Genomic DNA, 42,625 nt, shown 5'->3' on the forward strand with positions numbered 1-42,625 from the left:
CCTACGACCCCGCCCGACACGGCGGCGCCCAAACCCTGCAACCACAACCGGTCGCTACTTCTGCGGTATGAGGTTGACATAGGGAGTGTCATGGGTTCTCCTCGTGCAGTCGGTTCCCTCTTCGGAATGCCGACGATGTGCACGAACGAAATTCATCGACCCAGCGCAGATCATTTCTCCCGCAGCCGGCTAGACTGCGGGTAGCTGCTCGCCTTGCACGACTTCGATGTCGAGGTCGATTTTGACGGTGGCGCCGACGGCGGCCACTCCCGCGCGCACCACCGCGTTGTAATCGATCGCGAAATCGTTGCGATGCAACACTGTTTCGGCGTGGAACGCAGCACGCACGCCGCCCCACAGATCCGCTCCGAAGCCACCATAGGTGACCTCGAGATCGACCGGGCGGCGCTGCCCGTGCAGGGTGAGCTCACCCGGCATCACCCAGGTGTCACCACCGGTACGACGCAACCCACTGCCGGTGAATGTGATCAGCGGATAGGTGCCGACATCCAAGAACTCCGGCGAACGGAGGTGATTGTCACGCGCAGAGATACCGGTATCGATACTCGCCGCTTCGATCTCCGCGTGTCCGGTGGACCGCTCGAACGGCTCACCGATATCGAGCCGCCCGCTCACCTCGGCGAATCGGGCCTTGATACTCGCTATACCCAGATGGCGCACCGTTGCGATCACCGTCGAATGCACCGGATCGATCGTCCACGGTCCCGGTGGCGGCGCCGCCACCGTCCCGGCGATCGGCACCAACACCATCTCCCCGAGCACACCCGTCCCTGCTGGAGAGATCCGCACGGCCCGCGCTACGGGCTCGAACCCGACAGCGGTGAGCACCGCGGTGTGAACACCCGCGGGCAACAGCTCAGTGCCCACCGCGCCGGTCTCGTCGACGACCGCACGGGCGATCTGGCGCCCCGTCATATCCGTCACTGTCAATACCGCGTTCGGCACCGGCCACCCTTGTGCGGTGCAAACACGACCGGTCAATCCGCTCATCAACGATCCTCGATCTCGTAACCGAGCCGCACATCGTAGGCGACCTCGCCACCGGACACGGTGACCTGCCCGGTCACCGGCGGATAACCGCGCGCAACGACGGTGTACTGCCCTTCGGGCAGATCGGTCACGACATACCGGCCGTTCTCGTCGGTGCGTGCCGTGGCGGTCACCTGCCCCGCGGCGTCGAGCACACTGACCAGGACATCCGGCACCGCTCGGCTGCCCTCGGCCCACGCGGAGCCGGCGAGCACCGCCATCGTGGCCAACTCGATGTCATGACGCAAGACGCCGCTGTCCGGCACCGTCAATGTGGTGGCACTCGGACGCATACGCTCAGCGACCGCGACCAGGGTATAGACACCCGAGACCACACCGCGACATACGTAGGTGCCGTCGCCGCCTGTGACAGCCGACCCGACCACCTCGCCACGCAAATCGGTCAACGTGACGGTCGCACCCGGCAGCGGCACACCGGGGCCGGCGGTACGAACGACACCCGACAACTCGCCGGAGCCCACCAAGGTCAGATCCAGGCGATGGGGCCGCTGGCCGATCGACACGTTCACCGCGGTCGGCTGGTGCCCCATCGCCGACACGATCAACACGTAGTCACCGGTCTCCGGCGCGGTGATCGCATAACCACCATCAGCAGCGCTGTTCGCCCGCGCGACCTGACGGCCACCGTGATCAACCAATGTCAACACCGCACCCGGCACCGGATGACCGTCTTCACGACGGACACGACCACCCAACGCCCCACCATCGAAGTCCGGCCCCGGCAAGCCGCCGGTCGACTGACCGTTCTGTGCCGACGCGGCCACCCGGTACACACGACCGTTCTGCTCTACCACCGCATGCCGCCCGATCGACGCGGCTGCGACCGGCTCGGGCAACACCCGCTCGGCGCCTTCCCAGAGTTGGTTTTCGTCCCAACCCGACTCCGCGAATGCGTCCAGTTCGGCATCCAGTGCGGCCATGTCGTCCGTGGCAGTCGGATCGCCTTGCACCGCGGACTTTTTCGTGGTCGGGTCGAGCGCGGGGTCGATGTCGATCGTGCGGCGTAGCGGGCGGTTCGGTAGCAGCGCGGTCGCGATGAGCGCGACGGCTGTCGCGGCGGCGGCGATGAGGAAGATCCGCCCGGTGGCGTCACCGTAGGAGGCGCGCACGATGGTCGCGATAGGTGCGGGTAGCGCGTCCAGGTTGAGGTTGCTGCCGCCGGAGGATTTGGGGTGGATTCCCAGTTTGGCGAATCCCTGCGCGGACAGCTCGCTGACGCGGCTGGCCAGTACCGAGCCGAGCACTGAGACGCCGATGGCGCCGCCGAAGGTGCGGAAGAAGGCGACGCTGCTGGACGCGGCGCCGATGTTGTGCACGCTGACGGTGTTCTGCACGGCCAGGACGAGGTTTTGCATCATCATGCCGACGCCGAGGCCGACGATGGTGATGTAGGTGCCGACCAGCCACAGGTTGGTGGCGTGGTCGATGGTGGACAGTAGCGCGAATCCGGCTACCAGCAGCGCGGCGCCGCTGACGACGAAGCTTTTCCACTTGCCGCGGCGGGTGATCAGCTGGCCGGAGCCGACCGAGCCGATCAGCATGCCCGCGACCAGCGGGATGGTCAGAACACCCGCGATGGTCGGGGAGTAGCCGCGCGCGGTCTGGAAGTACTGGCCCAGGAAGGTGGTCGCGCCGAACATGCCGACACCGACGGCGATGGAGGCGATGATCGCCAGGCCTGTGGTGCGTTCGGCGACGATGGGCAGCGGGATGATCGGTGACTTGGCGCGGGATTCGACCCACACGGTCGCGAGCAGCAGCAGTACGCCGGCGGCGACGTAGATCGCCGATTCCCGCGACATCCACGCGTAGTACCCGGCTTTGCCTGCGAAGGACACCCAGATCAGCAGCACCGAGACGCCGGCGGTCAGCAGTGCGGCGCCGAGCCAGTCGATGGACACTCCGTCCTTGCGTTCGGTGGGCAGTCGCAGGGTGCGTTGCAACAGCGCCAGTGCGATCACCGCCAGCGGCACGCACACGAAGAAGCACCAGCGCCAGCCCAGGGGGCTGTCGACGATGACGCCGCCGAGGATGGGGCCGCCGGACATCGAGACCGCCATCACCGCGCCCATGTAGCCGGAGTAGCGTCCGCGTTCGCGCGGCGCGACGATGGAGCCGATTATCGCGACGACGAGCGCGGTCAGCCCGCCCATGCCGATGCCCTGGACGACGCGCGCGGCCAACAGTATCGGCACAGTGTGGGCGAGTCCGGCGATGATCGAGCCGATGACGAAGATGACGATGGCCGATTGGACCAGCAGTTTCTTGTTGAACAGGTCGGCGAATTTGCCCCAGATCGGGGTGGAGGCGGCGTTCGCCAGCAGCGCCGTGGTGATGACCCAGGCGTAGGCGGTCTGCGATCCCTCCAGCTCGCCGATGATCGTCGGCAGCGCGGTCGAGACGATCGTCGTGCTGAGCAGCGCCGTGAACAACGCCGCCAGCAGCCCGGTCATCGCTTCCAGGACCTCGCGGTGGGTCATCGCGGAGGGGTCGCGTCGCGTCACCGACTCGACTGAACTAGACATCTACTTCCTGACTCTCTGTCGAAACCGGCTCGCTCCCGCCCACCGCGGTGTGGTGCGCGACTGCGGCCAGTGAATTCCTGAGCTTCTGAACAACCACGGCGGCCTGCTCGGCCTCGTCCTCACTCCAATCGGCGAGAGCGGCCTGCAATCCCCGCGCCCGCGACACTCGGATGCGTCGCAGCAGATCGCGTCCTTGGTCCGTGATTTCGATGAGGGTGGCCCGGCCATCGCTGGGATCGGCATGGCGGGCGATGTCGCCGGAACTCACCAACTCGGCGACCTGCCTGCTCAGTGTCGATGGGCTGATGCACAAGTCCACGGCCAGATCCACTTGCCGGCATCGCCCCCTGGCCTCGAGGGAGCCCAGCACGCCGACGCCCCCCGGAAGCAGGTGCCCTTCTTCCGGGTGCGACAGAACAGCGCGCATCGCACGGCCCATGAAATAGAGCTCAGTTATCAGGCTCCGAGCCGCATCGGGTGATACTGCCATGCCTACTCCCAGCACGAGAATTAGTTGCTTGTGCTACGCAACTATAGCCTGATTACTTGCGCTAAGCAATCAATCGGGCAGGAGGTATCGCCGTCGACGGATTCGCGCGCGTGGACGAACCGCCGCGAACGAGAAGGGCGCAGCTCGCGACGCCCATGGCAAAACCTAGGTGCTCTAGGATATAAACTAGTAACCCAAGGTCGAGGAGGTGTGCACATGATGGCCAGAGCGGGACTGACCGCGGATCGGATCACGCGGGCCGCGGCCGATCTCGCCGACGAAATCGGCTTGGAGAACGTCACCATGTCGGCGGTGGCCAAGAAGTTCGGCGTCCAGGACGCCAGCCTGTACTCGCACGTGAAGAATCTGCGAGACCTCCGCGCGCGGGTGTCCGTTCTGGCGGCCACGGAGAAGACCAAACTGATCGCGTCCGCCGTGGCCGGTCGCGCCGGACGCGATGCGCTCGCCGCCTACGCCCACGCCTGGCGGGACTACGCCCTGCGTCACCCCGGCCGTTACGCCGCGACCCAGCTTCCCTTCGATCCCGAAATGACTCCGCCCACCGCGACCGGCGCGCTGCACGCCATCGAGCTGACCTACGGCATGCTGCGTGCCTACGGCCTGGCCGAACCCGACCGGACCGACGCGGTCCGCTTGCTGCGCAGCACCTTCCACGGATACAGCGTTCTGGAGGCGACCGGCGGCTTCGGGCACACGCGCTCGACCGCCGAGTCCTGGGAACGCATCATCGACGCCCTGCACGTCGCCCTCGAGCAGTGGCCGACCCCCCACAAGGAGAAATCATGAGATCCGGCACCCTGCGAGTCCCGGGAGCCACCCTGTACTACGAGGTCAGCGGCGCGGGGCCGGTGCTGCTGTTGCTGCCGGGCAGCGGAGGCGACGCGGCGGTGTTCGATCCCATCCTCGAGCCACTCGCACAACACTTCACCGTGGTCACCATCGACCCGCGCGGCTACTCGCGCAGTGTGCTCGACCCCGGCCCACCGGCCGACATCGAGGTCGAGGTGCAGAGCGAGGACGCTCACTTGCTCCTCGAACACCTCACCCCCGAGGAAGAGAACGCTTACGTGTTCGGCGGCAGCGGCGGAGCGGTGGTCGCGCTCGACCTGCTCGCCCGGCGTCCCGAGCGGTTGCGTCTGGTGATCGCGCACGAGCCGCCCTCTTTCGGGGTGCTGCCCGATGCCGCCGAGCACAAAGCGTTCGTCGACGAGGTGTACGAACTGTTCGTCACCGACGGTCTCGCCGCCGCGGGCGCCCGCTTCCTCGAAGGCATCGGCGGAGGTGTGCGGATGCCCGATCCCGCCGAACTCTCCCCGCGCGCCGCGGCGATGATCGAACGCCTGCACGCCAACGCGCCGCGCAACATGGCGCACGAGTTGCGCACGATCACCTCGCATCTCCCCGACGTCGCGGCCTTGGCGCCGGTCAGCGACCGCCTTGTGCTCGGGGCAGGACGAGAGAGCAAGGGCAAGCTCCCCCACCGTCCCGCGGCAGCGCTCGCCGAGCTGCTGAACATTCCGCTCACCGAGTTCCCGGGCGGGCACAGCGGATTCACCGACGCACCTGCCGAATTCGCCGATCTGATGCTCGAATTGCTGCTCGCCGCGCGCGTGGAGTGATCAGCACGGCGCGACCGACCGATTGCGCTCTGCGCGGAGAACCGGCAGCGGGTAAGACGGGCTGTGCACCTCGCCGCCGCTCTCGGTCAACGCGGCGGTTCGAACCTTTCGTCGCGGACCTGCCGATCCGGCGGCGGATGCCAGCAGGCAATGAGTCGCCGCTCGACTCTGTCGGATTCCATTTCCATCAACTATATGATGAGTGGATTCCGACTTATGGAATCGGTCGGCTGCACACATCGAGTCGAGTACCCCGAGTCCCGACGGCCTACCGGGGCAAGATCATCGATTTCAGATCCGGCAGGTTGCCGATGCGCTGGGATGCGGGCCGATCAGCGGCATCGGTTTGCGGTGAGCCGGTTTCCCGCAGCCGGGCACGCACTTCCGCAGGGGTCTTGCGTCCGGCCGCGGCCGCACTCATGCCCTGATAGCTGGCAACCGCGCCGACCACGATCGGGGACGCGCTCGACGTTCCGCTGAACACGTCGGTGTACCAGAGGTCCTCGTCCGGACCGCCTTGCAGGTCGCCGTACCCGGTCGTGGTGACTTCCAGGCCCCAGCCCTGCACGTCGACCCGCTTTCCGTAATTGGAGAACGGCAAGCGGGAGCGGGCCGTGCCGTTGTCGCGGCCATGGAAGCCGGGTGGGGGTGCGCCGGCTCCGACGATGATCGCACCGGAATCGGCTTCGCCACCGCGAAAGGGATTGCGCCACGTGCTCGGGAACTCCGCCGGGCGGGAGTCGTAGATCGCGGCGTCGAGATCTTCGCCGCCATTGCCTCCCGCCTCCACCACCACGACGCCTTTACCGACCGCGTAGCTGATCGCCGCGAAGTCGTCGGGCCACCATTCGACCGCGATATAGCCGCGCTGATCCGGCCGGTTGGCGTAGGCGAAACGCGGCCCAGGACGGTGCAGTTCGAGCAGCATCACATCGCCAGGGTTGAGCGCGTCCGCCGCCGAGCGGATCGCGGACGCCGATCCGGACCCGAAGATCGACACCGCGCGGATGTACGCTTCGGGCACGATCCCGGTGATGCCGTAGGCATTCACGTCACCACTGATCACTCCGGCGACCGCCGTGCCGTGGTCGCGCCAGCCCTGCTCCGGTGAGGGGGTGCCTCCGATCACCCCACCCTGGTTGACCTGCAAGTCCTCATGGGTGAACCGCCACGCGCCCTCGACATCCACCACTCGCACACCGGTCCCGCGGCCCCCCGGCACCGTCCACGCCCACCGAGCGTCGATCCCCTGCGGGGCGGCATCCAGATATCCTTGCCGCACCGCGAAATCGGGCGTGACCGGCGGGGCCTCGGCGGCGGAACGGCCGGTGATCGCTCGCGCGCCCTCCGGCGCTATCGGCGGCTCGGCGGGCGGTTTCACATATGCCGCCGCCACGTCGCCCGCGGTACGCAACCGCTCGGCCAGTTCGTCGAGTCGGCCGGTGACACCGCGGACGTAGAAGTAGTTGAGATACTCCGCTCCGGTCTCCAGGCGTGGGGTGCCGGTGAGCCTGCGCTCCAAGCGGTTGGCCGGTCCGAAGATCCGCACCAGTTCGCTCCCGGCCGGAAGTAGTTCCGTCAGACGAGCTTGCGCGCTGTGACTGTCGCTCAGAGCGATCGGCGTGATCGCGGTACCGGCGCCATGGGTGACCACGATGAGTTCCGCGGGCGACCGGAGCTCGGATTGCTGGGATGCCATGGCGCCCAGTCAACCTGGATAGCATCCTGCTCGCCACCCCGAGGTCAGCCATCCAAGCGCAAGGTCGGCACCATCCCCGGCAGCGCGACCGTGTCGCGCCGGGAGCCCACGGAGAACAAGGCCTCCAGCGTCCCGATCGCGATCATGCACGATCCGGCCACCCAGCCGAGCGTGTCCGGTGACTCGAACGGCACCGAACCGACCAGTAGACCGAGTGCCAGCGTGATCAGCCCGAACAACTCCTGCCGTCCGCGCCCGGGCAGATCATCGACCCAGACCGCCACGGTGGCGTGACAGATCCCGCGGATCGCCCACGCCAATCCGATCCAGAACGACAGCAGCGGAGCCGAATTCCCGCCCGCGAAGCAGAGCACCGCGAGTAGGGCCGACAGCGCCCCACTGACCAGCGCCAGCATCCGCAGCGGGGTCACGAAGCGGGCACCGAGCGCCACGACAAGTTGTAGGACGCTGTTGAGCAATAGGTAGCCGCCGGACAGCAGTTCCGCCGTCGGCAGCGATTTGTGCGGCCACACCGCTAGGGCCACACCCATGATCATCGAGCAGGCACCGGCCACCAGTACCGTCTGCCGGGCTGCCCCGGCCAGTGGTTCCGTACGCCCTTCGACTCCGGTTTCGGGCATAGCTACATGATATGACCAGAGCCGCAGTTTGCGACGCGTTTGCCGCATACCGGTTCTCGTCGTGCACGCGCGAACACGCCAGCCCGTTCGAATTACGCAGTCAGGCTGATGAATACGCCGGTGGCAATGGTGTCGTCGAGCCGCCACCAGGCGTGGACCCGACCGGCAACCACCGGCTCCACAGGCGAGACCTGCACTTGCAGAAGGCGATGGATGCGAATGATCCGATCGCCCACCGGGATGTCGGTGTAGAACGGCCCATCCCGAGCTGGACCGAAACCTTTTGCGAGAGAAAGCATATCCGCGACGTGTACCGTGACCGAGGGGTCCGGCGTATCGCTTTCGCTTTGGGCCTGAGGCCGCGCGTTCCCGGTGAGCGTGGCGACGATCTGGGCCACCGCGACCGGGTCACGGGTGGCGTCGTACACCCACCGGGTGCCGAGGACACCGTGTTCGGAAGTGCCCACAAGTGCCTCGGCGGCGTCCGGCAGCGGTGCGCCCCGGTAGGTCAGCGGCACGTGATAGGTGTGCGGCTGCGCGCCGGAGTGATCGGTGATCACCACGAATTCGATCCCGACTTCCCCATCCGGGTCGTCGAGCCGGAAACCACCGGCTTTGCGCAGATCCGGTGGCTTTTCACCGCGATACCACGCGCGCCCGGGCAGCCACGAGGTCAGCAGTTCCATCTTGGTGGGAACCATGGTGGTCCGATGGATGACGGCCATGCTCGAATCCTCCTCCACGTCGCATACCGAGATGCACCGAGATGCCTAGTACCGAACGCCCGCTCAGGCGCCCTCGCGCCGGTCGGGATCGGTAGCGGGTGATTTGCGGCGAGCCTCGGCGAGGAGTTCGTCGAGCTGGGCTTCGGCGCGTTCAGCGCGCGCGAGGGTCTGCACGCGAGCTTCGTCCAGCGCTTCGAGCCGCTGAGCGGCTTCCGCGCGCGCCTTGTCGACAGTCGCGGCGGCCTCTGCGCGGACGGCGGCGAGTTCGGCGGCCGCGGCGCGACGGGTTTCGGCGAGTTCGGCGCGGGTGGTGTCGAGTTCGGTGCGTACTCGGCGCCATTCGGCTCGCGCTTCATCGGCGGCTTCGGCGCGCTCCGCGGCGGCTCGCTCGGCTCGTTCGGCCGCGCGTTCGGCATCCGCCGCGCGCTGCACGGCGAGATCGCGCTCGGAATGGGCGGCCGCCACCAGCGCTTCCGCCTCACGCCGGGCGTGTGCGATGTCGGTCTCCGCGCGACGCTCGCCGCGCTCGACTTGTTCGGCGGCTTGCTTTTCGATGCGTTCGATCTGTTCGGCGGACTCGCGGCGCACGGTGCGGACTTCGTCTTCCGCTGCGCTGCGTGCGGCGAACACGTCATCGGCCGCCTGCTTGGTGACGCGTTCGACCTCACGCAGCGCGTCGTCGCGCGCCGAATTCGCCTCGGCTACCAGCCTTTCGGCGTGTTCTGCGGCGCCGGCCGCGTCGTCGGCGGCGGATTCGGCGAGTTCCCTCGCCTCCTGCGCCTCCCGCCGCGCCTGCTCGGCCACTACCGCCGCGCCTTCCGCCTCGGCGATCCGCCGCGCCGCGTCCACCTGAACCGCCTGCACCTGAGCCTCCGCGACCGCCGGGTCGGCCAGTGCGGACAACTCCGCGACCGCGGCGTTCAGCGTGGTGTTCAACTGCTCGGCGAGTCCCCGGAATTGGGTGAGCAGTTCGTCGGCCCGCAATCGCGCAATGGTCACCGGCCCCGGTTGCGTCACAGTGACGGCAGCGGCCGCAGTCTCGGCCTCCTGCTGTTGCCGTTGCCGCTCGCGCCACGCACGCCAGCGCGTGTGCTCGGGCCGGTCGCAGTACTCCGAGGGACGACCTGGCCCTGCCGCGCTCGTGATCGGGCGCGTACAGCCCGGATAGTTGCACACCTTCGACACGGCCAGATCCTAGCGTTTGATTCGCCCCGAGAGGTTGACCCTGCATCGGGGCGACCCGCCGCGCAGAGACCACTTTCGCCTACGCGGGGGCTACTGAGCACGAGTCGGATTCATCGCCTCGTCTCGTGCGGCCGGTTGGCGGAAACCCACTCGCGCGGCTCGACCCCGAACTCGGGCCGCTGCTGTCGGCTCTCGGATGCGAGTTGGTATGGGCCACGACTTTGATGCACGAGGCGAACTCTTCGGTGGGCCCCGCGCTGGGTCCGCCGACGTTGGCTGTGGCGGATCGGCCGGAGCCGTCGGGCGACCGAGTCGATGAATGGTGCATTCGGCATGGGGGCGTCCACTAACAGAGGCCCCAAGAGTGACTCACGTCACTGCTCGATGCTGTCAGGGATTCGGGGGCTGTCTCGTTCAGGGAGCACGCGAACCAGACAGGAGCGAACCATGAAGCACCGCATCGTCGTCCTCGGGGCCGGATACGCCGGAGCCTTCTCCGCCGGATACCTGGCACGCCAACTCCATTCCGACGACTTCGAGATCACCGTCGTCAACGCCGAACCCGATTTCGTCGAGCGGCTGCGCCTGCATCAGCTCGCCGCCGGGCAGGATCTCCGCCACCGGCCGCTGGCGGAGATGTTCGCGGGCACCGGTATCCAGCTGCGACTGGCACGGGTAACCGACGTCGACGTCGAGGACCGGAGTGTCACAGTCGCCGACGCCGAGGGCGTCGACCGGCTCGGATACGACACCCTCCTCTACGCGCTCGGCAGCGCCGCCGCCGACCACGGTGTTCCGGGCGTCCACGAACACGCCTTCCCCGTGGCCGCGCGGCCGTCCGCGCTGCGCCTGCGCGCACGCCTGGATGAGCTGGGCGGGGACGGGAAGGTGCTGGTAGTCGGCGGCAATCTGACCGCGATCGAGACCGCCACCGAGATCGCCGAATCACGCCAAGGACTTCGGGTCGGCCTGGTGACCAGCGGCGAACTGGGCGGCTGGCTGGGCACGAAGGCTCGCCGTCACCTGCTGCGCGCTTTCGACCGGTTCGATATCACGGTTCACCAGCACACCACCATCGAGCGCGTCGAGGAGGCGGCGGCAGTCGCCGCCGACGGCACCGCTTTCGCCTCCGACGCGACCGTGTGGGCCGCAGGCTTCGCCGTCCACCCGATCGCCGCCGCCAGCGGCCTCGAGGTGGTGGCCAACGGCCAGATCGCGGTCGACCGTCAGATGCGGTCGGTCTCCCACCCGGACGTCTATGTCGCCGGTGACAGCGTCTTCGTCATCGGCGACAACGGTCGGCCGTTGCCGATGTCCTGCGCTTCCGCGGGATTCACCAGCATGCAGGCGACCGCCGCGATCATCGGGGACCGGACCGGGCGCAAGGTCTCGACGACCTCGCTGGCGTATGTCGGCAACCACATCAGTCTCGGCCGCAAGGACGGGATCTTCCAGCTGGTCGACGGTGACGCGCGAGCGAAGTCGTGGGCCCTGTGCGGCGGGACGGCCGCGCGGGTCAAGTCGGCGATCCTCCGGACTGCCGCCTGGAGCGTGAGCCACCCGACCTTCGGAAAGCCGAGTCGCCACTATCGCTCGGCCACCACCGCAGAGCACTCGCCCCACGTGGTCGCCGCATAGGGTCGTGCTCATGGACACCGCCACCGTGGCGCGTTTCGAGGCCAGCCGCAATCGGTTGGCCTCCCTCGCCTACCGTCTGCTCGGCTCGGCCGCCGATGCCGAGGACACGGTGCAGGACGCGTTCCTGCGGTGGCAGGCCGCCGACCAGGAGTACGTCGATGTGCCCGAGGCATGGCTGACCAAGATCGTCACCAATCTGGCGCTCGACCGGCTCCGTTCGGCGAAGGTGCGCCGCGAGCGCGCGGTCGGCGCCTGGATGCCCGAACCGCTCCTCGACGGTGACCCGATGCTGGGCCCGGCCGACACCGTCGAGCAGCGCGAATCGGTGACCCTGGCGGTGCTCACGCTCATGGAGCGTCTGTCGCCGATCGAGCGGGCCGTCTACGTGCTGCGCGAGGCCTTCGCCTACAGCCACGCCGAGATCGCCGAGATTCTCGGCATCACCGAGGCCGGCAGTCAGCAACACACCCACCGAGCCCGGCGCCGAATCGCGGCCGCGGGCAACGGGGCCGACGTCGACCGCGCTTCCGCGCGTCGAATCGTCGAGGCGTTCGTCGATGCCGCCGCCTCGGGCCGGACCGATCGCCTGGTGGCGCTGCTGACCGACGACGCGACCGGCATCTCCGACGGCGCCGGGCTGGGACTGGCCGAGAAGCTCATCCGGTACTCGACCCCGCAGCGGATCGCCGGCGCGGTGCGGGTCGGCTTCAAACCGTCTCCGGCCAAGCGGAGACTCGCCGGCGGCTCACCTTCTATTCATGCCGCCGTGGTCAACGGCTGCCCGGCCATGCTCGCCACGCTCGACGATCGGGTCGTGGGCGTGGTGATCCTGGAGATCCGTGACGACAAGATCGCAGGCGTGCGCGGCATCGCCGCGCCGGACCGACTCGGCCGCCTCACCGAAGAATGGCAGCGGCAGGAGCATGCCGCCCCACTGATCGAATCGTGGTAGCGGCTGTCCGACAGTCGATTTCACGTTCGTCGGTGGTCACTGACGCGTTGATGGATCTGTTCGAGCTGGTGCGCAAGATCAACACGGGCGCGGATCGGCGGGTGGAACAGGAGATTGTCGAAGGCGTGAGGAGGTGGTGGACGCGGTGCCGCGGTAGGCGGCTGCGGCGTCTTGCAGAGAGTCGATGCGAAGGCGTCCGGGATAGTCGCGATGCGTGTACCGGTGTCGGTAGTAGCAGTTCCAGTAGCTGGCGACACGCTGGCCGGTGAGGCGGAGGAAGTGCGAGTTGGTGGCGGAGAACCGGCCGTAGGGCTGGTGGTGGGCCCTACGCGGCACGGTTGTTCAGCCAGGTGCGGTAGCGGCGCAGTGCGCGACGCTGGAGCACGGTCTCGTGGAGGAGAGCGACCTTGGGGTTGATCCCAGGACGCGTGCGCCGTCCGGCGCCGAGGCGGCGAAGCTGTTGTCGCACTCGGGCCATGCTCGCGGCCGAGGCGACAGCCTTGTCCTTGATCTCCACGGGTGTGAGTTCAACCTTGGCGTCGGCGTCCCGGCGCCACCGGTTCGGCAGGTCAGGGTCGACGGCCAGCGCGCTGCCCATGCCGACGAGATCGATGCCGCCGGCCAGGACCTCCTCGGCCACCGGTCGCCGGAGGACACCTCCGGTCAGCATCAGTGGCAGCGGGCTGGTTGTCGCGAGTTCTTCGGCGAGGGAGAGGAAGTAGGCCTCGCGGGCTCGGGTCCGCTGGTCACTGGCTTGGCCGGTCATGGCAGGGGCCTCGTAGCTGCCCCCGGAGAGCTCGACGAGGTCGACGCCGAGCGGGGCCAGCATCGCGAGCACGGTCGCGGCGTCGTCAGCATCGAAGCCGCCGCGCTGGAAGTCGGCGGAGTTGAGTTTGACCGCGACGGCGAACGTGGGAGCGACCGCGGCCCGCACCGCACGCACGATATCGAGCAGCAGCCGGCCCCGGTTCTCCAGGCTGCCGCCCCACTGGTCGGTGCGCCGGTTGGTCAGCGGCGAGAGAAACTGCGACAGCAGATAGCCGTGGGCGGCGTGGATCTCCACACCGTCGAACCCGGCCGCCTCGGCCCGACGCGCCGTCTCGGCGAAGCGCGCCACGGTTTCCTCGATCTGCCGCGGGGTCATCTCGACCGGGTCGGCGAATCGCTTGCTGTTCTTGCCGACATCGACACGGATCGCCGACGGCGCCCAGGCGGCGACGGCCCACCGACGGAACGGTTCCAGCGGCGACTCCGCGTCCAGGACGACTCCGCCCGGCCCGGTGAGCGCCTCGGCGTGGACCATGACATTGCCGGTGATGATCAGCCCGACCCCGCCTCGACTCCAACGCCGATAGAGCCGGAACAGGGACTCGTCGGGGAGTTGACCGGACACGGCCATGTTCTCCTCCATAGCGGCCTTGGCCAGCCGGTTCGCGACCACGGAGCCGTTCGGGAGGGTGAACGGCGCGAAGACCGGTGAAGTCCGCTCCGCACCGCCGGACCTGGCAGGGGTGGGGCCTGTTGATGGCATCGCCGCTCCTGAATGCGGTAAGTTTACATTGCTAACATGAGACTAGAAGGGGATGTAAGCGATGTCAACTTCAGCGAAGAAGGGTGGTTACCATCACGGCAACCTGAAGGCGTCGCTGCTGACGGCGGCGATGCGCATGCTCGAAGTCGGCGAACCGTTCTCGCTGCGTGCCATCGCTCGCGAGGCGGGCGTCTCGCCGACCGCGCCCTATCGACACTTCGCCGACCGCGACGCGCTGGAGTCCGCGCTGGCCGTGCAGGGCTTACGTGATCTGAAAGCGGGCCTGACGGACGGACGCGAGCTCCCGGCATCGGCGGCGGGGCTCGGTGAGCTGGCGGTCGCCTATGTCGATTTCGCCCTGCGCCGACCGGCGTTGTTTCGCCTGATGTTCGGCAACGCCTGCGACGAGGGCAATGAGGAGCGGGTCCAGGCGGCAGAGGAAATCCACGATCTCGTGCAACTCGCGATGAAGCAGGTCTTCCCGGACAGCGACCCCGTGGCGCTGGCCGCGGCATGGTGGGCGCTGGCCCACGGCATGGCGTACCTGCACCTGGACGGCAAGCTCCCGGCGCAGTCGAGCCGCGAGGTGGCCGATCACGTGCGCGCCGCGTTCGCCGCGATCCTTTCCGCGCGCCCACAGTAGGCCGGCACCGCTCCGAAGTGCGCCCCCGCACACCGAGGCAGGTGTTGACAGTGCTCACATACCGCCCTAGCCTTGCCAATGTGCGCAATGTAAACATTCAGGAGGATGATCAAGCATGATCAAACGCATCTTGAACGTCGTCACCAACGTCGGCCACTACGACGACCCGTCCCACCCGACCGGATTGTGGTTGTCCGAACTCACCCACGCCTGGCACGTCTTCGAAGAGCACGGATTCGACCAGACCATCATCAGCCCGGCGGGCGGCCCCGCTCCGCTGGAGCCGCGGTCGCTGAAGTTCCCCAACTACGACAAGACCGCGAAAGCCTGGCGTGCCGATCCAGCCCGGATGGCGCTGCTGGAGAACACCGCCAGCCCCGACCAGATCGACTCGGCCGACTACGACGCCATCTACTTCACCGGCGGACATGGGGTGATGTACGACTTCCCCGGCAGCGAGGGCCTGCAGCGCATCACCCGGGAGATCTACGAACGCGGGGGCACCGTCTCCTCGGTCTGCCACGGCTACTGCGGCCTGCTCAACACCAAGCTCTCCGACGGGTCCCACCTGGTTGCCGGTCGCCGGGTCACCGGGTTTGCCTGGCAGGAGGAAGTTCTCATCCGCGTAGACAAGCTCGTGCCCTACAACGCCGAGGACGAGATGAAAAAGCGCGGCGCCCGCTACGAGAAAGGCAAGCTGCCGTACTTCTCCTACGCCGTGGTCGACGGCAACCTCGTGACCGGCCAGAACCCCGGATCAGCCAAGGAGACGGCGAAGAAGGTCGCCGCCCTGCTGTGACCCCTGCGCACCGGCGCCCGACCCGAAGTGGATGGCCTACGCGCCGCCGAGCCGGGCGGATGCCAACCACAAGCATTCGGCAAAGTGGTGTTCGGCTCCCGCCTACGCGAGCCGGCGCGGAACTGACAACACTCACCGGAGATCCTTCGAGCCAGAGATCGGCTGCCGACAACCTCTGGCAACTCCCGTTCGCTCCCAGTGCCTCGTCCGGAAAGATCGAACTGGGCCGCCAGGCCATGACAACCGATGCATGGTTTGCGCCCGAGAGCGATGTGCACCTGCGGATCTGGTTGGGTGGCATGGTCTTCGACTACGCTGCCACCGCGGTGGCGGCTCGCAATGTGATCGATGATTGGAGCCGAAAGCATTGGGTCACAATCGAATTGATCTGCGACACCATAGAAGGACATCTACCGCTGCCCCGCCTGCCGTACGAACGATTGTTCCTCGGCCCGTGACAAGCAGGTGTAGTCCACCACCGGATACAGGGCTTCACGCACGACGGCGTCGGGGTGATCCACGGCTGCGGTTCGATGCGCTCTGCTGGATGGCAGTCGAACCACTCCGCCGCCATCGGCGCGGCGGGCGAAGAAGTCAGGCGCATGCGACCGCTGCTGCAACCCATCCCACCACGACAGTCAGGCCCGGATTGTTGCGCTGCCCCTGAAACGACGGGATCGACCGGATCGGCGCCACCCGCTCGGACGCCACCGCCGTGGCGTCCGGCAGGAAGCGACGGACCTCTCCAGCCTCTGGATCGACGAAGCCGACTTCGAACCCTCGAACTGGCTCCGCCGCTACCCCGCTGGGCACCAGGTGCAGACCATGCCCCTGGCTGGTCACCGACCACCTCCCGCTCCGACGCTTTGACACAGGTCCAGGGAGTCGAACCGGTGTGTATGCCAGATAAGGCGTGAGCGTTCCTCTGGGTAGGGCTGGGTGGTCGGCTCGGCGCTGTAGACACGAGTGGATCGGCTTTCCGGATCGTAGGACGCCCAGCCAGGGTTTCCGGTGGTCGCGAAACGCACCCAGTCGCTGCGCATTTGATAGGAGACCTCCAGGACCTCATTCGCGGCGTTCGGGTAGGCCAACGGGTGGCCACGCACCTCGTCGGCGCTGAGCGTGCCGAACACAAGCAGCATGTCGAGGCTGTGCGAGGCACCCTGATCCCGGCGGAAGCTCCAGCACAGTTCATAGAGCCACACGGGTCCATGCCCGGCGTATTGGGCATCGGCGAGATGCAGGCTCGGCATCCGAAGCAGCCAGTCGGAGTTGACGAGCTCATACAGCTGTTCAGGGGCGGCCTCCGGGTAGGCAGCGCGGTATCCGCCACTGCTGTCCGAGACGGGCGCGAGACGTTCGAGTGCGGCGGTCGCCTGCTCATCGGTCATCTCTGTGCCGCGCCAGGCGTTGAACAGCGAGTACTCGTCACGGGTGTGTCCAATGAGCAGATCGATACCCCGCGCGGCACCGTTGGCGAGCGCATGCCACGGCGCAGCAGGCAGTACGACGCCATCGACAACCGGTGAGAACGGCGTAGGCGTCAGCGCGGTGGGTCCCCATGATTCGACGAATTCGGGCATCTTCCGAATCACCGCGTCGGTCGCCTCGATCAGCGCACGCGGCGGTATACTGGCGAGCTCATCGACGGTGGCGCGCACACCGAGTTCCGCGGCGATCGTCGCGGAGATCGCGCCGGCGAGCCGTGGGGAGAAGTACGTGCCCGGCAGGCTCTGCGATATCGCACGACGAAACAGCCCCGCTGCCATGGGCATAGCGAGCAGCGCCGCGACAGAACCAGCTCCTGCGGACTGGCCGAACACAGTGACGTTGTCAGGATCGCCGCCGAACGCGGCGATATTGTCCTGTACCCACCGCAAGGCTGCGATCTGGTCGAGAATGCCGCGGTTGTCCGGGGCCCCGGCGATGTGGGCGAAACCTTCCACGCCCACTCGATAGTTCATGCTGACCATCACCACACCGCACGCGGCGACAGTCGCACCGTCCTGGTGCGGGTTGCCGGCGGCGCCCTCGAGGTATCGGCCCCCGTGAATCCACACCATCACCGGCAGCCGGGCGGTACCAAGCTCGGGTGACCAGACGTTGAGCGTCAAACAGTCCGCGGAATCATCATCAGTGCTGCCGGACACCGACGACATCACCGAACCTCGATGGCTCGCTTGGGGAACCGGTGGACCGAACTCCAGCGCGTCGCGGACACCATCCCACCGCTGTACCGCAGCGGGAGCCGCGAACCGACGCGCGCCGAATGGTGACTCGGCGAAGGGGATGCCCCGGAAGATCGCGACTGCGTTCTCCCACCTGCCGCGCACAACCCCCGCAGTCGTTCGGATCTCTGGTTCGAAACTCCCCCAACCTTCAACGCGCACACCAGAACCCCCGCCAGTCACACCCACCACCCCGTCCATGCCGTTCGCCGACGCCAGATCGCGGGTGATCATGCCACAGTGGCCAGGGATTTCGAGACATTGGCCAGATACACATTTACGGTCGTCAGATTCACTGAGACTTGGCCAGTTTCATTGAGACGGGACACTCCAGATCCAGTCGTCTCCGAAATCAGCCCTCCAGTTCTGACCTCCGATAAGTGAACCTTATCGGCGGTCAGAACCGGGCTTGATCTCGGCCATCGTGGAACGAATTACGTTGCGTAGCGTTTGTTGTGACTAAACGAAACCGCTACGAAAGAGATGAAAAACTGGGTACCCCGGTCATCGACTTCACAGATCACAGCGGGCAGCCGGAGACGAGGTAGGCGGAGGACGAGCGCGCGGTTCGCCATGCGAGAGTGCCGCTTCGGTGCCGTAGGCTGGCTTTCCTGCGCCGAAAGCCGTGGCGCGAACAGTCCGTCATCGATAGGAACGCGGGAGCCCGAGCCATGGACGATCGATCCACCGTGGTCGCGGTTCCGGAGTCGGTGCGCAGCGAGTTGCGCCGCGGGGTGCGCAGCGTGCTGGTCGATGCGGCGGCGCTGCGGCTGGTGCGCGATCGTTTCGACGACGATCAAGCCGGATCGCTGCGCCGGTATCTCGAGGCGTCGCAGTCGGCGAACACTCTGCGCGCCTATCGGGCCGATTGGGTGGCGTGGTCGGCGTGGTGTGCCACCGAGGGCCGTCAGGCGTTGCCGGCCGACGCGCTGGATGTGGCCGTCTATCTCGCGGCGGCGGCCGACGCGCGCCGCGCCGGCGGCGAATGGGCGTTCAGTCCCGCGACTTTGGAACGCAAGGCGGCCGCCATCGCCGCGGTGCACGCGGCCAACGGCCTGCCGTCACCGACTCGATCCGATGTGGTGCGCCTGACGCTGCGCGGCATCCGCCGCACCCGGCGGACGCAACCCCGACGCAAACGCCCTGTCCTGCTGCACACTCTCGATCAACTGCTGGGCGGGCTACCCGAACCGGTCTGGCCCACTGAGCCCGCCCGCCGCCGGGATGCGCTCGCACTGCTCGTCGGTTTCGCGGGCGCCCTGCGCCGCAGCGAACTGGCCGGTCTGCGCATCGGGGACGTAGAGGTGGGCCTCGACCACACGACCGGCGAACCGATTCTGTTGATCCGGCTGCCCGCGACGAAGACCGATCCAACCGGCGCGGCCGAACAGCGCGTGGCCCTCCCCCGCGGCCGCCGACCCGCGACGTGCCCGGTCTGCGCCTTCGCCGACTGGCTGCGGCTACGCGAAAAGCATGCCGCCGCGGGGACTTGCGGTGTCCGCTCCTGGCTCGCCGACCTTCCCGCGAGTTCGGCCGACATCCACCGCTGCCACGGCTTCACCGGCACCACGCTCACCGACGCGAACCTACCTCTCTTTCCCACCGTCAACCGGCATGGCGCGATCGGCGACCGCGCCATGTCCGGGCGGGCGGTCGCCGAACTGGTCAAGCGTTATGCCGCCCGGGCCGGGCTCGACCCCGATCTGTTCTCCGGACATTCGCTGCGCGCCGGATTCGCCACACAGGCCGCGCTCGGCGGCGCCAGCGACCGCGAGATCATGCGTCAGGGCCGCTGGACCAACCCGCGCACCGTTCACGGCTACATCCGCACCGCCAACCCTCTGGAAGACAACGCGGTGACCAAGCTCGGATTGTGAGCCCGGCGCGGCACAGGAGTCCGCGCCCGATATTTGCTGAAGATATGCTGGTTGCGTGCTGTCAGTGCAGGCGCCGATGCTGGCCGTCTCCGGACGGCCACCGCGGGAGCACGGCCGGTGGGCGTTGGAGATGAAGTGGGACGGCATTCGCGCCGTCGCGCGGTGCCGGGCGGGGGAATGCCGGTTCTACAGTCGCAACAATCGGGATCTCAGTGGCTCATTTCCCGAGCTCACGGCGGTTCTCGCCGAACTGGGGGAGGGTGGTGGGCTGATCCTGGACGGGGAGATCGTGGCGCCGGATCCGGAGACGGGCGCGCCGTCGTTCGGTCGCCTGCAGCGGCGGATGCATGTGGTCTCCCCCACCGCGGAATTGCTGCGGAGATTCCCGGCGCAATATCTAGCGTTCGATCTCCTGGCTGTCGGTGGTAGGTCCGTCATGAATCTGCCCTACGTCGAGCGTCGCGCGCGTCTGGCGGAACTGGCGCTGGACCGGCCCCTGGTCCGGACCCCGCCGTACTACCGAGATGTCGACGCCGACACGCTGCTCGACGTCGCGCGTGAACACGGCCTGGAGGGAATCGTCGCCAAGCGGCTCGATTCGGCCTACTACCCCGGACGGCGGTCTCCGTTGTGGATCAAGACGCCGCTGCGCAAGACGACCGAGGTCGTCGTCGCGGGCTGGCTGCCAGGTACGGGGCGCTTCTCCGCGACGTTCGGCTCGCTGGCGCTGGGTGCCTACAACGACGACGATCAGCTGGTGCACATCGGCAATGTCGGCACCGGCTGGACTATGCACGACCGCCGTTCGCTGCAAGTTCGCCTGAACGAGCTGTCCCGCTCGGACACGCCCTTCGACGTCCCCGCGCCGCGCGCGGTCGCGGCATCCGCCCGCTGGGTCGAGCCGGTCCTCGTCGGCGACATCGAATATCGCGAAGCAACCTCCGAGGGGCTGCGCCACCCCAGCTGGCGCGGGCTGCGCCCCGACAAGTCTCCTCGCGACGCGAAATGGCCGCTATAACCCACAGGTCCGCCCCAGCCCGTCCGGCCGGGGCGGACCTGCGCCGGTTCCGCACCCGCGCTCAGACGGTCGCGGCCGTAGCGCCCGCCCCGGTCTCGACGACCCGGCGACGCCGGCTCGGCGCCAGTAGGGTCGGGTGCTTCACGCACCAGGCCGCGATGGAGCAGATCAGCTCCTTCACGCGGGCGGCCTTGCGGCCCACGTCGACCTTGGAGGTGGGCTGATCCTCCTTGGTCACCTTCTGCACGATGGCATCGCGGCGGCCGAGGCTGATGCACTGGCTGTTGTAGCCGATGGGGGCATCGGGAACTGCACGTCCGGTCAGCCGAGCGGCGATGGCATCGGCGCCCAGCCAGGCCATCGGGGAGGCGGTGGCGCAGCCCATGCGCAACGTCCTGCCGCCCACTCCTGCGGCGTGTGCGGCATCGCCGACGGCGTATACATCCGGGTGCGAGACCGAGCGCTGGGTAGCGTCGACGACGATCCGCCCGGCCTCGGAGACGGTCAGCGTGCTGGCGGCCGCGATCGGGTGCACGGCGAATCCCGCTGTCCAGACGGTCATTTGCGAAGGGATCTCCGCTCCCGCTCGGGTGGTCACGCCATCTTCGGTGACCCTGGTGACGTCGGCGTGCTCGTGGACGGTGATACCGAAGCGTTCGAACGCGCCGCGCAGGTGGTTCTGTGCCTTCTCGTCGAGCCAGTCGCCGACGCCGCCGCGCGCGGCCATCGCGACCTTCAGATCCGGGCGCGCCTCGGCGATCTCGGTGGCGACCTCGATACTGGTCAGGCCACCACCTACGATCAGCACGGTGTCGCCCGCCCGCAGCCGGCTCAGACGTTCCCGCAGCCGCAGCGCCGCGTGCTTGCTCGCCACCTGATGGGCGTGTTCGACGACGCCGGGCACGCCGAAATCGGCGCCGGTGCTGCCAAGGGCGTAAACGAGTGTGTCGTAGGCGAGGGTCTCGGCACCTTGATCGCCGATCAGTTCGACGGTCTTGCGGTCGGCGTCGACCGAATCGACCCATGCGATGCGCACCTGAACGCCGGTGCCAGCGAACATCTTGCGCAGTGGACGAACCGGCAGGTCCTGCCCGGCGGCGAGCTGGTGCAGGCGCACCCGTTCGACGAAGTCGGGGTCGGCGTTGACCAGGGTGATTTCGACGTCGTCGCGGTGCAGTCGCTTGGCCAGGCGGCCGGCGGCGGTGGCTCCGGCGTACCCGGCTCCGAGGACGACGATGCGGTGCTTCATGGTGTTGCTCCTGTCTCGGTGGGTTCGGAACTTGAACCGGACAGCCGCACGGATGCTGACAGGAGCAGGATGTGATGTGGGTCACCACAAATCGGGCAGGGGTGCTCCCGGTGCGTAGGTGGCCCACTGGCGATTGGCGAATGCCAGCTTGTCGGGGTTGGCGTGGGCGTGCACGGCGGCGATGCCGTCGGCGGTCACCTCCAGCACCACGACGCCGACGATGCGATCCTGCGCCACCAGGATCAGCGCGGGCCTGCCGTTGACGATCGCGGCGAACGGCGTGGGCTTGCCGCCGAGCTTGTCCCACTTGGCACCCGAAGGTTTGATGGCGAGCCGCACGAACGTCGCGATGCGCTCGGCGCCGACGAGCGGCCTGCTCAAGGTGGCGAAGAAGGCGCCGCCGTCACCGATGATGGTGGCGTCATCGGTGAGTAACCGCACCAGCTCATCGGTTCGGCCGCTGACCGCCGCGGCCAGGAATTCCTCCACGATCCGGCGGGCGGCGGTCTCGTCCACCTCGATACGCGCCCGTTCCACGGCCAAGTGCTGTTTGGCGCGGCGATAGACCTGCTGGCAATTGGATTCGGTGATGTCGAGCAGGTCGGCGATCTCGTGGTGCGGGTAGCCGAAGGCCTCGCGCAATACATACACCACGCGTTCCTTGGCGGTGAGCCGTTCCATGAGCGTGAGCATGGCGATCGACACCGATTCGCGTTGTTCGACGGTGTCGTCCGGGCCCAGCATCGGGGCGCCGGCCAGCAGCGGCTCCGGAAGCCATTGCCCCACATAGGTTTCCCGGCGCGCGCGGGCGGAGGTGAGCTGGTTGAGGCAGAGATTGGTGAGCACCTTGGTCAGCCACGCCTCGGGCGTCTCCACGTATTCGCGGTCGGCGGCCTGCCAGCGCAGATACGTCTCCTGCACCGCGTCCTCGGCATCGGTGGCCGAGCCCAGCAAGCGGTAGGCGATCGCTTCCAGGCGGCCCCTGGAGCGTTCGAACAGATCAGCCTCGCGCGTGAGCAACATGTCGGTCATCGTCGGCTATGCGCACCGGTCGTGTCCAGCGGTAGCAGTCCCCCGACCAGCTTGTCCGGAGGCGTCGCGCACGTGCCGGCCGCGACCGGGAACTCACACTCGCCGACAAGCATGCTTCAGCACAACGTTCCCTATTCGGCTTCGACATTCACAGTGCGGCCGGCACAGCAGGATTCGGCGGAGTCACGGTCGCAGGCCGGGACCGGTGGACTGAACGCGTTCGTCCTCGAAGTCCAGGCGGTAGACCGCGGGCATCGGCATCGCGCGGCTGAATGCCCAGTCGACCTCGCCGCGACCGAACGCGATCAGCGCCCGGGAGATGAACGTCCCGTGGCTGCCCACGACGACGGTCCGGCCGCGGTGCCGATGCGCCAGCGTCGTCAGGATCGCCGCGGCCCGGTCGGACAACTGTCGCAGACTCTCGCCACCGGGCCTGGCGAGCGACGGCTCGGCCCAGCTTTCGCAGTAGTAGCGCGCATAGTCGGGTGTCGGGCCGATCCCGGACTCCCACTCGCGCAGGTCGTGGTCGGTTTCGATGGGCAAGCCGGTGCGACGTGCGAGCGGCTGGATGGTTTGGACTGCGCGCAGGTAGGGGCTGGAGAAGATCGCGGTGGGCGACAAGGCTGCCAGGTCGGTGACCAGCAGTCGTTCGCCTGCCGCGGTCAGTGACCGCTCGTAGTCGCCCGGCCCACCCGCGCGAGGGGTGAACGGCTCAGCGTGACGGACCAGGACGAGAGTGCAGCGGGCAGTGCGCCGGGTAGCGATTCGTCGCACCACATCGGGAAGCAACGTGTGTTCGGCGTGCAGCACCCGCGCGCCGAGTGTCTCGACGGTGTCACCCGGCTGGACCGGTACCTCTACCTGGGCGATGATCTGCCCGGTGTCGTATTCGTTCGAGACGAGGTGGACGGATACGCCGCTGACGGGATCTCCGGCGTCGAGGACGGCTCGATGCACGTGCCCGCCGTACATACCGGGGCCGCCGTGTCGGGGCAGCAGTGCGGGGTGGACGTTGATGATCCGTCCGGAGAACTCCGCTCCGGTGCGCGGCCCGACCTTCTTCGGGTATCCGGCGGTGACCACCCAGTCGGCCGAGTGCTCGACGAGCGCGGCGCGGATGGCTTCGTCCGGGTCGTCGTGGGTGCGTCTGGACAGGTGGCGGGCGGGGATCGCGTTGTCGCGGGCGTAGCGCAGCGCACCGGAGTCGCTGTTGTTGCTGATGACGAGCACGATCCGGAACCGTGCGTCCGCGACGAGGGAAGCTCTGTGCAGCGCACGCAGAGTGGATCCGTGGTGGGAGGCGATCACCGCGACGCGAAGTTCCGGCACGGCTTCGTAGTCCGGCACGGCGAGTTCGCCGTGGCCGGTGTGCATCGACGTTGGACGCCGCGGAGGGCGCAGTGGCCGGGTTCGCTTCTCCTGCTGCGGTTTGCGAACTCGAACGGCCGGGCCACAGGCAGGTCAGCGAGGGGTTTGCGGCCGGTGAGCGTGATCTTCGACGGGTGCGGGCCACTGATCGATCCGAGCCGGCGGGGTGCGGCGGGATCGGAGGAGGTCGCGGAAGCCGCGATCGGCGCGTAGTTGCGAATGGGCCTGCGCCGCATAGTGTTCGGTGTGGCGGGCGGTGGGATGCCTGCGCCGGGCTTCGGCGAGCCATCCGGTGGCTTGGCGGAGGGCTTCGGTGCGGGTAAGGGGTGGGTCGGTGGGCAGCAACAGGGTGGCGTGGTCGGGGTCGACGACGATCGCGGAGCCGAGGTGTTGCAGGCAGCGGCCGATGTCGAGGTCGTCGTCGAGGGCCCGGTAGGCGGTCAGGGCGAGCTGCCAGCAGCGCAGGGCCCGGCGGGGTTCGCCGCGGGCCCACCACATCGTGCCCATGGTCTCGTGGGTCTGCGCGCGTCCGTCGGGATCGAGGCCGGCGCGGGTGAGGGACTCGGCGAGTTCGAGACGATCCTGCGCGGCGTCGAGGCGTCCTTGCCGGATGTGCACCACGGCGAGATTGATCAGGGCGCACACCTCACCGGCGACGTCGTCACGCGGCAGCAGCCACCACGCGGTCTCCAGCTGCTCGGCCACCTTGTCCAGCACCGGCGAGCCGGCGTCCAGCTCCCGCAGCGCCGCCTGATGCTCCCAGCGGGCGGCCAAGCTCGTCGACAATCGCCGCGGCCGGTAGCCGCGCGGCCGCTCGGTGAGCCGTCCCGCCCGCAACAGCAGCAGATCGCGGTTCAGCTCGTCGGTTTCGGGAAGCGCGCACAGATCGTCGGCCACTCCGCGCCCGTTCTCCCCCAGGCCGATACGCGCGTACCACACGTCCAACGCGTTGCCGATGTCGACCAGGTGCGCGACGGCCGCCGGGGGGTAATCCACGCCTCGAGCCGGTGGATCCGCTGGATCCGGTGGGTTCACTCGAGCCGCGCACGCCTCCACCAACGCGCGCAAATACGGTTCCTCGGTCTCGAACCAGCGGCGAGCGCCCACCGCGAAGCGCCGTGACTCCAGCGCGATGGCCCAGCGCCCCGCGCGGTCGGCGTAGTGGTGCAGCAGCGCGGTGAGCGCCGCGGCCCACTGCGGTCCGGCGGTGACCGTCGCTCGATCCGGCAGCCTGGGCACTTGTCGCACGCACCACCGCTGGCCACCGTGCCCGGCGAGAATTCCGCGGCGGTGCAGACCGTCCAGCAGTCTCGCCGCGGTGCGGGCCGAGGGTTCCCGTGCCAGCGGCAACCGTCCCGGCGTGTCCCGAATGGCGTTGAGCACCGCCAGCAGCGCGACGGTTTCATAGTCGTGCACCGGCAGGTCCCGCAGTACCGCGGCGATGAGATGCCCGTCGAGCGCCGCGACCGTCCGGCGCGGCGGCGCGGCTTCCCGCGGCCTACGGTCCGCGAGCGCGGGGCCCGGCTCGATGAGACCGGCGATGAGGTCCATGTCGCGGGCGGTGCGCATCTTGGTGCGATACCCGCGTGCGAACCGGTACAGCGCGTAGGTCGCCGCCGCGGCGATGAACAGCACCGACAACCAGCGCAGCGGCCCGTTGAAGAACTGCACGACGGCGTTCTCGCCGAAAGAATTCACCACCAGGGTGCGCACCAGCTCGAACAGCACCGTGTAGGCGACCAGCGACGCGGTGCCCAGGAACCCGATCCAGATCGAGGATCTGGGTGTGGCGGTCTGCCCGACCGGTTCGGTGTGCTCGGCCGAAGTGCTCACCCGATTCCTCCCTCGCTGTCGGCGGCTCGCGTCATCGCAGCACTCCGCCGGTCAGGCCCGGCACCACCCAGCGCCGCCAGGTCACCAGCAGCAGCGCCACCGGCAGCACGGCCGACACCAGCGATCCCGCGGCCAGTTGCGCGCTGTTCTCGCCGAATTGCCGCGCTTCGCCCCACAGCAGCAGCGACCACGGGCTCGCGCCCGCTCCGCTGACCACGAGGCCGATGAAGAAGTCGTTCCACACCTGCACGAATTCCAGTACCGCCACCGCTCCCAGCGCGGGCCCGGAGGAGGCCAGCACGCGCTGGGCGATGGTGCCCGGACTGGCCAGACCGTGCAGTGCGTCCGCGGCGGTGCTGCCCGGCGGGGCGAGCATCGCGCCGCGCAGCACGAGGATGGCGATCGGCAGTCCGGCGGCGGCGTGCACGAGGATCAGCGGGATGCGGGTTCCGGACAGTTCGTAAGTGTCGACGAGGCCGTCGATCGGTCCGAGGTAGGTCTGCGCGGGGATCACCGCGAGCACCACCAGCGCTACGACGGCCAGCCGTGCGGCGGTGCCGTTGGGTCGCAGCGCGGCCAGCCGGTAGGCCACCGGCGCGGCGGCGGTGACCACGACCACCGTGACGATCCCCGCGACCCAGGCGGTGGTCTGCAGCGAACGCCACAGTCCGTCGTCCCCCAACACCAGAGCGATGGCCGAGAAGCCGAAGCCGTCGTGTGTACGCAACCCGGTATAGGCGAGCACGCCGATCGGGTACAGCACCAGCACCGACACCAGCACGATGCCCGCCGCCCGCACCGGACCGATGCGCCGTCGTCCCGCCACCGAGATCGCGTGCACCGCCGACCAACTCGCGCGGTGATGGCGTACGTCCACTTGCAGCAGCCAGGCGACCGCGCCCACGAGTACAGCCAGCGGCAGCGCGTAGGCCGCCGCGAGACCGGGTTCGGCGTCGGCGGCCAGCCGCCACCAGTGCACGGTCGCGCTGTCGACCTGGTATTCGAGCGCCCCCGGCACCCCGATCAGCACCACGTCGAACACCCGCGCGGCCGCGACGCCGACGGCCAGTCCGGCGATCAGCAGTACCGGCCGCAGCAACTCGTACAGCCGGATCGCCAGCGGTCTGCCGTCGTCGCGGTAGAGGTACCCGGCGCGCGCGGGATCGGCTTCGATCGCATGGATTCCCGCGCGGAACAGCGCGGTGAGGAAACCCAGCCAGGTCCACAGGAACGCCGACCCGAGCATCGCCGCCAGCCACCACCGGTAGAGTCCGACGTCCTCGATGTCCAGCCACCGCGCGCCGTTGCCGAAGATCACCCGGAACGCCACCCCGGACACGAACGCCGACACCCCGAACGGCACGATCAGCGGCAGCCACAACCAGCGCGCCGCCCGGCCCCACCAGGCGATCGCCAGCGCCACGAGCAGCAGCCCGATTCCGAACGCCACCCACAACAGCGTGCGCAGGTACGCGCCGCGACCGTCGGCGTTCATCGTCCCACCCAGCAGCCACAGTCCGGCGATCGTGGCACCGATCGACAACGGCCACAGCAGAATTCGGATCCAGGGCACACCCCACCGCCTGCGCAGCGCGGCGGGCAGCAGCGCACCGGTCGCGGCGACCGCGCACGCGAGCACCGACAACGGGCTGGCCCGGGCGGCGATCAGCACGGTCCATCCCGTCGGTAGCATCAGCAGCGCCACCGTCAGCAGCGTCGCGGGCAGCCCGGCCACCCAGCCCAGCCAGCGCCGTGGCCTGCCGCCCGCGACCAGCGGCCCGCGCATGCGGCGGGTGGCCAGCTCGATGCGCAGACCGTTGACGTCGAAATCCGGAGGTATCGTCATCGGCCCCGCCGATCGACGTCGTCCAGCGCGGCGATGGCACGGTCGGTGGCCTCGGTCGTTCGTGCCTGCCCGCCGTCGCCGATCGCGATGAGGAACTCCGTCAGCACCCGCCACAATCCTTCCCGTCCGCCCACCGGCCCGATCCGGTCGGACAGATCGAAGGTGCTGCGCGCGGCGAGCTCACCCGCCGAGGGCGCCAGCAGCGGCGAGTAGTCCGCCTCCGTGCGCAGGTTCGGGGCGAGAAAGCCGCCGTAGCGCTCGATCCACGGCAGGGGGGCGCGAGCGGCGGCCAGTTTCTCGACCAGTTCGTCCGCGCGCGGGGTCGCCTGCCGCGTCACCACGATCACGTCACCGCCGACGATCTTCGGCCGCCCCGGCGCGGTGTCCACCGGCGGGAAGGCCACCACCCCGACGGCGTCGTCGATCTCGCGCCCGGACGCGCGGACCGCGCTGCGCACGATCGGTTCGGCGAAGTCGGGCGCGACGACGGCCGCGGCCCGGCGATGCTGGAATACCTCGCGGATGGCGTCGGAGAACTGCCTGGTCAGCGCGACGCCGACGCCACCGGGGAACGCGTGCCGCTGTCCCCAGAGAGTCCCCAGGTGACCGAAGGCGGCCCGCACCGCGGGGTTGTCCCATTCCCGTTCCCGGTGGTTCTTGGAGGCCAATTCGTCGTAGATGCGGGGTGATTCGGCGAGCAGGACGTTCTCGAAGAAATCGGTGAGCACCCAGCCGTCGGCGGCGGCCAGCGCCAGCAGGCGGGTCGGCGTCTGCGCGAGCACCTCCATCCGGTCGACCCAGCCGTCGAGAGTCCATGCCGCCGGTTCGCCCAAGCCGTGGGTGTCGAACTGTTGGCGGTCGAACCACACCAGCGATTTGTCCGCGGCTTTGAACGGCACACCGTAGAGCCGGCTCTCGTAACGCAGCAACAGTTGCCAGGGTTGGGCGTAGCGGGTGCCGAGTTCATCGGCCCACACCGTCTCGGCGACGGGCCGCAGTTTGCCCGCGTCGGCGAGTTCGCGCACCCGCCCGGCCTGCGGAAGCAGCACTACGTCCGGCGCGGAGCGGCCGCCTGCGGTGAACGCGGTGTCGGTGTTGTCGCCGAGGGGGATGACCTCGACCTCGAAGCCGAGGTCCAGCCCGTCCAGGACGGCGTGGAAGGCGGCGAGTTCCTGGCCGCTCCAGGACACGCCGACGCTCACCGCGTCCGAGCTGCCCAGCAGCACCTCCGGCGCGCACGCGGCAGCCAGCGGGAGGACCATTCCCGCTTGCAGCACCGCTCTGCGCGTCCCCATCGACCCCCGATGTCATTGCGTGCCAGTCGAACTCGATTATGCGTCAGAGCCGTCGCGGCGGTGGCCGCTTTGCAAACTCTCGTGCGCGGGCGCGGGCGCCTCTGCTAGCGTCACCGGCATGGAGCGCGCAGCTGTGACGACGACGCCGGAATTCGTCCCGGCGCGCTGATCCACGTTCATTCCAGCCCGGGGCGAGTGCCCCGGGGTTTCGTCTCGTGGTCACTCGCCCTCTGTCGACGAGGAGACCATCATGCCCGACCACCGCGGCCTCGGCCGTGCGCTGAATCTGTTCGACACCGACCCGCTCATCGGCGCGGGATTGCCGTTCTGGCTGCCGGACGGCGCGGCCGTGCGCCACGCCCTCGAGGATTACATCCGCGCCGCCGAACGCCGCGCGGGCTACCACCACGTGTATTCGCCGGTGCTCGGCAAACGTGAACTCTACGAATTGTCCGGACATTGGCGGCATTACCGCGACGAGATGTTCCCGCCGATGGATCTCGGCGGTGAGCAGGTGGTGCTGCGCCCGAGCCTGTGTCCCCATCACGCGCTGCTGTTCCGTTCCCGTTCGCACAGCTATCGCGAATTACCCCTGCGCATAGCCGAATTGGGTGGCATGTATCGCTGCGAGCTCTCTGGCGTGCTGGGCGGATTGGCCCGGGTGCGCGGGATCCAGCTCAACGACGCGCATATCTTCTGCACCCTCGACCAAGCCGCCGGCGAGGTCGCCGCAGCGCTGGCGATGATCGCCGACGCCTATGTCGCACTGGACATCCGCGCCGCCCGCTACCGGTTGTCGCTGCCCGGTCCCGGCGGGAAATACGTTGCCGCTCCGGATTTGTGGGAGCGGTCGATCGCCGTGCTCACCGCCGCCATGGACGAGCGCGGCCTGCGTTACGACGCGGTGAACGGCGAAGCCGCGTTCTACGGCCCGAAGATCGACGTGCAGGTGTGCGACAGCGCGGGACGGGAGTCCACTCTGTCCACCGTGCAGGTCGATTTCCATCAACCGGAGCGGTTCGATCTGCGCTACACCGGAGCCGACGGCGTCGCGCACCGTCCGGTCATGGTGCACCGCAGCATCATCGGCAGCATCGAACGGGCCGTGGCCCATTTGATCGAATGCCACGGCGGCCGGTTCCCCGCCTGGCTGGCGCCGACTCAGGTGGTCGTGCTGCCGGTGACCGAGGCCCAGCACTGCGCGGCCGCCCGATTCGAGCGCCGTTGCCGGGAGGGCGGGCTGCGGGTGGCGGTCGCGCCGCCGGATCGCGGCAGCCTCGCCGCTCGCGTCCGCGAGCACCGGCTCGCGCCGTATCAGGCGATCATCGGCGCCGAGGAACTCACCGCCGACCGTGTGGCGTTGCGGCTGCGTGACGGTCGCCGCCTCGACCCGTTGCCCGCCGCCGAAGCGCTCGACCGCATCGCCGCGCTGCTCGCCGCCCACAGCGCGGCATTGTGGGACGACTGCTGACGGGATCGCGGCGACGGCCCGGGTCGGCATGATGTGAGCCTTGCCACAACGTGGTACGTGCGCGTACCGTACGGGTGGTACATCGAAGTACCACACGAGGAGGTGGGCGTATGCCCGCTGTGCGACTTCCCGACGGGCCATCCACCCCGCCGATCGTGCAGAACCTGCAGATCCTGACCGGGCGCACCCGGACCTGGCGGCGCATGCACGACCGGTACGGATCGGCCTTCACCATCCAGATGCCCCGATTCGGGCGGTCCGTCGTACTCGCAGACCCCGCCGAGATCAAGGCACTGTTCACCGCGAGCGCCGACCTCGTCGACAACATCGACATCAACCTCGGTCAATTCCTCGGCCCCGGTTCGCTGTTCGCGCTCAGCGGGAACGAACACCGCAAGCAGCGCAAACTGCTCACCCCGCCCTTCCACGGCCGCAGGCTGACGGTGTACGAATCGCTCATCGAAGAGGAAGCCGTCCGCGAGATGGCCTCGTGGCCCTCGGGCCGCGAGTTCGCCACGATGGACTCGATGATGCGGATCACGCTGAACGTGATCCTGCGCGCGGTCTTCGGCGCCGAAGGCGCGGAATTCGAGGAACTGCGCCGACTGCTGCCCAGACTCGTCCTGATCGCCTCCGGCCTCGCCGCGATCCCGGTTCCCCAGCGGGCGCTGGGCCGGTTCGGCCCCTGGGCCCGCTTCGCGGCCTACCGCCGCCGCTACGACGAGATCGTCGGACAACTCATCGACCGCGCCGCGAGCGACCGGATCGAGGAGCGCGACGACGTGCTCGCGATGATGCTGCAAGCGCGCTACGACGACGGCTCGGCCATGTCACGCAGTGAGATCGCCGACGAGTTGCTGACCCTGCTCACCGCCGGACACGAGACGACGGCGACGACGCTGTCGTGGACGATCGAGCGGCTGCGCAGGCACCCGGATCTCCTGCGCCGCTTGGTCGCCGAAGCCGACGCGGGCGGATCGCAACTGCGCGAGGCGACGCTGCTGGAGGTGCAGCGCGTGCGGCCGGTCATCGACGCGACCTTCCGGCAGGTCCGGGCCGAAACCCTGCAGCTGGGCCAGTGGACCCTGCCCAAGGGCCAGAAGGTCGTGGCCAACATCCGGTTGATGCACGACAACGAGGAACTCTTCCCGAACGCCCGCGCCTTCGACCCCGACCGGTTCGTCGGCGTCCGCCCGGGCACATTCAGCTGGATCCCGTTCGGCGGCGGCAGCCGCCGCTGCATCGGCGCCGCGTTCGCCACAATGGAGATGAACGTGGTGCTGCGTACGCTGCTGCGCGATTTCACGCTCGAACCCACCGATGCCCGCGACGAGCGCACGCACTTCCGCGGCGTCGCGCTCGTCCCGGCCGAGAAGGGCCGCGCCGTGGTGCACCGCCGCACACCGCCGTCCACTGGGCAAGCACTCGACCGCGCCGCCGAGGCGGCGGTATGAGCGAGCAGTTCGCCGAAGTCGGCCGCGGCGTCACCCTCGCCTACGAGCAGCACGGCTCCGGTGGTGTCCCACTGCTGTTGATCGCCGGATTGGGTCAACAGTTACACGAGTGGCCCGACGGGTTGTGCGAGCTCTTGGTGGCGCGCGGCTGCCGGGTCGTCCGTTTCGACAACCGGGACGCCGGCCGCTCGACGCATGCGAATTTCCCGCCGCCGGCGCCGGTGCGGATGCTGCGGCGGCGCCGGCATCGCGAGCAGTACACGCTGGCCGATCTGGCCGCCGACACCGTCGGATTGCTCGACGCGCTCGAGTTGCCCTCGGCGCATCTGGTCGGCATGTCGATGGGCGGAATGATCGCCCAGACCGTCGCCGCCCACCATCCCGCCCGGGTCGCATCCCCGACCTCGATCATGTCCACCACCGGCGCCGCGCGGGTCGGCCGCCCGGCCTGGTCGACCTGGCGGTTGATGTTCGCCCGACCGGCACGCACCCGCGACGAGCACATCGATCGCGCCGTGCGCATGTACCGGCACATCCGCTCGGCCGGATACCCCTTCGACGAGTCCGCCGTGCGCGCGCGAGCCGCCTGCACCTGGGATCGCGACCCCAGGCCCGCAGCGGGCGTCGGCCGGCAATTGGCGGGCATCCTCAAATCCGGTGACCGGACCCGCGAACTGCGCGCGGTCACCGCCCCGACCTTGGTGCTGCACGGCGACCGTGACCGGATGGTCGCCCCGACCGGCGCCGGCGCCACCGCCCGCGCGATCGCGCACGCGCGCCTGCACACCCTCGCGGGTATGGGCCACGACCTGCCCGCCGCGGTGTGGCCGACACTCGCCGACCTCATCCACGAACACATCCGCACGTCCGAAAGCAGGAGCATCGATGCCCCGCACCCGTAGGCCGTTATCCGGCCGCCCGGTCATGATCACCGGCGCGGCCTCCGGGATCGGCCGCAGCCTCGCCCGGTTGCTTTCGCGCACCGGCTCTCCCGTCGCGATCGCAGATATCGACCAGGCCGGGCTGAAGGAGACGGCCGCGTCGCTGACCGGGCCGGTGCTGACCCGCGTCCTGGACGTGCGCGACGCCGCCGACCAGCTCGCCTTCGCCGACGAAGTCCGCGACTGGCTGTCCGCGCCGCTGGCCGCGGTGTTCAACAACGCCGGTGTCGCGGTCTCCTCCTCGGTGCTCGACGCCGTCGCCGAAGACGACGAATGGCTGCGGCGCATCAACTTCGACGGAGTCGTCAACGGCACCCGCGCCTTCCTGCCCATTCTCGTCGAGCAGGACCACGGCGTGATCGTCAACACCTCCAGCGTGTTCGGGCTGCTGGGCATGCCCAACCAAAGCGCCTACTGCGCGGCCAAATTCGCCGTCCGCGGGTTCACCGACGCCCTGCGCCAGGAACTGCGCGGCACCGGTGTATCCGCGGTGAACGTCCACCCTGGCGGCATCAGCACCAACATCGCCCGCAACGCCCGCGTCCGCAAGGACCCCGAGGGCCGGGGCCGGACGCACGAGCAGATGGCGGCGGAATTCGAGACCATAGCACTGACCACGCCGCAGAAGGCGGCCGAAATCATCCGCCGCGGAGTGGAACACGGCAAGTCCCGCATCCTCGTCGGCCCCGACGCCTACCTGTTCGACGCCCTGGCACGGGTGACACCAACCCACTACTACGGAGTGGTCGCGCTGCTGGAGCGCAGCCTGCGCACCCGGGAACCGAAAGGAGCACGGGCATGAGCGAACACCTCGACGTCCTCATCATCGGAGCGGGCCTGTCCGGCATCGGCGCGGCCCACCACCTGCAGGCCGCCTTCCCGCACCGCACCTACGCGATCCTCGAAGCACGCGACACTCTCGGCGGTACCTGGGACCTGTTCCGCTACCCCGGAGTGCGTTCGGACTCCGACATGCACACCCTCGGATATCGATTCCGCCCGTGGACGCAAGCCGAAGCCATCGCCGACGGTCCCGCGATCCTGCGCTACATCCGCGAAACGGCCGCCGACGCCGGCATCGACCGGTTCATCCGGTACGGGCACCGGGTGACCGAAGCATCCTGGTCCAGCGCCGAGTCACGCTGGAAGGTGTCGGCCGAACACGCTGGCGGCACCCGCGAATTCACCTGCGACTTCCTGCTCGTGTGCAGCGGTTACTACCACTACGACGAGGGCTACACCCCGCAGTTCGCCGGCATCGGCGACTTCCGCGGACAGCTGGTGCATCCGCAGCACTGGCCCGAGGACCTCGATCACGCGGGCAAGCGGGTGGTCGTCATCGGCAGCGGCGCCACCGCGGTCACCCTGGTACCCGCGCTGACCGACACCGCCGCGCACGTGACGATGCTGCAACGCTCCCCGACCTACATCCTGCCCGTGCCCGCCCGCGACGCCCTGGCCAACCGGCTACGCGCACTACTGGGACCGAAACGGGCCTACACCGTGGTCCGATGGAAGAACGTACTGGTCAGCACACTGATCTACCAGCTGAGCCGACGGCGGCCCCGACAGATGCGCAGATTCATCCGCAACCTGACCGTCAAGCAACTGCCCGCAGGCTACGACGTCGACACCCATTTCAAACCCGTCTACCAGCCGTGGGATCAGCGGCTGTGCCTGGTGCCGGACGGCGACCTGTTCCGCGCGATCCGCGACGGCCGCGCCACGGTGGTCACCGATCGCATCGACCGGTTCACCGCGACCGGGCTGCGCCTGGCATCGGGCCGCGAGCTCGACGCCGATGTGGTGGTGACCGCGACCGGGCTGCGACTGCTCGCGCTCGGCGGCCTGCGCCTCACGGTGGACGGACACGAGGTCGCACTGCAGCACACCATGGCCTACAAGGGCATGATGCTCAGCGGAGTGCCGAATTTCGCGTTCACCATCGGCTACACCAACGCGTCCTGGACGCTGAAAGCCGATCTGGTCAGCGAATTCGTCTGCCGACTGCTGCGGCACATGGACGCAGGCGGCTACCGGCAGACCACCCCGTGGCCCGACCCCGCCGTGACACCCACACCGCTGCTGGACTTCCGAGCCGGTTATGTATTGCGCGACATCGACCGATTCCCCAAAGCGGGTTCGCGGGCTCCGTGGCGGCTGGGCATGAGCTACGCCCACGACGTGCTCACCCTCCGCTACGGCCGCATCGATGACGGCACCATCCGCTTCACCCGTGGCGGCACACCCTCCGACGACGACCAGGCGATGGCATCGGCACACGATTCCGGGCTCCACGGCCTGACATCCGGCCGCGGACTCGGGCCGCACGCGACGAACCGAAAGGAGTAACTAACCTGATTCTCGTGACCCGCGCCGCGCCCGTACCCCGCACCTCCGCCGACAACGGCACGGATTCGGGGTTCCGCCGCCGCCTGCTCGACGCCATGGCCGCCGCCGTGCGCGAACGCGGCTACCAGGACTCGACCGTCGCCGACGTGGTTCGTTATGCCCGCACCTCGCGCCGCACCTTCTACGAGCACTTCACCAGCAAACAGGACTGCTTCATCGCCCTGCTGACCGAGCACCACAAGGACATGATCGAGCAGATCGATGCCGCGGTCGACCCGCACATGGCTTGGCGCACCCAGGTGCGCCAAGCCATCGAAGCGTGGATACGCACCGCCCAACAAGAGCCCTCCCTCACGCTCAGCTGGATCCGTGTCGTTCCCGCCCTCGGTGACGACACGCGGCAGTTGCAGCGCGAGGTCGGCGAGTCGTTCGTGGCACTCATCCAGAAGCTCGCCGACACACCCGAATTCGCGGCCGCCGGACTACGGCCACCGTCCCGCCAAGTGGCGACCATCCTCTTCGGCGGCTTCCGCGAACTCATCGCCACCACCGTGGAAGACGGCGACGACATCGCCGACATCATCGACGTGGCAGTCGAATCCGCGATCGGGCTGATCGGCCCCCACCGCTAGCGCCCGGCCACGCTCACCGCGCGGCGTCGACGAACGCCCCATCGGTCAGCACCGGCACCACCCCGCTGCTGTCGAGTTCGGTGGCCGCCGCGACATCCTGCGCGAACCCGCCCTCGGCGAGTTCGCGGCCGGAGGCGCAGTCCCGGATCAGCGCCGCGACATCGGCGATCCCGCCGTACGCCACCGCGGCGGCGTGCGCTTCCGGAGACAGCGGCCCGGCTGCGCTTCGCGCCAGTGCCGCGGCGACCGCCCCCGCACCGAGCCAGTCCTCCACCGCGGGACGCAGCCCGTCGCGGCCAGGCCAATGCTCACCTGCCGCGATCACGGCGACCGGCTGCCGCGCGCTTCCCCAGCCCCGCCCGGCGATCCAGCGAGCGACCGCGCTCGCGTTGCGCAGGCACGCCGCGACAACCGGCACACCGCTGACGGCCGCGGAGATGGCCGAACCATTGGGCGAGGGCAACACGAGCCGCTCGGCGACCGGCGCGCACCGCAACGCCGCCGGAGACAGCGACCACGGCTGCCGCTCGGACACCGCTCGCCGCCCTACCGCCAGCTCCGCGCCGTGCCGCGCGGCGAACTCCGCGGCACCGCCGTCCCACCACGGATAGGGCAGCACTCGCGTCCCCGCTTCGACAGCGACCGACACCGACGTCGTGAACGACAGGACGTCGACCACCACCACACACGCGCTCCCCGCCCCCAGCGCCATCGCACCGGCCAGCCCCCACTCCAGCCGCACCCCCCACGGCCGCTGCCGCGCCCACTCCGCTATCTCCGCCACGAACTCCCCTCCCGATCGACGCTGCCGAGGTCTGCACCGAATGGCGCTGTCCGCCGCTGGACCTGGGCGAACGCGTACTCGCCCCGCATGGAACGGGTCACCGCCGCCCGGCACCGCGCATTCGGCGACCGGCGCTCGGCTCAGCCCTGCTTGGGCCGATCGGGCCGGTAGAACCACTCCTCCAAACCGAAATCCTCCCGGATCTTCTTCTGATTCACGAGGAACTGCTTGGTTCCCGTCAGCAACTGGATGCCCAGCGGCGCGAAGAGCTCGTCGGGTATGTAGCTCTCACGCGCGGTGGCACGCACCACCGCTTCCGGCGATTTCGACTGGGACACCTCGTAGTTCACGTAATCGTCCCAATGCGCCTTCGCATACCGGTTGGCCTCGACGATCACCGACTGCCACGCGGTACCGAACTGCGGATGGCTGTCGAGGAAGTCCTGGCTGCTCACCGAGGAACTGGTACCCGCGAGATCGGGATGGTTGTCCTGAATCGAGTCGACCTGGTGGAAACCCTTGGCCAGGAACGCGTGGAAGAACGACGACGGGTTCACATCCGGCAGCGCGACCGCCGCGATATCGCCGCCGTTGAGCGGAGCCTCCGCGTCGGTGGCCAGCAGATGCACCAGCTGGGCCTGGATGCCCTCGGCCTGCAACGCACCCTGCAGATACCGATCGATGTAGGAGCCGGACTGCACGCCGATCTTCTTGCCCGCCAGATCCTTCAGCGTCCGGATCGCCGGATCCTTGGCCACCACGCCCGCGTTGTAATTTACCGCCGCGATGGCCAGCAGTCGCGTCTTCAACCCGCTGCCACGCGCGACCAGAGCGGGCGTGTCACCGTAGGTGGCGACGTCGAGGCGGCCGCCGACCAGCGCCTGGTTCAGGTCGGGACCGTTGGGGAAGCTGTAGACCTCGATGGCGTCCACCCCCAGCGGCTTCAGCGCGGGCAACAGGGCTCCGCGCTGATGGGCGAAGCCGACCGGCCCGGTCAGCACGTTGCCGGTGCCGATGGTGCCGATGCGGAGGGTCTTGATCTCGGCGCGGGTCGCCGAGCCCGCGTCGTCCGACCCGCAGCCGGTGACAACCAGCAGCAGGGCGGACACGACAGCGGGCACGATCAGCCGGAGTATGCGCATGATTCGCTTTCGTTGTTCAGAGTTCCGACAACCGCGGCGGCGGAGTGCCGTGCGGCAGACGCGGCCCCACCGCGACCAGACTGCCCGGTTTGCGGCCGCGGCCCCAGCCCAGCTCTTCGCGGTAGCGGCCGATGTGCTCGCCGCGCACGGCGTCGTGATCGGCCAGCGGCGTCGACTCGGGGTCGACGTACAGCGCGTCCGTGGGGCAGTAGGCCTCGCACATGAAGCAGGTCTGGCAATCGGATTGCCTTGCGATGACCGGGATTCCGCTGTCGGTGCGGTCGAAGACATTCGTGGGGCACACGTCCACGCATTTGTCGCAGGCGATGCAGTCACCAGCGCGCAAGATCTCGATCATCACGCCACCGCCGAAGTGGTCGCCGCCGCGGACGTCGCCGTCCACACCTCGTCCAGCCCGCCGGACAGGATGTGATGGTGCTGCTTCGGGTCCAGATCCGGGTGATCGGCGCGCTTGCTCATCCCGCGCGTCTCCGTCCGCGCCAGCGTCGACCGGTACATCAACCGTCCCACGGCGGTGATGGCCGCGGCCTGCCGGGCACGCACCCGCTCGTCCCCCGTGCCGCCGCCCAAGCCGCGGGTGGCCTGCTCCCACACGCTGTCCAGCCGCTCCAGCGCAGGCCCGACCCGGTCGCCGTGGCGCAGGTAGTTCTTCTCGAACGGGATCAGCTCCTGCTGCGCGGCTTCGACCACGTCCGCCGCCCGGACCGACTCGGCGCTCTCCGGCCGCAACCCGGTGCGCCCGGCACCGCGCAGATCGGCACTCCGCGCCCCACCGGAGCTCAGCGCGAACAACGCCGCGCCGCGGCCCGCCCAACTGCCCGACGACATCGCCCACGCCGAATTGTGGCTGCCGCCACCGGTGAAACCGCCACAGATCCGTTCCCTGGTCGCCGCGTCACCCGCCGCGTACAAGCCCGCGACCGAGGTGGCGCAGTCGTCATCGACCACATCGATGCCGCCGGTGCCGCGCACGGTGCCCTCGGCGAGCAGATCCACCTCGAACCGGTCGGTGAACGGGTCGATACCGCGCCGATCGAACTGGAGTTGGGACACCTTTCCGTAGCGAACTCGCAACCTGGCAGGCGCTCTACAACCGATCTAGCACCTCGTACCCAGGGCTGTTCACCCGCGGTCGGCGGTCCGCTGGCGGGAGGTGGTCGGCATGAGCGACATCCTGCCGCCGATTTTGCCCGGTGGAAGTCCGCGGCTTGCCGCAGCTCCCGCACTGACGAATTACCGGAATGATCGCCCGCTGACGACGCTCTATCAGCGCCCGCCTCGGCAAGAGCCGCAGTGGCTTTGCAGCGTTCGCCGTGTGGACGCCGGAGGCGGGGTGATCGAGAAGAGACTTCTACCTGCTCTTGGTTGGCGCCCCGGCGGGCGTCTCGGGTATGAGCTCGAGGGCACGATGGTCATCGTCGGGAGCTTCGGGGATCCCGAACTGTGGATTACGGCCGCTGGTGACCTCCGGCTGCCAGCCCGATTCCGTCGCAAGGCTGGTTTCAACACCTCCGATCGGATCCTCTTGGCGGCGCACCTCACAGAAGGCATTCTTCTCATGTTCGGCCCTGGCGCTGTCGATGAGATGATCACGCGGCAACGGCGGACAGCGACTCCCTCGGGGGGCGGCCGATGACATCGTCAGTGTCCAGCGTCGAAGTGCAGACCGCCCAATTGCTTCTCGAGCGACTGGGAGTCAGCCTCGAGGACCTCGTGTCCGCTCAGTCGAGACGCACCGTACCGACTTTTGCCGAGTATGTGCCAGTCGTCCATGCGGCCATGTCACCCGGCGCCACCCGCGACAACTACATGTCCTACTGGAAGAAGGTTGTCGAGGTGTGGCCGGATCGCCGACTCGATGAGCCATCCATCACGGAATTCAAACAACTCATCGGCAACTTTCAGGCGCAACGCAACATCCGGCGCAGCGATCGCGCCGGATATGGCATCGCAAGAATGTCAATAAGCGCCCTCCGTTACCTATACCGGCACGCGGTCGAGGACAATCTGATCCGTTCTGCGGACAATCCCGCAACCCGATTGGTCAAGCCAAGGATGCGCTCTTCGAGCCGGGGAGCCATACCGACCGGTCGACTCTCGGAGATCAACCGTGTCGCGGCCGAGTATGGCGATGAACCTGAATTGACCACACTGATTCTGCGAATGTGCACCGAAACCGCCTGTCGACGAGGCGGCATCCTGGCCTTGAGGAAGCAGGATTTGGATCCGGACCAATGCCTCGTTCGGCTTCGCGAGAAGGGCGACACCGAGCGCTGGCAACCTGTATCACCGACTCTGATGCGGGCGCTACTGGACCACCACGCATCCCGCGCTCACTTGCGGAGCGGGAAAAGTCGGCTAGCAGGAAACGGCAGACCGATCAGCAGGAAAGCTGACGAAAGACTGTTCCGCTACAAGAACGGCGATCCGATCACTGCGATGCGATTCGACATCATGTGGCGGCAGATCGGCGAGCAGCTACCGTGGGTGAAGCAGCAAGGAATCACGTGTCACTGGCTGCGTCACACCACGCTGAGATGGGTAGAGCGGAATTTCGGTCATGCTGTCGCCAAGGCTTTTGCCGGACACGCCGACAACCACAGTGACGGCGCCACCTCGATCTATACCCGCGCAACTCGCGAAGAGGTGGCTTACGCCGTGTCGGTCTTGACCGGAGAACCGCACCCAGTGGCTCCCCAGGTCGCCACTGCTTACACGGAGGAACTTTCAAGGTGAATATCTCCGCCCGCGATCCGGACCCGACTACCAGCTCAGGGCCCCAGCCGGCTTGGAAAAGGCGACACACGCCATGGCTGCTGCGTCGGCGTAGGCGCCGCGATGATGCACTGGATCCGAATGAGCTTGCTCGCCGCCTAGCGGCGGCGAAGGCGTGTCTGCCTTCTCTGCAAGATCCTGCGCTGTACGACGCGTACGCCGAAGGCGAGCTCGATGCCGAGCAAAGGCTGCATCGATGGATTCGGGCGCGGGACCGCCGCGATCGTCAACGCCAGGTTCGCCGGGAGCGCGCATCAAAGAATCGCTCGCGGCGCACCGCGGAGCGGATTCGCGCGAGTGAGCAGCGGGAGCTGCGGTGGCATGCTCGCGCTCGGGCCGAGCGTCGTCGTGCCACCAGCGCGGATGCGTTGGAGGGCATGCTGCACCGTCGCGCGACGTGGTCGTCGTTGCGGCTGCGGGCGGTCATCGTGGTCGGGCTGGTGTGGTCGGCGGTGAACGTCGGACGCAGCCTCGCGCCCGAAGGCGGGCCGACAGGCCCGTCGTGGTGGCTGTTGTGGCTGCTGTCGTTCGGGATCGAGGCGATGATCTCGGTGCCGATCCTGGAAGTGATGGCACAGGCCGCGACCGCTGCACGGCTGGGTGTGACGGTCGAGCGCCGCAGGATTCTGCTGTTCGAGGCGGGCCTGTTGACCGCAACAGTCGGCCTCAACAGTGCGCCTCATCTCGCGGCAGGAGACCTCGGCCGCGCCGCCGAGTATGCGGTCGCGCCGGTGATGGTGGTTGTCCTGATGTGGTTGCACGCCTGGCTGGCTGCCCGCTACGCCTGGCTCATCAACATGGTCAGCCCAACCGACACCCTGGACGATACGTCGGGCTCCACAGATCGTGCGGACGGTGATCATGGCACGGATCGGACCATGGGTCTTCTGCATGTGGACGACTCCCCCGTTTCGGTCATGGCGCAGACCACCGCATCCCCTGCGCATGCGACCGGCCTGGTGGCGTCGACCACCGAACCTTCCGTGGGTTCGGTCCAAGCGCCGCCTCACAATCAGGCGCTGCCGCGGCAGCAGGTGGAGAAACCGGAGCGGGTGCTGATCGATGTGTCAGAGCCTGACCAATGCTGTCGCATCGCACGGGAGTTGGTGCGCGGCAGATTGACTCAGAAGCCAGAGACGGAGATCGAGGAGCTCCTGCGGCTTGCTGAGCGTGGGGTGAACGTCAACGCGATCGCGACCGAACTGAGTCGGATCACGGGCGTCAGGTGGACCCGCTCGACGGTCGATCGCATCGTGGGTCGCGCCGAGTCGATGGGCTTCGGAATCGGATCCAGGCAGGGGGTGGGGCCCGCGGTCACCTCCGCTTAAAGCGACGGCCTGGGTGCGCGTGTTAGTCGCACACTACGCCGCGCACCCCCGCGCTCTCGTGAGCCACAGCTCACTACAACTCCAGATATGACGAAGGCCCCCAGCGGCAACTGAGGGCACTTCTGAAACACAACCCGAAGGTTGCTCATGAAAGGCACCTCCGAGGGTAGCGCACGCCCTGCCACGGCATCAAACGCCGCCAACGGCACAGCGACCATCGCCCACCGGCCACCCCCGCAGCTACCCCCAACAACCATATGGTCGCCGTCCGCGCGGCGGCCGCAGCGGCCCTGTCACGAGACGAGGCCGCATAGAGGAACCCTCCACGATTTCAGGGGATTGACATACCGTCCGCTGGCCGGTCGAACGCAGCCTCGCATGGCTGCACGCCTTCAAACGCCTACGCATCCGCTACGAACGCCGCGCCGACATCCACCAAG

At 68.4% G+C, this 42,625-nt stretch carries 37 protein-coding genes and 2 pseudogenes; 19 read left to right on the top strand and 20 right to left on the bottom strand.

Annotation, left to right across the window (positions count from 1 at the left end):
- Window positions 1-189: 189 nt before the first annotated feature.
- From ACWEO7_RS29325 to ACWEO7_RS29335, 3 genes are read right to left on the bottom strand one after another with little or no spacing between them, the layout of a single operon-like run.
- The gene (locus ACWEO7_RS29325) at window positions 190-1,011 is read right to left on the bottom strand and encodes a YceI family protein (protein ID WP_452427977.1); all 822 of its coding nucleotides are present in this window, start codon (window positions 1,009-1,011) and stop codon (window positions 190-192) included.
- Window positions 1,011-3,596 (bottom strand): MFS transporter, encoded by a 2,586-nt coding sequence (locus tag ACWEO7_RS29330; RefSeq protein WP_452427979.1) that lies wholly within the window; start codon window positions 3,594-3,596, stop codon window positions 1,011-1,013. Before ACWEO7_RS29330 ends, ACWEO7_RS29325 begins: the two co-directional genes overlap by 1 nt.
- Complete coding sequence (locus ACWEO7_RS29335; RefSeq protein ID WP_452427981.1) at window positions 3,589-4,086, bottom strand: MarR family winged helix-turn-helix transcriptional regulator; 498 nt, start codon at window positions 4,084-4,086, stop codon at window positions 3,589-3,591. The genes ACWEO7_RS29330 and ACWEO7_RS29335 overlap by 8 nt, the downstream gene beginning before the upstream one ends.
- A gap of 216 nt (window positions 4,087-4,302) precedes the next feature.
- Here ACWEO7_RS29335 and ACWEO7_RS29340 point away from each other — a divergent pair, with 216 nt between their 5' ends.
- Entirely contained in the window at window positions 4,303-4,893 is a 591-nt protein-coding gene (locus tag ACWEO7_RS29340; protein WP_452427983.1) for a TetR/AcrR family transcriptional regulator, read from the top strand.
- Window positions 4,890-5,726: an alpha/beta fold hydrolase gene (locus ACWEO7_RS29345; RefSeq protein ID WP_452427985.1), complete on the top strand. Its 837-nt coding sequence runs from the start codon at window positions 4,890-4,892 to the stop codon at window positions 5,724-5,726. The genes ACWEO7_RS29340 and ACWEO7_RS29345 overlap by 4 nt, the downstream gene beginning before the upstream one ends.
- A gap of 268 nt (window positions 5,727-5,994) precedes the next feature.
- On the opposite strand, the gene ACWEO7_RS29350 is transcribed toward ACWEO7_RS29345, so the two are convergent.
- The 4 genes from ACWEO7_RS29350 to ACWEO7_RS29365 form a co-directional block, all read right to left on the bottom strand.
- Window positions 5,995-7,425: a S8 family peptidase gene (locus ACWEO7_RS29350; protein WP_452427987.1), complete on the bottom strand. Its 1,431-nt coding sequence runs from the start codon at window positions 7,423-7,425 to the stop codon at window positions 5,995-5,997.
- A 44-nt stretch (window positions 7,426-7,469) separates the two neighbouring features.
- Window positions 7,470-8,066 carry an HdeD family acid-resistance protein gene (locus ACWEO7_RS29355; RefSeq protein WP_452427988.1) on the bottom strand — a complete coding sequence of 199 codons (597 nt, stop codon included), beginning with the start codon at window positions 8,064-8,066 and terminating at the stop codon, window positions 7,470-7,472.
- Window positions 8,067-8,158: 92 nt separating this feature from the next.
- Window positions 8,159-8,791: a maltokinase N-terminal cap-like domain-containing protein gene (locus ACWEO7_RS29360; protein WP_452427990.1), complete on the bottom strand. Its 633-nt coding sequence runs from the start codon at window positions 8,789-8,791 to the stop codon at window positions 8,159-8,161.
- Window positions 8,792-8,854: 63 nt separating this feature from the next.
- A complete protein-coding gene (locus ACWEO7_RS29365; protein ID WP_452427992.1) occupies window positions 8,855-9,976 on the bottom strand; it encodes a hypothetical protein in 1,122 nt (373 codons plus the stop codon).
- A gap of 447 nt (window positions 9,977-10,423) precedes the next feature.
- Here ACWEO7_RS29365 and ACWEO7_RS29370 point away from each other — a divergent pair, with 447 nt between their 5' ends.
- Window positions 10,424-11,614, top strand: a complete 1,191-nt coding sequence (locus tag ACWEO7_RS29370; protein ID WP_452427994.1) for an NAD(P)/FAD-dependent oxidoreductase — start codon at window positions 10,424-10,426, stop codon at window positions 11,612-11,614.
- A gap of 10 nt (window positions 11,615-11,624) precedes the next feature.
- The gene (locus tag ACWEO7_RS29375) at window positions 11,625-12,566 is read left to right on the top strand and encodes a sigma-70 family RNA polymerase sigma factor (protein ID WP_452427996.1); all 942 of its coding nucleotides are present in this window, start codon (window positions 11,625-11,627) and stop codon (window positions 12,564-12,566) included.
- 325 nt (window positions 12,567-12,891) lie between these two features.
- Here the strand turns inward: ACWEO7_RS29375 and ACWEO7_RS29380 are convergent, their stop codons facing one another.
- Window positions 12,892-14,097, bottom strand: coding sequence for an oxidoreductase (locus tag ACWEO7_RS29380; protein ID WP_452427998.1), 1,206 nt, complete (start codon window positions 14,095-14,097; stop codon window positions 12,892-12,894).
- A 61-nt stretch (window positions 14,098-14,158) separates the two neighbouring features.
- On the opposite strand from ACWEO7_RS29380, the gene ACWEO7_RS29385 reads away from it, so the two are divergent.
- From ACWEO7_RS29385 to ACWEO7_RS29395, 3 genes are all read left to right on the top strand, one after another.
- Complete coding sequence (locus ACWEO7_RS29385; protein ID WP_452427999.1) at window positions 14,159-14,740, top strand: TetR/AcrR family transcriptional regulator; 582 nt, start codon at window positions 14,159-14,161, stop codon at window positions 14,738-14,740.
- 115 nt (window positions 14,741-14,855) lie between these two features.
- A complete protein-coding gene (locus ACWEO7_RS29390; protein ID WP_452428001.1) occupies window positions 14,856-15,539 on the top strand; it encodes a type 1 glutamine amidotransferase domain-containing protein in 684 nt (227 codons plus the stop codon).
- A 236-nt stretch (window positions 15,540-15,775) separates the two neighbouring features.
- A complete protein-coding gene (locus ACWEO7_RS29395; RefSeq protein WP_452428002.1) occupies window positions 15,776-15,997 on the top strand; it encodes a hypothetical protein in 222 nt (73 codons plus the stop codon).
- Between the two features lie 136 nt (window positions 15,998-16,133).
- On the opposite strand, the gene ACWEO7_RS29400 is transcribed toward ACWEO7_RS29395, so the two are convergent.
- Together ACWEO7_RS29400 and ACWEO7_RS29405 are read right to left on the bottom strand one after the other, a co-directional pair.
- On the bottom strand, window positions 16,134-16,382 hold the full coding sequence (locus tag ACWEO7_RS29400; RefSeq protein WP_452428004.1) for a hypothetical protein: 249 nt from the start codon (window positions 16,380-16,382) through the stop codon (window positions 16,134-16,136).
- Window positions 16,379-17,959, bottom strand: a complete 1,581-nt coding sequence (locus ACWEO7_RS29405; protein WP_452428039.1) for a carboxylesterase/lipase family protein — start codon at window positions 17,957-17,959, stop codon at window positions 16,379-16,381. Before ACWEO7_RS29405 ends, ACWEO7_RS29400 begins: the two co-directional genes overlap by 4 nt.
- Window positions 17,960-18,438: 479 nt before the next feature.
- On the opposite strand from ACWEO7_RS29405, the gene ACWEO7_RS29410 reads away from it, so the two are divergent.
- Window positions 18,439-19,644, top strand: coding sequence for a site-specific integrase (locus tag ACWEO7_RS29410; protein WP_452428006.1), 1,206 nt, complete (start codon window positions 18,439-18,441; stop codon window positions 19,642-19,644).
- Between the two features lie 76 nt (window positions 19,645-19,720).
- Complete coding sequence (gene ligD, locus ACWEO7_RS29415; RefSeq protein ID WP_452428041.1) at window positions 19,721-20,662, top strand: non-homologous end-joining DNA ligase; 942 nt, start codon at window positions 19,721-19,723, stop codon at window positions 20,660-20,662.
- 61 nt (window positions 20,663-20,723) lie between these two features.
- Here the strand turns inward: ligD and ACWEO7_RS29420 are convergent, their stop codons facing one another.
- The 6 genes from ACWEO7_RS29420 to ACWEO7_RS29445 form a co-directional block, all read right to left on the bottom strand.
- Window positions 20,724-21,911, bottom strand: a complete 1,188-nt coding sequence (locus ACWEO7_RS29420) for an NAD(P)/FAD-dependent oxidoreductase (protein WP_452428008.1) — start codon at window positions 21,909-21,911, stop codon at window positions 20,724-20,726.
- Between the two features lie 81 nt (window positions 21,912-21,992).
- Window positions 21,993-22,934, bottom strand: a complete 942-nt coding sequence (gene sigJ, locus ACWEO7_RS29425) for an RNA polymerase sigma factor SigJ (RefSeq protein WP_452428010.1) — start codon at window positions 22,932-22,934, stop codon at window positions 21,993-21,995.
- Between the two features lie 192 nt (window positions 22,935-23,126).
- Window positions 23,127-24,317 (bottom strand): formyltransferase family protein, encoded by a 1,191-nt coding sequence (locus tag ACWEO7_RS29430; RefSeq protein WP_452428012.1) that lies wholly within the window; start codon window positions 24,315-24,317, stop codon window positions 23,127-23,129.
- An 87-nt stretch (window positions 24,318-24,404) separates the two neighbouring features.
- Entirely contained in the window at window positions 24,405-26,144 is a 1,740-nt protein-coding gene (locus ACWEO7_RS29435) for a tetratricopeptide repeat protein (protein ID WP_452428014.1), read from the bottom strand.
- A gap of 31 nt (window positions 26,145-26,175) precedes the next feature.
- Complete coding sequence (locus ACWEO7_RS29440) at window positions 26,176-27,990, bottom strand: hypothetical protein (RefSeq protein WP_452428015.1); 1,815 nt, start codon at window positions 27,988-27,990, stop codon at window positions 26,176-26,178.
- Complete coding sequence (locus tag ACWEO7_RS29445; protein ID WP_452428017.1) at window positions 27,987-29,285, bottom strand: ABC transporter substrate-binding protein; 1,299 nt, start codon at window positions 29,283-29,285, stop codon at window positions 27,987-27,989. Before ACWEO7_RS29445 ends, ACWEO7_RS29440 begins: the two co-directional genes overlap by 4 nt.
- Window positions 29,286-29,532: 247 nt before the next feature.
- Between ACWEO7_RS29445 and thrS the strand changes: the two genes are divergently transcribed.
- From thrS to ACWEO7_RS29475, 6 genes are all read left to right on the top strand, one after another.
- The gene (thrS, locus tag ACWEO7_RS29450) at window positions 29,533-30,756 is read left to right on the top strand and encodes a threonine--tRNA ligase (protein ID WP_452428043.1); all 1,224 of its coding nucleotides are present in this window, start codon (window positions 29,533-29,535) and stop codon (window positions 30,754-30,756) included.
- Between the two features lie 110 nt (window positions 30,757-30,866).
- Window positions 30,867-32,210: a cytochrome P450 gene (locus tag ACWEO7_RS29455; RefSeq protein WP_452428019.1), complete on the top strand. Its 1,344-nt coding sequence runs from the start codon at window positions 30,867-30,869 to the stop codon at window positions 32,208-32,210.
- The gene (locus tag ACWEO7_RS29460; RefSeq protein ID WP_452428021.1) at window positions 32,207-33,112 is read left to right on the top strand and encodes an alpha/beta fold hydrolase; all 906 of its coding nucleotides are present in this window, start codon (window positions 32,207-32,209) and stop codon (window positions 33,110-33,112) included. Before ACWEO7_RS29455 ends, ACWEO7_RS29460 begins: the two co-directional genes overlap by 4 nt.
- The gene (locus ACWEO7_RS29465) at window positions 33,096-33,953 is read left to right on the top strand and encodes an SDR family NAD(P)-dependent oxidoreductase (RefSeq protein WP_452428023.1); all 858 of its coding nucleotides are present in this window, start codon (window positions 33,096-33,098) and stop codon (window positions 33,951-33,953) included. Before ACWEO7_RS29460 ends, ACWEO7_RS29465 begins: the two co-directional genes overlap by 17 nt.
- The gene (locus ACWEO7_RS29470) at window positions 33,950-35,503 is read left to right on the top strand and encodes a flavin-containing monooxygenase (RefSeq protein WP_452428024.1); all 1,554 of its coding nucleotides are present in this window, start codon (window positions 33,950-33,952) and stop codon (window positions 35,501-35,503) included. The genes ACWEO7_RS29465 and ACWEO7_RS29470 overlap by 4 nt, the downstream gene beginning before the upstream one ends.
- A gap of 14 nt (window positions 35,504-35,517) precedes the next feature.
- On the top strand, window positions 35,518-36,135 hold the full coding sequence (locus tag ACWEO7_RS29475; protein ID WP_452428026.1) for a TetR/AcrR family transcriptional regulator: 618 nt from the start codon (window positions 35,518-35,520) through the stop codon (window positions 36,133-36,135).
- A gap of 13 nt (window positions 36,136-36,148) precedes the next feature.
- Here ACWEO7_RS29475 and ACWEO7_RS29480 read toward each other — a convergent pair whose 3' ends face one another.
- The 4 genes and pseudogenes from ACWEO7_RS29480 to ACWEO7_RS29495 all read right to left on the bottom strand — a co-directional run.
- Entirely contained in the window at window positions 36,149-36,919 is a 771-nt protein-coding gene (locus ACWEO7_RS29480; RefSeq protein ID WP_452428028.1) for a 2-phosphosulfolactate phosphatase, read from the bottom strand.
- Window positions 36,920-37,059: 140 nt separating this feature from the next.
- Window positions 37,060-38,061, bottom strand: coding sequence for an ABC transporter substrate-binding protein (locus tag ACWEO7_RS29485; RefSeq protein ID WP_452428029.1), 1,002 nt, complete (start codon window positions 38,059-38,061; stop codon window positions 37,060-37,062).
- Between the two features lie 16 nt (window positions 38,062-38,077).
- Window positions 38,078-38,419 (bottom strand): 4Fe-4S dicluster domain-containing protein, encoded by a 342-nt coding sequence (locus tag ACWEO7_RS29490; protein ID WP_452428031.1) that lies wholly within the window; start codon window positions 38,417-38,419, stop codon window positions 38,078-38,080.
- Window positions 38,419-39,126 (bottom strand): annotated as a pseudogene (locus ACWEO7_RS29495) (pyridine nucleotide-disulfide oxidoreductase); the annotation flags it as partial. The gene ACWEO7_RS29490 and the pseudogene ACWEO7_RS29495, both read right to left, overlap by 1 nt.
- 118 nt (window positions 39,127-39,244) lie before the next feature.
- Here ACWEO7_RS29495 and ACWEO7_RS29500 point away from each other — a divergent pair.
- The 4 genes and pseudogenes from ACWEO7_RS29500 to ACWEO7_RS29515 form a co-directional block, all read left to right on the top strand.
- A complete protein-coding gene (locus ACWEO7_RS29500; RefSeq protein WP_452428033.1) occupies window positions 39,245-39,718 on the top strand; it encodes a hypothetical protein in 474 nt (157 codons plus the stop codon).
- An 8-nt stretch (window positions 39,719-39,726) separates the two neighbouring features.
- Window positions 39,727-40,818 carry a tyrosine-type recombinase/integrase gene (locus tag ACWEO7_RS29505; protein WP_452428035.1) on the top strand — a complete coding sequence of 364 codons (1,092 nt, stop codon included), beginning with the start codon at window positions 39,727-39,729 and terminating at the stop codon, window positions 40,816-40,818.
- On the top strand, window positions 40,815-42,185 hold the full coding sequence (locus ACWEO7_RS29510; RefSeq protein ID WP_452428037.1) for a hypothetical protein: 1,371 nt from the start codon (window positions 40,815-40,817) through the stop codon (window positions 42,183-42,185). Before ACWEO7_RS29505 ends, ACWEO7_RS29510 begins: the two co-directional genes overlap by 4 nt.
- Window positions 42,186-42,537: 352 nt before the next feature.
- Window positions 42,538-42,625: pseudogene (locus ACWEO7_RS29515) on the top strand (IS5/IS1182 family transposase); the annotation flags it as partial.

The organism is Nocardia sp. NPDC004260 (assembly GCF_053603155.1).

Bases quoted from the DNA above. Each gene is read 5' to 3' on its own strand.
- ACWEO7_RS29460 (WP_452428021.1), top strand. From the start codon at position 32,207: ATGAGCGAGCAGTTCGCCGAAGTCGGCCGCGGCGTCACCCTCGCCTAC.
- ACWEO7_RS29380 (WP_452427998.1), bottom strand. From the start codon at position 14,097: ATGCCATCAACAGGCCCCACCCCTGCCAGGTCCGGCGGTGCGGAGCGG.
- ACWEO7_RS29395 (WP_452428002.1), top strand. From the start codon at position 15,776: ATGACAACCGATGCATGGTTTGCGCCCGAGAGCGATGTGCACCTGCGG.
- ACWEO7_RS29360 (WP_452427990.1), bottom strand. From the start codon at position 8,791: ATGGCCGTCATCCATCGGACCACCATGGTTCCCACCAAGATGGAACTG.
- sigJ (WP_452428010.1), bottom strand. From the start codon at position 22,934: ATGTTGCTCACGCGCGAGGCTGATCTGTTCGAACGCTCCAGGGGCCGC.
- ACWEO7_RS29440 (WP_452428015.1), bottom strand. From the start codon at position 27,990: ATGACGATACCTCCGGATTTCGACGTCAACGGTCTGCGCATCGAGCTG.
- ACWEO7_RS29390 (WP_452428001.1), top strand. From the start codon at position 14,856: ATGATCAAACGCATCTTGAACGTCGTCACCAACGTCGGCCACTACGAC.
- ACWEO7_RS29490 (WP_452428031.1), bottom strand. From the start codon at position 38,419: ATGATCGAGATCTTGCGCGCTGGTGACTGCATCGCCTGCGACAAATGC.
- ACWEO7_RS29345 (WP_452427985.1), top strand. From the start codon at position 4,890: ATGAGATCCGGCACCCTGCGAGTCCCGGGAGCCACCCTGTACTACGAG.
- ACWEO7_RS29335 (WP_452427981.1), bottom strand. From the start codon at position 4,086: ATGGCAGTATCACCCGATGCGGCTCGGAGCCTGATAACTGAGCTCTAT.
- ACWEO7_RS29485 (WP_452428029.1), bottom strand. From the start codon at position 38,061: ATGCGCATACTCCGGCTGATCGTGCCCGCTGTCGTGTCCGCCCTGCTG.
- ACWEO7_RS29445 (WP_452428017.1), bottom strand. From the start codon at position 29,285: ATGGGGACGCGCAGAGCGGTGCTGCAAGCGGGAATGGTCCTCCCGCTG.
- ACWEO7_RS29355 (WP_452427988.1), bottom strand. From the start codon at position 8,066: ATGCCCGAAACCGGAGTCGAAGGGCGTACGGAACCACTGGCCGGGGCA.
- ACWEO7_RS29500 (WP_452428033.1), top strand. From the start codon at position 39,245: ATGAGCGACATCCTGCCGCCGATTTTGCCCGGTGGAAGTCCGCGGCTT.
- ACWEO7_RS29465 (WP_452428023.1), top strand. From the start codon at position 33,096: ATGCCCCGCACCCGTAGGCCGTTATCCGGCCGCCCGGTCATGATCACC.
- ACWEO7_RS29430 (WP_452428012.1), bottom strand. From the start codon at position 24,317: ATGCACACCGGCCACGGCGAACTCGCCGTGCCGGACTACGAAGCCGTG.
- ligD (WP_452428041.1), top strand. From the start codon at position 19,721: ATGCTGGCCGTCTCCGGACGGCCACCGCGGGAGCACGGCCGGTGGGCG.
- ACWEO7_RS29410 (WP_452428006.1), top strand. From the start codon at position 18,439: ATGGACGATCGATCCACCGTGGTCGCGGTTCCGGAGTCGGTGCGCAGC.
- ACWEO7_RS29325 (WP_452427977.1), bottom strand. From the start codon at position 1,011: ATGAGCGGATTGACCGGTCGTGTTTGCACCGCACAAGGGTGGCCGGTG.
- ACWEO7_RS29375 (WP_452427996.1), top strand. From the start codon at position 11,625: ATGGACACCGCCACCGTGGCGCGTTTCGAGGCCAGCCGCAATCGGTTG.
- ACWEO7_RS29330 (WP_452427979.1), bottom strand. From the start codon at position 3,596: ATGTCTAGTTCAGTCGAGTCGGTGACGCGACGCGACCCCTCCGCGATG.
- ACWEO7_RS29455 (WP_452428019.1), top strand. From the start codon at position 30,867: ATGCCCGCTGTGCGACTTCCCGACGGGCCATCCACCCCGCCGATCGTG.
- ACWEO7_RS29340 (WP_452427983.1), top strand. From the start codon at position 4,303: ATGATGGCCAGAGCGGGACTGACCGCGGATCGGATCACGCGGGCCGCG.
- ACWEO7_RS29470 (WP_452428024.1), top strand. From the start codon at position 33,950: ATGAGCGAACACCTCGACGTCCTCATCATCGGAGCGGGCCTGTCCGGC.
- ACWEO7_RS29350 (WP_452427987.1), bottom strand. From the start codon at position 7,425: ATGGCATCCCAGCAATCCGAGCTCCGGTCGCCCGCGGAACTCATCGTG.
- ACWEO7_RS29370 (WP_452427994.1), top strand. From the start codon at position 10,424: ATGAAGCACCGCATCGTCGTCCTCGGGGCCGGATACGCCGGAGCCTTC.
- ACWEO7_RS29385 (WP_452427999.1), top strand. From the start codon at position 14,159: ATGTCAACTTCAGCGAAGAAGGGTGGTTACCATCACGGCAACCTGAAG.
- ACWEO7_RS29420 (WP_452428008.1), bottom strand. From the start codon at position 21,911: ATGAAGCACCGCATCGTCGTCCTCGGAGCCGGGTACGCCGGAGCCACC.